Origin of the sequence: Paenarthrobacter sp. A20 (genome assembly GCF_024168825.1) — a bacterium.
Taxonomy (GTDB): Bacteria; Actinomycetota; Actinomycetes; order Actinomycetales; family Micrococcaceae; genus Arthrobacter.
The window spans coordinates 2,397,573-2,454,416 of the sequence record NZ_JALJWH010000001.1; the positions used below are offsets into that span (position 1 = coordinate 2,397,573).

Consider the following 56,844-nt stretch of genomic DNA (forward strand, 5'->3'; position numbering starts at 1 on the left):
TCCCTGGCCCAGCGTTCCGGCTACACCACCATCACCTCGCACCGCTCCGGCGAAACCGAGGACACCACCATTGCTGACATCGCCGTTGCCACCAACGCGGGCCAGATCAAGACCGGTGCCCCGGCCCGCTCCGAGCGCGTCGCAAAGTACAACCAGCTGCTGCGCATCGAAGAAGAACTCGACGACGCCGCACGCTACGCCGGCCGCAGCGCGTTCCCGCGTTTCAAGGGCTAGCCTTCAGCGAAAACACGTAACCGGTGGCTATGGTGGAATGACCATGGCCACCGGTTCTGTTTAACGCGGGCCAGGTCAGCAACAGCAAGCGCAGCAACCCGCCAGGCAAGCACCGGGCATTACAGGAGTGTCATGGCCACCCGTCGTCCAAAGGTACCCAGGGCCGACGCCCTTGGCGGCCCTTCCGGTACAGGCCGCCCATCCAGCGAAACGCGGACCGCCGGCGCTGGTCCGCGGACTGCAGCCAAGAGTGCGGCCGGCACAGGTTCGACCGAGTCTGGTTCCGATGGCGGCGATGTCATCAAAGCCGAGTTCGGCGGCACGCGATCCACGCCAAAACCGTCGACGCCGGCAGGTGGCAGCAAGATTCCGACGGGCAGGAAGCCCTCGGCGTCCACTGCTGGAAAGGCCACCTCCAAGGCCACCCCAAAGACCAATGACAAGGCCTCCAGCAAACCGAAGCCCGCGGCCAAGGACGATCGCGACGTCGATCCCGTACCAGCCAAGGCGTTTTCCGGCAGGATGCTGGCGCTGGCGGTCGTGATGATAGCCATCACCATCATGCTTGCCCCCACGGTCAAGATTTTCCTGGAGAAGCGCGCCGAAATTTCGGCGCTGGAGGCCGAGATTGCCGACCGGAAAGCAGAGCAAACCGAGCTGAACAAACAGCTTTCCCGGTGGCAGGACCCCAACTACGTGAAACAACAGGCCCGCGACCGCATTAACATGGTTATGCCGGGTGAAACGGGATACTGGGTGTTTGGGGGAGAAGAAGCCGCCGGCACGCCGGGTGGCCGCACCGGCTCCGGATCGTCTGCCAACCCGGAGAATCTGCCCTGGGTCGATGCCCTCTGGGAGTCAATCAGACGATCGGCAACTGACTAGAAGCGGTGCCCGCCGCCGTCGTGTCCGCAATGGACACGGCAACAAGGGCAGGAAGGTTGGCAGCGCAAGTGGAAGAGAACACGGCAGCCATGCCGCAGGAATCCCGCCAGCCATCAGCACACGATCTTGAGGTCCTCAGCCGCCAGCTCGGCCGGCCGGTCCGGGATGTCGTTGAGATCCCTGCACGGTGCGTCTGCGGCAATCCGCTGGTGGCGGCCACTGCGCCACGGCTCAGCAACGGAACACCGTTCCCCACCACGTTCTACCTGACCCACCCGGTCATCACCTCCGCGGTGTCGCGGCTGGAAGCGGGCGGCTTGATGAACGAGATGAATGACCGGCTGGCCGCTGACCAAGAGTTGGCGGGCACCTACCAAAGCGCCCACGAGGCCTATCTTCAGGCCCGGAACGACATCGCCGACCGCTCCGGGACCGGTGCGGTGCCCGAAATTGACGGCATCTCCGCCGGTGGCATGCCCACCCGCGTGAAGTGCCTGCATGTCCTGGTTGGCCACTCGTTGGCCGCAGGGCCGGGCGTCAACCCGTTGGGGGACGAGGCCCTGGAGTCCATCACCGAATGGTGGACCAAGGACCGCTGCTACTGCGACGGCGCCTGGGACACAGCGGGAGAGGCTCCTTCGCGCGACCTGAGCCGGCACGGCCCGCAGGGATTGCCGGACATCGTTGGACGCCCTGCGCCGGTGCGGAAATCGAAGACGGACATGTCAGGCCACCAGAAAGGCACTGCATGAGCCGCGTGGCAGCGATCGACTGCGGAACCAACTCGATCCGCCTCCTCATCGCCGATGCTTCGGCCGGCCGGGCATCGGGCCCCTTGGCTGACGTCGTCCGTGAAATGCGGGTGGTTCGCCTGGGCCAGGGCGTTGATGCCACGGGCGAACTTGCCCCCGAAGCCCTGGAACGTACGTTCGCTGCAACACGTGACTACGCCGAACTCATCAAGGTGCACGGCGCCGGGCGGGTCCGTTTCGCCGCGACGTCAGCCACCCGTGACGCCCGCAACCGCCAGGTCTTCGTGGACGGCATCCGGGACCTCCTGGGTGTGGAACCGGAGGTGATTTCCGGTGAAGAAGAAGCCGCGCTGTCATTTGCCGGTGCCAGCAGCGTCCTGCCGGCGACGGGACAGGACCCCATCCTCGTGGTGGACCTCGGCGGTGGCAGCACCGAGTTCGTCCTGGGCGACGCCGACGGCGTGATCGCGGCCCGCTCGGTGGATATCGGCTGTGTGAGGCTTACTGAACGTCACCTTCGCAGCGATCCGCCCACGCAAGCGCAAATCGCCGCAGCCGAGGCCGACGTCGATGCCGCATTGGACCTTGCCGCGCAGGCGGTGCCGCTTGACCGCGCCACAGCTGTGGTGGGCGTGGCCGGTTCCATCACTACGATTACGGCGCACGCGCTCGGCTTGAGCGAATACCAGCCGGACCGGATCCATGGTGCGTCACTGGATCTTGAGACCATCAGTGATGCCTGCACCAACCTGCTGGAAATGACGCGGGAGGAGCGCGCCAGGCTTCCCTACATGCATCCCGGCCGCGTGGACGTCATTGGCGCGGGCGCCTTGGTGTGGCGCCGGATCCTGGACCGCTTGGCCAGCGTCAGCGACGGCAGGATCACTACTGCCGTCTCCAGTGAGCACGACATCCTGGACGGCATCGCACTGAGCATCCGGGACGCCGAATGACGTTGCGTTTTCGCCGCACCGTCTCCGCTGCCCTTGCCACAGCACTGGCAGGCGGGGCGCTGGCGGGTGCATTGTTGACCGCTCCTGCCGCTACCGCTGACGCGTGGCGGGACAAAGAGTTCTGGCTTAAGGAATCCGGTGTTACCAACGCCTGGCAGGTTTCCAAGGGCGCGGGAGTCAAGGTTGCCATCATCGATAGCGGCATTGACGGGAACCACCCGGACCTCAAAGGCGTGGTGGTCGGCGGAACCGATGTCTCGGGAGCCGGGGCACCCAACGGGCAGAAGAGCATCGGCGCCAAGACCGAGCATGGGACCCTGGTTGCCACGATGCTCGCCGGGCGCGGTCATACGACCCCCACGGCATCGCCGTCACCGAGTGCTTCGGCGAGTCCGCCCGGACCACCGACTGTCCCGCCTGCCGGGGGACCGGACGGGATCACCGGCGTCGCGCCTGAAGCTGAAATCCTTGCAGTTTCAACCTGGCTCGGGTCACCCAATCCCGGTGGCAAAACAGATCAGGAACAGATTCCGGATGCTGTGCGATGGGCAGTGGACAACGGCGCCAAGGTCATCAACATCTCGCTCGGCAGTACCTCGCCGGACTGGCCGCAGAGCTGGGACGCGGCATTCCTCTACGCCGAGCAGAAGGATGTGGTGATCGTTGCTGCGGCGGGCAACCGCGTGGGCGGTAACGTGCAGGTCGGGGCCCCGGCGACCATTCCCGGTGTCCTGACGGTCGCCGGGCTCGACGGCGAGGGGCGCGCCAGCGTGGATTCCTCGTCGCAGGGCATCAGCATTGGCGTGGCGGCACCGGCCGAGAACCTGGTGGGCGGCATTCCTGGAGGTGGGTACGCCGAATGGGCAGGCACCTCCGGCGCGGCCCCCATCGTTTCCGGTGTTGCTGCCCTCATCCGGTCCAAGTGGCCGGAGATGAGCGCCACCCAGGTCATCAACAGGATTGTCACCACCGCAAAGGATGCGGGAGTTCCGGGCAAGGATCCGCTGTACGGCTACGGCATCCTGAATGCCGAGGCAGCGTTGAAGAGTGAGGTACCGACGGCCAGCAGCAACCCCCTTGGTTCCATCGCCGACTGGATCCGTGTCCACCGCCGGGGCGACTTCAGCACGCCATCGCAGGCGCCGGTCGCGAGCCCCACCAGCGCAGCGCCCACGCTGGCCGACCCGACCGTTCCCGCTGCGAAGACGCCGGCGACCGTCGATGACGCCCTCCCTGCCGCCGTCGTGCTTGGCTTTGGAGCGCTGTTCATTGCCCTCGTGACGGGTGCTGCGATCCAACTGCGCAAGGTCTCCAGGAACCCTCCGGCTGTTCCCGAAGAAGCCGAAACGGGTGCTCTTTTGAAGGTGGATCCGCCCGCCAGGAAGTAGTTAGTGAAGATTTTCACAAAGTACTGTACTCTGGATTCATGGCAACCACCCCTGAGCTCATTGACCGTCCCCGGGTCCTCGTCGTCGGCGGCGGTTACGTCGGCCTGTACGTAGCCCTCAAACTGCAGAAGAAGATCGCGAACGCGGGCGGCATCGTCACCGTCGTTGATCCACTGCCGTACATGACCTACCAGCCCTTCCTTCCGGAGGTGGCCGGTGGCAACATCGAGGCACGCCACGCCGTCGTCTCCCACCGCCAGCACCTGAAGCAGACTGAGCTCATCCAGGGCCGCGTCACCAGCATCGACCACGCCAACCGGACTGCGGTCATCGCACCGTCCGATGGCGGCGAGAACTTCGAAATCCCGTACTTCGACGTTGTCATCGCAGCAGGCGCCATCACCCGTACCTTCCCCATCAAGGGCCTCGCGGACAAGGGCATCGGCCTGAAGACCATCGAGGAAGCCGTTGCACTGCGCAACAAGGTCCTGGAGCGCATTGAAGCCGCTTCCACCATGACGGACCCGGCGGAACGCGCCAAGGCACTGACCTTCGTGGTTGTCGGTGGCGGCTTTGCCGGCATCGAGTGCCTCACCGAAATGGAAGACCTCGCCCGCGCCGCAGTCCGCAACAACCCGCGCATCCGCCAGGAAGAAGTCCGCTTCATCCTCGTCGAAGCCATGGGCCGCATCATGCCCGAGGTCACCGCTTCGCAGGCCGAATGGGTTGTGGAGCACCTCCGCAGCCGCGGCATCGAAGTACTCCTGAACACCTCCCTTGACAGCGCCGAGGGCAACCTCAAGCTGATCAACCTCCCGGACAAGACCCCGGCGCAGGAAGTTGAAGCAGACACCCTGGTTTGGGCTGCCGGCGTGCAGGCCAACCCGATGATCCGCTCCACCGACTTCCCGCTGGAACCGCGTGGCCGCGTCCGCGTCCTCCCGGACCTGCGCATCGCAGGCGACGAAGGCATCGTGGAGAACGCCTGGGCAGCCGGCGACATCGCCGCTGTTCCGGACCTTACGGGCAAGGGCCTGCCGGACGGTACCTGCGTCCCCAACGCCCAGCACGCTCTTCGTCAGGCCAAGAAGCTCGCCAAGAACCTGTGGGCTTCACGCTGGGACAAGCCGCTGCACGACTACAAGCACAAGAACCTTGGTGCTGTTGCCGGCTTCGGCGAGTGGAAGGGTGTTGCCAATATCAACCTGCTCGGCCGCATCGGCCTCAAGGGCGGCCTCGCCTGGTTGGCGCACCGTGGTTACCACGGCATGGCCATGCCCACGGTTGAGCGCAAGTTCCGCGTTGTCTTCGGCTGGATCCTGGCCTTCTTCGCAGGCCGCGACACCACGCAGCTGATCGATCTCGACAACCCGCGCGGTGCCTTCGTGGCCGCAGCGACGCCGGCTCCCAAGCCCGCTGCCGCTCCGGCTCCTGTAGAAGCCAAGCCTGTTGCCGAAGAAGTCAAGACTCCGGTCACTGCTGACGCCAAGTAGTTCACGCACGACTGGTTCACGCACGACGGCGGCCGCCCCCTTTCAGGGAGTGGTCGCCGTCGGCGTTTAAGCAGTAGCGTTACGGTGGTCGCGGGTCATTGCGCCCCTAGACTGTCTTCATGTCCGGTGAAACCGATCTGAAGACGCTGCTGGAATCCCTTCACCCCGTGGCCCGCGAGGGCGATTACGTTTACGCCTTGTGGCCGCACGGCAGGCCCCTGGAGGGCGGCGTCGAAGCGGCAGTTCGCGAAGCCGAGGGCCTCACGGTTGTCCTGCGGCGGGACGAAGCGGACTCTTTGGGCCTGAGGTACGACTTTGTCGCCACGTGGATCACGCTCCAGGTCCATTCGGCCCTTGAAGCCGTAGGACTCACCGCTGCCGTCAGCGCCGCGTTGACGCACGCCGGGATCAGCTGCAATGTCCTGGCCGGCTTCCACCATGACCACCTCCTGGTGCCTTCCGCCGATGCCGAACGGGCCATGGACGTCCTCCGGCTGCTTGCTCGTGGTGTCGTCCTGCGATCTGAGCGGCCCGAGGACCGGGAAGAGATCCTGGAGCTGACAGCCAACGCGTTCGCCGTCTCACCAGTGACGGGCGAACCTGTCGAGGGCACGCCGATCGAAGTCGGGCTCCTGCGCGAGCTGTTCGAGTGCGCGGAGTACATTCCGGAGTTCAGCATCGTGGCGGAAATGGGTGGGGAGATTGTGGGCCACGCGATCAGCACGCGGGGCTGGATCGGGGAGCTGGAGCTCATTGCCCTCGGCCCCATAGGCGTGCTTCCCCACTTCCAGAAGCGGGGGGTCGGTTCAGCCCTGATGCGCGAGACCGCGGCCCGCGCCACAGCACGTGGAGAACCCGGAATCGCACTGCTGGGCAGTCCGCTCTATTACCCACGCTTCGGCTACGTGCCTGCCACCTCTGTGGGTGTGCAACCGCCTGAGGCGATGTGGGGCGACCACTTCCAGTTGCTGACCCTGCCGGAATGGCCCGACGGCGTCCGGGGCACCTTCCGCTACGCGGAGCCGTTCAACGGGCTATAGCTGGGATACCATGGTGCGGGCGCCCCAGTAGCCCAATTGGCAGAGGCAGCGGACTTAAAATCCGCGTGTTGTGGGTTCGAGTCCCACCTGGGGCACGGACGGCAGGTGAGAGCTTATTCTCCCTTCCGCTGTGCGTGTGTCATCTTCCGCGCAAATTCCCAGCTGGCTCGTAGATTCCCCACAGGCAACGAGTGTTATAGGGATGTGACCTGAATCACTTATGTTCGCCGCCCAATTGCATTAGTTTGAGTCTTAATCAGGAACACCTGAGTAATCGCATCAAAGGCAGTTCGCACCTTTCGATCGAGGAGACAACGAATGTTTGATCTTTCCCCAGCGGCGCCCCGAGCCGCCAAGCTAACCGCGCTTGGCATTGGGGTCGCTCTCTTGGCCACAGCTTGTGGTGGGTCTTCGACTCCTACCCAGACTGGGTCTTCTTCCGCCGCCGCAGCAGGCATCTCCTGCCCGGCACCGAGCGGCGGGGCGGGAGCCGGCAACAGCCAGGCTGCCACCACCACGGGACCAGTACCTCCCTCGACCACCACCACTGACGCACCGCTGAAACTTGGATCGCTCCTGCCGACGACGGGGTCGCTGGCGTTCCTCGGCCCGCCCGAAATTGCCGGTGTCAACCTCGGCATCAAGGAAGTCAACGACGCCGGTGGCGTCCTGGGCGCCCCTGTCTCTGTGGTTCACCGCGATTCCGGTGACACCAAGACGGACATTGCCACCCAGTCCACCACGGCCCTCCTGGGCCAGGGCGTGAGCGCTGTCATCGGTGCGGCGTCCTCGGGTGTTTCCAAGACGGTCATCAACCAGATCACCGGCGCCGGCGTCATCCACTTCTCGCCCGCCAACACCTCTCCTGACTTCACCACGTGGGACGACAAGGGCCTCTACTGGCGCACTGCACCGTCCGACGTCCTGCAGGGCAAGGTCCTTGGAAACTACATGGCTACCTGTGGTGCCCAGACTGTTGGCATGATCGTTCTGAACGACGCCTACGGCACCGGACTCCAGAAGAACGTCAAGGAAGCCTTCGAGGCTGCCGGCGGCAAGGTAGTTGCTGAAGAACTCTTCAACGAGGGTGACTCCCAGTTCAGCAGCCAGGTGGATAAGGTCCTCGCAGCCAAGCCGGACGCCATCGCCCTGATTACCTTTGACCAGGCCAAGAGCATCGTGCCCCTGATCACCGGCAAGGGTATCAAGCCCACGCAGCTGTTCATGGTTGATGGCAACACCTCGGACTACAGCAAGGACTTCCAGGCCGGCACCATGAAGGGCGCACAGGGAACCATTCCCGGTACGTTTGCCAAGGACGACTTCAAGAAGAAGCTCCTGGCGATTGATCCCGCCCTGAAGGACTACAGCTACGCAGGCGAGTCCTACGATGCCGTGAACCTGATCTCGCTGGCCTCTGAAGCCGCCAAGAGCACCAAGGGTACGGACATCGCAGCCAAGCTGAAGGAAGTCTCTGAAGGCGGCGAGAAGTGCACCAGCTTCGCAGCCTGTGTCACGTTGCTCCGCGAGGGCAAGGACATCGACTACGACGGCCAGTCCGGTCCTGTCACGTTCTCCGACGCCGGTGACCCCACCGAGGCGTACATCGGTATCTACGAATACCAGGACGACAACACCTACAAGCCGGTCCGTGAAGAGTTCGGCAAGCTCTAAGCCGCAACTGATCTAAACCGCAGTCGGTAACTGGCCCCCTTCCTCACGTGGAAGGGGGCCTGTTCCGGGTTAACACGGCCATCACACAGGCGGCCGACCTACCATGTCCTCATGAAGCTAACCCGGGAAGCACGCTCCATCGCCGTGGTCATCAACGCCGGTTCACGCAAAGGTTCCACTGCCCAGAAGCTGGTGGCCGAAAGCCTGGCAAAGGCGGAACTCCCGGTCTCCGCTGTGTATGCGGTGCCTGAAGGCGGGGACCTCGGCCGGACCCTGGAACGGGCCGTTAACGAAGGTCACGATCTTGTGGTGGTTGGGGGAGGCGACGGAACTGTTGCCTCCGCTGCAGGACTCGTGGCGGGTAAGGACGTGGTGCTGGGCGTCCTTCCACTGGGCACCGCCAATGACCTGGCCCGGACGCTGGAAATTCCTCCGGACCTGAGCCGGGCATGCGCTGCCCTCGCGGAGGGGAAAGTGGTGGACATCGACCTCGGGCGGGCCAACGGCCGGCCCTTCCTCAACGTGGCTTCAGCCGGCCTGTCCGTGGCAGTCACCCAAGCCCTCAGTCCGCGCCTCAAGCGCCTCATCGGGCCCTTGGCATATGGAGTGGCTACGCTGCGCTCCTTCGCCGGCCACAAGCCCTTCCAGGCCCGCCTTGAATTTCCGGAAGGGGATCACGAACCCGTGGAGCTGGAGAACCTGCTTCAGGTGGCAGTGGGAAACGGAAGGTACTACGGCGGCGGCAACGCGGTCTCTCCGACCGCCGGGATCGACGATCACACCTTGGACATCTATGCGATTCTGGCTGCGCCCCTGCGGCAGCAGGCAAGGATCGCGCGTTCGCTCAAGAACGGCAGATTTGTGGAAAACGAGCAGGTGTACCACCTCACCAGCCGGAGTGTCAGGCTGGTCACCACTCCGCCGCTGCCGGTAAACCTCGACGGCGAGATCGCCACCAGCACACCCACCGACTTCGCTGTTGAACGGAATGCGGTGCATGTGGTGGTCCCGCGGAACAGCAGCAGCGCGACGTTTGAGGGACGCGGCTGAAAACACCGAAGGCCTGGTTCCGGTGCGACACCGGAACCAGGCCTTCGGGACTGGCGCAGTTAGACCTCGTCGGCCAGGGTGCCCAGGTAGAGCTGAATGACCTTGGGGTCCTTCATGAGCTCACGCCCGGTACCCGTGTATGCGTCCTTGCCCTGGTCCAGCACATAGCCGCGGTCGCAGATCTGCAGGCAGCGGCGGGCGTTCTGTTCCACCATGATGACCGAGACGCCGGCACGGTTGATCTCGTGGACCCTGAGGAAGGTCTCGTCCTGTTTGACGGGGGAGAGGCCTGCCGACGGCTCGTCGAGGAGGAGCACGGCCGGATCCATCATGAGCGCCCGGCCCATGGCCACCATCTGGCGTTCACCTCCGGAGAGTGACCCTGCCCGCTGGGCACGCCGTTTTCCCAGCTCCGGGAAAAGGCTGGTGACAAAGTCGAACCGCTCAGAGAAGTCCTTCGGCCGTTGGAACATGCCCATCTGGAGGTTCTCTTCGATGGTCAGCGCAGCGAACACGTTGTTGGTCTGCGGAACGAAGCCGACCCCTTGGGTGACCAGTTTGTTGGCCTTCAAACCCGTGAGGTCCTGCCCTCGGACCACGACGGTGCCGGAGTGGACCTTTACGAGGCCGAACATGGCCTTCAGGAGGGTGGACTTGCCGGCGCCGTTCGGGCCGATGATGCCGATCAACTCACCCTTGCGGGCCTCGATGCTGCATCCATTGAGGATGTTGACGCCGGGAATGTACCCGGCCACGAGGTTGGTGACTTTGACGACCGAATCGCCAGCGGGGGCATCTGCCGAGGCGGGCATTGGGGCGGGGCTGCTCATTTCCCATCCTCCTTCTTGGTTTCGACAATGTCGGAGAGGATTCCGGCGTCTTCAGTACCCACCACCGACTCTTCGTCGGCCTCAAGTTCTGCCTCGAGCACCTTAATGCCCTCTGCGTCGCCGAGGTCCACGTCGTGGTGGGCGCCAAGGTAGGCGTCGATGACGGCAGGATTCTTCATCACTTCGCCCGGAGGCCCTTCGGCCACCACCTTGCCTTCCGCCATGACAACAACCCAGTCAGCGATGTGCCGGACCATGTTCATGTCGTGCTCAACAAAGAGCACTGTCATGCCCTCAGCCTTGAGGTTCTTGATGTGGTCCAGCAGCGACTGTGTCAGCGCAGGGTTTACGCCGGCCATGGGCTCATCGAGCATCACCAGCTTGGGCCGGACCATCAGGGACCGCGCCATTTCCAGGAGCTTTCGCTGGCCACCCGACAGGGAGGCAGCGTAGTCGTCCTTCTTGGCGTCCAGTTTGAACTTCTCCAACAGGATGTTGGCCTGGGCGGTGATCTCCTTTTCACGGCCTCCCCACATGCCCTTGAACAGGGCCTTGGAGAGCCGTTCACCTGGCTGGTCCGCTGCGCCGAGGCGCATATTCTCCATGACGGTCAGTTTGCCCATCACTTTGGTCAACTGGAACGTGCGCACCATGCCCATGCGTGCCACTTTGTAGGAGGAAACGCCGGCCAGGCTGTTGCCTTCGAACTGCCACTTGCCCGTATTGGGCGTGTCAAAGCCCGTGAGCAGGTTGAACAGGGTGGTCTTGCCTGCACCGTTGGGGCCGATCAAAGCGGTGATCTTGTGGCGCGGGATCTCGAGGTACTCGACGTCCACTGCGTTGATGCCGCCAAAGGACCGGGTGACGTCCTCTGCCACCACAATGGGATCTCGCTTCTTGCAGCCGGGAGTGTTTTCCCCGACCGCGATGGGCCGCGAATCGGTCATGTAGTCGATATTTTCGGTATTGCGTTCGTTGGTCTCACTCATGCGAAAGCAAGCTCCTTCTTATTGCCGAAGACGCCTTGCGGGCGGAAGATCATCAGGAGCATCAGCGCAACGCCCACCAGGATGTAGCGCAACTGGCCGGCCTGGACGGTGGTCAGCCAGGTGACTGCCCCTGATTCGATAAGGCCGTAGAGCAGGCTCTGGGTCAGCGACAGGACAACCCAGAAGATCATGGCTCCGATGACCGGCCCCAGGACAGTGGCCATGCCACCGAGGAGGAGGCAGGTCCACAGGAAGAACGTCAGCTCCGTGCCGTAGTTGGACGGTTGGACAGCGCCGCGGGGGAGCGTGAAGATCATGCCCGCCAAAGCGCCCAGCACACCACCGATGATCAGTGCCTGCATCTTGTAGGCGTAGACGTTCTTGCCGAGCGAGCGCACGGCGTTCTCGTCTTCGCGGATGCCCTTCAGGACGCGGCCCCACGGGCTGCGCATCAGAAGCCATACCAGCACACAGCACACGATCACGAGTCCCCAGCCGACCACGCGGATGAAGAAGTCGCGGTTGTTCATGCCCATGTAGGACCCTTCGGGGAAGGGGTTCATGGCATAGAACGTGTTCTCAAACGCTGCCAAACCGTTGGCCGAGCCTGTCACGCTGGTGAGCTGGTTGGTGGTGACCACGTAACGGACAATTTCCGCCGCCGCGATGGTGACGATGGCCAGGTAGTCGGCACGAAGCCGGAGGGTGGGAATACCGAGGATGAAGGCGAAAATCACCGAGCACAGAACCGAGATGATCAATGCGAGGAAGAACGGGGCATCGAAGCTCAGGGTTGAGATGGCGAAACCGTAGGCGCCAACGGCCATGAAGCCGGCCTGGCCGAAGTTCAGCAGGCCTGAGTAGCCGAAGTGAACCGCGAGGCCCAAAGCGGCAAGTGCGTACGCCGCCGTCGTCGGGCTGAACAATTCGCCAAGGGCGCTGGAGAAAATGAATCCGAAGTCCATGGCCCGCTCCTAACCCACACGCTCACGCCGGCCGAGGATACCCTGCGGTCGGAACAATAGAACAACAATCATGATGAACAGTGCACCGACGTACTTGAGGTCGGCAGGAAGGCCGAACACGGTAGTCAGTTCCACGAAGATGCCGACGACGATCGAGCCGATCAGGGCACCGAAGACGGTTCCCAAACCACCCAGCGTCACGCCGGCGAAGATGAGAAGCAGGATCTGCGAGCCCATGTCGAAGGTGACACCTGGGCGGTAGTACGCCCACAGGATGCCACCGAGGGAGGCAAGGACACCGCCGACGATCCAGACAATGCGGATCACGGAGTCGACGTCGATGCCCGACGCGGCTGCCAGTGCGGGGTTGTCCGCTACAGCGCGGGTTGCCTTGCCAAGGCGGGTCTTCAGCAGGACGATGCCGATCAAGGCGATGACCACAGCACTGATGATCAGCGACCAGAGGTTGTTCGGCGATATGGACACAGGCCCGATCTGGATCTCTGCACTTTGCGCGCCGGGCAGCTGCTGTGTCGCGCCGCCGAAGAAGAACTGGATGACGTAGCGGATGGCCAATGCGAGGCCGATGCTGACGATCATCATCGGGACGAGGCCGGAGCCGCGCTTCCTGAGTGGACGCCAGAGTCCGGCGTCCTGGACGTAGCCGAAGAGCCCCCCGCCTACCAGTGCCAGCAGGATCGCCAGCCAGAAGGGGAGTCCGAAACCGTTGAACATGAAGACGAGGACGGCGCCCAGTGTCACCATCTCGCCATGGGCGAAGTTGGTCAGGCCCGTGGTTCCGAAGATCAAGGAGAGGCCAACGGAGGCGAGGGCAAGGAGGAGGCCGAAGCTCAGGCCCGCAACAAGCCGGTTCAGCAGGTTTTGGCCAAAGTCTTGCTGTTGGACCACGATGCCCTCGCCAAAGGCGAAGATCACCGACAGGTTGGAGGTCTGGCTGAACGTGACATCGCGGGGATTGTCCTGGCCCTCGGCCAGTGCGATGCCCTCCGGCAAGGTGGAGGTATCCAGCTCGATGGTGTAGGTGCCCTGGACAGGAACACCGATGGTCCACGCTCCATTGGCTCCGGAGGTTGCTTCACCTTCGAACCCGTTGCCTGAGGCCTTGACCTTGACGCCCGGTATGGGGGCCCGGGCGTCGTCGCGGAGGAAACCGCTGATGTTGTTCTGGAATGTCGTCGGTGACGGCGAAGGCGAAGGGGTGGTTGCCTGTGCCGAAGGGGCGGCGATCAGCAGGGCGGCGATGAGGGCTGCGAAAAACGCCCCCACGACTCTCTGCAGTCCCTTGGACCGTCTGATGGACGGGTCGCGCAGTGTGCTTCTCAAAATGGAAACCTCCACAGTGGGGGTGGTCCCGGCTGCGCCTTTGCAGCCGGTGCGAACGGTAAATGGGGCTTGTGAACAGTTCTTGCCTAGCTGCCTCGATTGTGATCTAAGTCACCCATGTGTGGCCTATGTTACCGCTCGGTGGGCTGAATAAACGCCCAGTTCGGGGGTGCAAACATCGCGATCGGATAACAACTGTGAAGCTATAGGCAACTTGTGATGTAGCTGGGCTTAAGTAAACCTTTGTTGTTTGAGGGTGTTTCTAAACGGTCAGGCTGATACCCGCCCCTGCCACTCTGGCGTTTTCGTGTCACGGTTGCGTTTCGTCTGGGTGAACAAGGGAACTTTCCCTCCCGCGCGCGCGTGGTAATTGGTACCGTGAATTATCACTTAGCCCTTTTTCAGGAGGACACCCGCAATGGCACTTGGCGGAAACCCAGTCTTCAACGGAAAGAATTTCCGTGGAGCAAAGCAGGCCCCGCCTGTACCGCAGAACCCGTACGGCCAGCAGTTTAACCAGGCACCCGGCCGGGCGCCTGGCCAGGTGATGGACGGCCAGGCCGCTTGGTCTGCCCAGCAGCAGAACATGACCAACGAGCAACTGCAGCAGATGTACAACCAGCCCTCGGCTGGTCCCGCCGACACCGGGCGCATGACCTACGACGACGTCATCATGAAGACCGTCGCCTGCCTCGTGGTCCTGGTTCTTGGCGCCGGCGTCACGCTGTTCGTCGCTCCCGCCCTCTCCACCATGCTCATGATCGTTGGTGCGCTGGGCGGATTCGTTCTCGCCCTGGTCAACACCTTCAAGAAGCAGCCGTCACCGGCACTGATTCTCGCCTATGCCGGTCTTGAGGGCCTGTTCCTCGGCGGCCTCACCCGCATCCTGGATGGCATGTACCCCGGCGTCGGCCTCCAGGCCGTCATCGGCACGCTGGCCGTCTTCGGCGTCACCCTGGTGCTGTTCAAGAGCGGCAAGGTCCGCGCCACCCCCAAGATGGTGCGCTTCTTCATGATCGCCACCATCGGTTACGCAGTCTTCGCCCTGATCAACATGGTGATGATGTGGACCGGCGCCGTGCAGGAGCCTTTCGGCCTGCGCACCAGCATGACGATTGCCGGCATTCCGCTGGGTGTCTTCATCGGCATCCTGGCCATTGGCCTTGCAGCCTTCTCGCTGATCATGGACTTCACCAGCATCGAAGAAGGCGTCCGCGCCGGCGCCCCGGAGCGTTACTCCTGGGTTGCGGCCTTCGGCCTGACGGTTACCCTGGTTTGGCTCTACGTTGAAATCATCCGCCTGCTGGCAATTCTGCGAGGCGACGACTAACTCCACCGGAGTTCGTCACACCTGAAATGCCCCCGAAGAGTCTTCGGGGGCATTTTTGTGTCCGGGCCAGCCATCGGCCTAGCTCAGGCGCTCGAAAACCACGGCCATTCCCTGCCCGCCGCCAACACAGAGCGTGGCAAGCCCCAACGTTCCGTCCCGCTCCTTCAGTCCGTTGAGCAACGTGCTGGTCATCCGCGCACCGGTCATGCCAAAGGGGTGTCCCAGGGCGATGGCGCCACCATGGACGTTGAGCTTGGTGGGGTCGATGCCCAGCTCACGCGCACTTGCCACCACCTGCACGGCGAAGGCTTCGTTGAGCTCCACGAGGTCGATGTCGTTCATGGTCATCCCAGCCAACGCCAATGCACGCCGGGAGGACTCCACGGGCCCCATGCCCATCAGTTCGGGGGAGAGGGCGCTCACGCCGGTAGACACCACGCGGGCCAGGGGCTCCAGGCCCAGTTCGCGTGCCCGGGTATCGCTCATGACAACCACCGCCGCGGCGCCGTCGTTGAGGGGGCACGCATTGCCGGCGGTGACCGTCCCCTCGGGGCGGAAGACGGGCTGCAGCGCTGATACGGCGTCGAGGGTTACGCCCGCACGGGGAGAGTCGTCCCGCTCCACCACTATGCCGTCTTTGCGGGTGTACGGCGTGATGTCCCGGGCGTAGAAGCCTGAAGCGATGGCAGCCTCGGCGCGGTTTTGGCTCAGTACGCCCCACTCGTCCTGCTCGGTCCGGCTAATGCCGTAGCTGGTGGCGACGTTCTCGGCGGTCTGTCCCATGGAAAGGTAAATGTCCGGCAAGCGGCCGCCCAGTCGGGGATCGGTCCACGGAATGTTGGACGCTGCACGGGACGCCGTGCGTTGGGCCGCCGATTCGAAGAGTGGGTTGTGGTTGGCGGTATCCGTTTCGCCGGCGCCCGCCCAATTCTGGTATCGGGAGACACTCTCCACTCCGGCGGAGACGATCGCGTTGGCCTCACCGGATTTGATGGCGTGGAAGGCCATTCGCAGGGTTTGCAGGCTCGATGCACAGAAACGGTTGATGGTGGCCGCCGGAACTCGGTCGAGCCCCGCGAGGACGGCAACCACGCGGGCCATGTTGGACCCGGCTTCTCCGCTGGGTTCTGCACAGCCCAGGAGGAGGTCGTCCAGGCCTCGTCCGTCGTCCAAGGCGGGGTCAAAACCGGGGATCTTGGCGAGGGCGGCCTGCACCATGGCGGTTGCGAGGTCGTCGGGGCGTTCGTCCTTGAGCGAGCCTTTGAAAGCCCGGCCAATAGGGCTTCGGGCAGTGGAAACAATCACAGCCTCAGTCATGGCCACAGCTTACGCCCGGCGCCTGTAGGGGCGCCGGGCGGTTGCTGGAAAGCGGGTTGACGTCAGGCCAAACGACGGGCGCCCGCCGCCGGAGTCACGGTGAAGATGTCCGGTGCGGTGTAGCCCGCCTCCGCGAAGGAACGCACGACGGCGTCCCGCACCTGCCGCTCCTGGCCCACTGGAGTAAGTGCGATGGCTGAGCCACCGAAACCGCCGCCGGTCATGCGGGCGCCGATGGCGCCGTTGGCTCGCGCGGTGTCCACGGCGAGGTCCAGCTCAGGGCAGGAGATCTCAAAGTCGTCGCGCATCGAAACGTGGCTGGCATCCAAAAGGCCACCGATGCTGGCGGGACCCTGGCTGCCCAGGACTTCCACGGTCTGCAGCACGCGGTCGTTTTCGGTGACGACATGGCGGACGCGTTTCAGCGTGGTCTCATCCAGCAACCCGGAGGCCTCCTCCAAACGTTCAACGCCGACGTCGCGCAGTGCTTTGACCCCGAGGATTTCGGCGCCCAACTCGCAGGAAGCGCGACGGGAGGCATAACCGCCGTCGGCGTGCGAGTGCGACACCTTGGTGTCGATGACCAGCAGCACGAGCCCTGAGGCCTCTGCGTCGAACGGGACCAGGTCCACGTGCTGGTCGCGGCAGTCCAGGAAGACGGCCTGTCCCTTGGCGCCGCGCAGGGAGGCTGACTGGTCCATGATTCCAGTGGGTGCGCCAACGTACACGTTTTCGGCACGCTGGGTAGCCAGCACCAGTTCCTCGGCCGGAAGGCCGGCTCCGGTCACATCATTCAGGGCGCTGATGACGGCGCATTCAATGGCGTGGGAGGAAGAGAGGCCGGCGCCCAAGGGCACATCGGAGTCGAGCAGGAGGTCGAAGCCGGGCACGTCGATGCCGCGCTCCTTCAACGCCCAGGCAACACCGAGCGGGTAGCGGGACCAGCCTTCTCCCGTGCCCGGCTCCAGGTCGGAGAGGTCAGCTTCCACCAAACCATGGCCACCGAACATGGACAGCAGGCGCACCGTGGAGTCGTCGCGTACCCGCAACGCCACTTTGGCGGTCTTGTCGATGGCGAAGGGCAACACAAAGCCTTCGTTGTAGTCCGTATGCTCGCCGATGAGGTTGACGCGGCCCGGTGCCTGCCACACGCCGTCGGGAGCTGCGCCAAACGTTTCCTGGAAGCGGGCGGCGAGGACGCCGGTATCTGTCGTGGTGGTCATGCTCGGGTGCCTTCCAGGGTCTTGGGCGATGCCGGTGCTGCGGCGACGCTGCGGAGGCGCTCCGCAACGGCTTCCGGGGTGGTGTCGTTGATGAACGCTCCCATGGCGGCCTCTGAGCCGGCCAGGTACTTGAGCTTATCGGCAGCGCGGCGGGGCGAGGTCAGCTGCAGGTGAAGCTGGCCCGCAGGACGAAGTGCCGGATCCAGCGGTGCTTGGTGCCATGCCGAGATGTACGGCATGGGCGTGGGGTAGAGGGAGTCGAGGCGCTTGAGCAGGTCAAGGTAGACGTGCGAGAGCTCATCGCGTTCTTCGCCCGTAAGGGCCGCAAGGTCAGGGACGCTGCGGTGGGGGACCAAATGGATTTCCAGGGGCCAACGCGCTGCAAAGGGGACGTAGGCACTGAAGTGTTCGGCCTCCAGCACCATGCGGCTGCCGTCTTCACGTTCGGCCCTGAGGAGCGAGGCCGCCAGCGTTTCCTTAGCGTCGACGTCGTCGTAATACTTCCGGGCCACGGCGCCAAGCTGGGCGGCGCGCGGCGTGACGTACGGGTAGGCGTAGATCTGGCCGTGCGGGTGGTGCAGGGTGACGCCGATGTCCGCGCCGCGGTTCTCGAAGGGGAATACCTGCTTGATGCCCGGCAGTGCGCTGAGCGCCTCCGTCCGCTGCGCCCAGGCCTCTATGACCGTGCGGGCGCGCGTCTCGCCAAGCTCAGCGAAGGAGCCCGTGTGCTCCGGGGTGAAGGCAACAACTTCGCAGCGGCCGTAGGCGGGGCCGGTAGTGCCATGGCCGCTGGTGCCCGGTGCCGGGAGCGGGGGAATGTCGCCAAGGGCCGGCCCCAGTGACGGGAAGCGGTTCTCGAACACCACGACGTCATAGTCCGAGGCCGGAATTTCCGAAGGATTCGCTGCGGTCGTGGGGCAAATGGGGCACTGGTCGGCAGGGGGAAGGTGCGTGCGGGCCTGGCGGTGGGCCGCTACTGCCACCCAGTCACCTGACAGGGCGTCATACCTGACTTCGCCGGGCTCTCCGCGCGCCGGAAGCTCGCGGTGGTCCACCAGTGATTCCGGTGTTCGCTCCGGGGTTCGGGGGTCGTCGAAGTAGATCAGCTCGCGGCTGTCCGCGAGGCGGGTGCTGGTGATGCGACTCATGGATCCATTATTCCACAAGTGACCAAAAACGCATAGTTTCTAACAAAAGCTAACATTCGGGAATCGGGGCGGTTTCCGTCATGCAGTACGGTATTGCCATGCCTGCCTCGCCATCGCCTGCTGAAAACGCACTCCAATCCGAACCCCGCCGTTTCGCCACCGGCCGTCAATTCGAAATCCGTCGCGGCGATGCGCTCGCCGTCATTACCGAGCTCGCGGCAGGCCTGCGGCTCTATTCCAAGGGCGGCGTGCAGCTGACGGAAAGCTACGGCGACGAAGAGATTCCTCCCGGCGCCACGGGCATCACCCTGGCGCCCTGGGCAAACAGGGTGGAAGACGGCGTCTGGCACCTCGACGGCCGGAAGCAGCAGCTCGACATCACCGAGGTCCCACGCAACAACGCCAGCCACGGCCTGCTGCGCAACACTGCGTATTCCCTGGTGGACGAGTCCGAGTTCTCCGTGACGCTGGAGGCCACCGTTTTTCCGCAGCACGGCTACCCCTTCCTGGTAAGGCACCAGGTTCGCTACGAGCTGGATGAAGCTTTGGACCTCCGCGTCTGGCAGTCCTTGGTCAATGATTCCCAGGAGAGTGCGCCCTATGTTCTCGGAGCGCATCCATACCTTCGCCTTGGGGACGTCGCCCCAGAGGACCTGGTCCTGAGGGTGCAGGCAAAGACCCGGCTGGTGGCCGACGAGCGACTGATTCCCCGCAGCACCGCTGCGGTGGAGGGCGAGTACGACCTCTCAGCCGGTACCGCCGTCGGGAATCTGTTGATTGATGTCGCCTTGACGGACCTGACGTACGACGGCGGCGTGGCCCGCCACACGCTGACCGCGCCGGATGGGCGCAGCGTGAGCCTCGAGCAGGACGAGAACTGCCGATACGTCCACGTTTTCGTCACCGACACCTTCCCCGGCCGCTCCAAAGCAGTTGCCATTGAACCTATGACCGGCCCGGCGAACGCCTTCAACAGCGGCGACGGGCTGCGGTGGCTGGCTCCTGCTGAGACGTTCACGATGACGTGGGGGATCACCGCATCCCTCTAGGCGTTTTTATGCCTGCCGCGCGGGCCGGTTTCCCATACGGCGTGGCCTACGGAATTATGGGTTCATGACGCCAACACCGGACGCCAAATCCCGCTCTGACCGCCAAATTGCCGAAGACATCCCCTACGGGGTGCGCATTGCTGCTGCCTGGTCGTGGCGGGCAGGACTGATCTTGCTCATGATCGGCGCCTTGGTCTGGCTGCTGGGCAAGGTCAGCTTCCTCATCATCCCGGTCATGGTGGCTGCCCTTCTGGCCGGCCTGCTGTATCCGGTGGTGGCCTGGCTCCGCGGCCGCAAGGTGCCTAACGGGGCTGCCGTCGCCATCACCGTAGTGGCCTTCATCGGCGTCATCGCCGGCGCGCTCGCCCTGGTGGGAAGGCAGCTTGCCTCCGGCTTCGGCGAGCTCTGGCAGGAGGCCTTGGCCGGAATCCAACAGATCCAGACGTGGTTGGCAGATGGTCCCCTCCACCTGACGGCAGACCAAATCGACCAGTACATTGCCGATGGCGCCAACGCGCTGCAAAACAACAGCAGCAGCATCCTCAGTGGCGCCCTGTCCTTTGGCAGCACCGCCGGACACTTTGCCGCGGGACTCGTCCTGGCACTCTTCATCCTCATCTTCTTCCTGCTCGAGGGCAGCCGCATTTGGGCCTTCCTGGTCCGTCTCCTGCCCAGGACCGCGCGAAAGGCCACTGACGGCGCCGGGCGTCGTGGGTGGACGTCCATGGTCAGCTACGTGCGTATCCAAATGTTCGTGGCGTTCGTGGATGCTGTGGGCATTGGTGTGGGTGCGGCCATCATCCAGGTTCCCCTGGCACTTCCCTTGGCAGTCCTGGTGTTCATCGGCTCCTTCATCCCGGTAGTGGGTGCCCTTGTTACGGGAGCCATTGCGGTGCTTCTTGCGCTGGTAGCCAACGGGCCCATCAACGCGCTCATCATGCTGGCAATCGTCCTGCTGGTCCAGCAGCTCGAAAGCCACATCCTGCAGCCGCTGGTGATGGGCAAGGCCGTGTCGCTGCACCCCGTAGCCGTGATCCTCTCGGTGGCCGCGGGCTCCTACCTCGCAGGCATCCCGGGAGCACTGTTCGCGGTCCCGTTGCTCGCCGTAGTAAATACGGCGGTTCGGTACATTGCCGGGCGGACGTGGGAACATGATGAAGGATTGGGCGGTTTGGAGCTTCAACCGGCTACCGCTTCTGCGGGGCCGGCCGAAGACGCCAACTTCAAGGAGGTTCACCTCCCCAAGCCCGAATCCCGCCTCGGAAGAGGCATCGCAGGCAAGAACAAGGCCGCAGGACGCCCCTCTGCTGAGGACCCTGCCGCCGACACCACCAAAGGAGAATAGTCAGTGAATACCCTCGAAACCCTGCCCGTCACGCTGGACGATGTCCTCAAGGCGCAGGAGCTGCTCGAGGGCATTATTACCAAGACTCCGGTGGAGTCGTCCCGTGCCCTGGGCAGCCTCGTGGGCGGCAACGTCTTCTTCAAATGTGAGAACCTGCAGCGCGCAGGCTCCTTCAAGGTTCGCGGCGCCTACGTGCGCATGGCCCGGCTGACGGAAGACGAAAAGAAGCGTGGCGTGGTGGCGGCCTCCGCCGGTAACCACGCCCAAGGCGTCGCGGTAGCTGCGAAGAGCCTGGGCATCAATGCCCGCATCTACATGCCCCTCGGTGTTGCGCTTCCCAAGCTGGCCGCCACGCGCAGCCACGGCGCTGAAGTCATCCTGCACGGCCACAACGTGGACGAGGCACTGGCCGAAGCACAACGGTACGCCAACGAAACAGGCGCCGTCTTTGTGCACCCCTTTGACAACGTGGACGTTGTTGCCGGCCAAGGCACCATCGGACTGGAGATCCTGGACCAGATTCCCAACGTGGACACCATCCTCATGGGCGTTGGGGGCGGTGGACTGCTGGCCGGCGTGGCCGTGGCCATCAAAGCCAGGGCCAAGGAACTTGGCCGGGAAATCCGCGTCATCGGTGTCCAGGCCGAAAACGCGGCGGCCTACCCGCCGTCGCTGGCCGCTGACGCCCTGGTGCCGCTCAAGAAGGTCACCACCATGGCGGACGGCATCGCAGTCGGCCGGCCCGGACAGCTGCCCTTCAGCATCATCCGCGAGCTCGTGGACGATGTTGTCACTGTCAGCGAAGACTCCCTTGCCCGGGCGCTGATCTTCCTTCTCGAGCGGGCCAAAATGGTGGTTGAGCCCGCCGGTGCCGTCGGAGTAGCCGCGCTGATGGATGGCAAGATCGAGAACCCGGGGAACACCGCCGTCGTGCTGTCCGGCGGCAACATCGATCCCATGCTCATGCTCAAAGTCATCCAGCGCGGTTTGTCGGCCGCAGGCCGTTTCATGACCGTCCGCATGATGCTGGATGACCGTCCCGGTTCGCTGGCCACGATCGCGCGCATCATTGCCGAAAACGATGCCAACGTCACTGGACTGGACCACACCCGTTTGGGCGGTTCCATCAGCATGGGGGACGTCTCCATCACCATCAACCTGGAAACCAAAGGCCACGAACACGGGGAGCAGGTTCTCGGCGCACTGCGGGCCGAGGGCTTCCAGCCCATCGTGGTGCACTGACCGGAGGAGCGCACATGGTGCTTGGAACGCCTGAAGGTTCAAAGGAAGAGGCCCAGGAGTCCCTCGCCGGGCGGGCCAAGGGCGGACTGCTGTTCATGGGCGGCTTCGTGATCCTGCTCTACGTCATCGAGATCCTCAACACGTTGATGCGGCATGGCCTGAACTCCACCTTTGGCCTGCGCTCCCGCTCCATGGATGGCGTGCTGGACATCCTGACGTTCCCATTGCTGCACGCGAACTTCAACCACTTGCTCTCCAACACCCTGCCGCTGATCATTTTCGGCTTCCTGGTGTTTATGTCCGGCATCCGTGTGTTCATCACGGCACTGGCGTTCAGCTGGCTCGGATCTGGACTGGCGGTGTGGCTGATTGGCGGGGGAGGGGTGACCGTCGGCGCATCGGGCTTGGTGTTCGGATTCTTTGCGTTCCTGCTGGTTCGGGGCTTCTTCAACCGGAACTGGTGGCAGATCCTGCTCTCCGTGGTGCTTTTCATGGCCTACGGCAGCATCCTCTTCGGGGTCCTGCCCACTGTCATGGGCTACGTGTCCTGGCAGGCGCACCTCGGAGGTGCCGTCGGTGGCATCATCGCTGCCATCCTGCTCCGCCCCAAACCCAAGCTCACCCCCTAACCCAAGTAGGTCGCAGTTCAGGTCGTTCTGAGCGCTGAGAACGACCTGAACTGCGACCCAGTTGGGTGCCCACACGAAAACGCCGGCCCGCCCCGCGAAGGGGTGGGCCGGCGTCGTGTATTTCAGGCCGGTGAGCCGCTGCTTAGGCGACGTAAGGCTTGGCGGAAACGATCTCCACCGGGATTTCCTTGCCGTTGGGAGCGACGTAGCTCAGGCTGTCGCCTTCCTTGTGGCCGATGATGGCGGCACCCAGGGGGGACTTCTCGCTGAAGACATCCAGATCCGAGTCCCCGGCGATTTCGCGGGAGCCGAGGAGGAACGTCTCTTCGTCGCCGGCGATGCGGGCAACAACCAGCATGCCCGGCTCAACGATTCCGTCATCAGCCGGGGCTTCGCCAACCTGGGCATCGCGCAGGAGTGCGGTGAGCTGGCGGATGCGGGCCTCGATCTTGCCCTGCTCTTCCTTGGCTGCGTGGTAGCCGCCGTTTTCCTTGAGGTCGCCTTCCTGGCGGGCAGCTTCGATCTTCTGGACGATTTCCGCCCGGCCAGCGCCGGAAAGGTGGTCCAGCTCAGCCTGCAAGCGATCGAAAGCTTCCTGGGTAAGCCAAGCCGCAGTGGCGCTATTGGTGGTAGACACGGATTTCTCCTCTAGATCTGACAATGCAAAAGACCCCGCCGAGATGGCCACTAGTGGAACTCAGTAACCAACTTAACGGGGTGAAGGTTTCATCCATTGTAGTAAATCCTTTGGACGAACCCAAACCGGTTGAGTCGTGGGTCACATGATTGTTATTTACCGCTGTCTACGATCCAGCAGCTGTCCACGACGCCGGAGACGGCCGGGGACTCGGTACGCAGGACAGTGCGTTGGACGGTGGTGCTGCCGCCGTCGGCACTCTCTTCGGGCTGGTTGGGCCCGATTTCCACAACCTTCCAGCCGACCACCGCGAACTTGGAGTCAATGGCCTTGATGGCGCATTTCGCGGTGGCTCCGGGGTACTTGGTGACTTGGTAATCCACTTCGGCCTGGGTGCCATCCACCGTGCTGTAGCCAATGTCCTTGAACGTAACTGGCGCCTGAGCCGACGACGTTGCGACCCATGCCGCGAACACAATCCCTATGACCAGTGCGACGATGACGATGTTCCGCTTGGTTTTGCGGGCCATGGCGCGCTTTTGACCGCCGTAGCGATTGGCTAGGCTGGTGCTTGCCGGTACTTGGGTGGCCGATAGGTCCTCTGAAGTCACCCGTCCAGTTTAGTGCCGATCCCGGCGCCCCATCACCGCCCCACCAGCTTGATACATGAAAGAGGAGCCGTCACGTGACAGCGTCCAGCAGTTCCGACCAGCAGCTGCGGCTGCTCGCCGTCCACGCCCATCCGGATGATGAGTCCAGCAAGGGCGCGGCAACCATGGCGATGTACGCCGCCGCGGGCGTGGACGTCATGGTCGCTACGTGCACGGATGGCTCACGCGGTGACATCCAGAACCCGGCCATGGAAACCGATCCGCATCCCAAGCGGGATATGGCCGGGGCCCGGCGCCTTGAAATGGCGAACGCGGCGTCGGTACTGGGAATCCAGCAGCGTTGGCTCGGATTTGTGGACTCGGGCCTGCCGGAGGGGGACCCCCTTCCGCCGTTGCCGCCGGGTTGCTTCGCACTCCAGCCGCTGGAGCGTGCCTCGGCGCCCTTGGTCAGGCTTGTCCGAAGCTTCAAACCGCACGTGATCGTGAGCTACGACGAAAACGGCGGTTACCCGCACCCGGACCACATCATGGCCCACAAAGTGGCTGTGGAAGCCTTCGATGCCGCCGGTGACCCTGAACGTTACCCCGGCATGGGGGAGCCGTGGGCACCGAGCAAGCTCTACTACGATCGCGCCTTCAGCCCGGAGCGGTTCCGGGCCCTGCACTTTGCGTTGGAAGAAGCAGGGTTGCAGTCTCCCTACGCCGAACGGCTTGCCGCATGGTTGGAAGCCGACGCCGAGGGCCACACTCCGCCGGTCCCCGGACACCAGACCACCACCCAGGTGGACTGCGGCGACTTCTTCGAAGCGAGGGATGACGCACTTCGGGCCCACCGGACGCAGATCGATCCGCTCGGTTTCTTCTTCGCAGTTTCACCGGATCTGCAGCGGACGGCATGGCCGTGGGAGGACTACACCCTCATCAAGTCCGCTGTCCCGTCCGAGCTGCCGGAGAAGGACCTGTTCGCAGGGATAAGATAGGACCGCCGGTAGTTTCTATCGCTCGTAGAAATTGCCGTATGGCCAACCAGCTTCCGGCTACGCGCTGCCTGTCGGCATGCATCAGCCCCCATAGAAGGTTTTGAACGTGCACCACTTGATTCTCGCCCTGACCGTCACTCCGTCGCCCAACCCCTCGGGCACGCTGCGTCCCGGCCTGTCCGAGGACCAGGTGACGCCGGGAACGTGGGGCTTCGTCCTCACGGCCTTCATCGTCATTCTCACCACGTTCCTGATTGTGGACATGGTGCGGCGGATCCGTCGTGTCCGGTACCGGGCGCAGGTAGAGGAAGCGCGCGTGGCTGCTGAGGCCGGCGACGCGGCAGATGAGAACGGCGACGCCGCTCCCGGAGCACGCTGACACCACCGGTAGCGGTTTGCCCTGGGCAAGCAATGCCCAGGGCTCGGAACCTTCGGCCCCTATCCTCGGAACCTTCGGCCCCTATCCTCGGAACCTAGCTCAGTACTGCCATCATGATCGCGATGAAGTGGGCTGCAAAAGCCAGCACCGTGAAGGCATGGAAGAGCTCGTGGAAGCCGAAATGCTGCACGCTGAAGTTCGGTTTCTTGATCGCATAAAACACCGCACCTGCAATGTAGAGGGCTCCTCCGACGCAGATAAGGACCGCGGCAGCGGCGTTGGCGGCAAAGAACTGCGGCAAGTAGAACAACGCTCCGCAGCCCAAAGCGATGTAGACGGGAACGTACAGCCAGCGCGGAGCATGCGTCCACAGGATCCGGAAGAGCACGCCAACGATTGCCCCGGACCACACGAGCCACAACAAGGTGACAGCCTCGGAGCGCTCCAGCAAGGACCAGGCCAGCGGGGTGTAGCTGCCGGCAATGACCAGCATGATGTTCGTGTGGTCCAGCCGCTTGAGGATCATGCGGACTTTGGGGGACCAGTTCCCGCGGTGGTAAACGGCGCTGACGCCGAACAGCAGAAAGCCCGTCAAAGCATAGATGGCGGAGGTGATCTTGCGGTCAGTGGTAGGGGCAACCGTCACCAGGACAATTCCCGCTGCGAGTGCGAAAGGAGCGGCAACCGCGTGGATCCATCCCCGCCAGAGGGGCTTGGTTTCAAGGAGCTCAGCCATGATTAAACAATAACTTACGTTCCGGTAAGTTACTTCAGGGTAACAAGCGGCGAAAGGATTTTGACCGGCTTCTGCACCGGCCTGGCAGCTGGGGAAGGTAGCCTTGGATGTGCGCCGTCGTCGTACAAGCAAGGAAGTCAGGTGAGAGTCCGGTGGAGCTGCCCGGTTTCCTCTATGGCTTCTACGAGCGCAAACTCCAGCGAACACTCAAACAGGACCAGATCCCAAGGCACATCGGTGTCATGGTGGACGGCAACCGTCGGTGGGCCCGCCAGTTCAACGCACCCACGAGCCAGGGACACCAGGCCGGCGCAGACAAAATCCACGAATTCCTCGGCTGGTGCCAGGAGCTCGGCGTCAAGGTCGTCACGCTGTACATGCTCTCCACGGACAACATGAACCGCTCCGGTGAAGAGCTGGACCTGCTCATGGGCATCATCGCCAACACCATGGACCGCCTCGACGAAGACGAAGACGTCTCCGTCCACGCCATGGGCGCCCCCGAACTCCTCCCGGACTACTTGGCCGAGCGGCTCAACAAACTGACCGCCCGGACGCCCATCCAGGAAAAGATCCACGTGAACGTCGCGGTGGGCTATGGCGGCCGCCGCGAAATCGTCGACGCCGTGAGGGAACTCCTGCACGACGCCGTCGCCAAGGGACGCACCATGTCCGACGTCGCAGATGAACTTTCGGTGGACGACATCTCCCGCTTCCTCTACACCCGCGGCCAGCCGGATCCGGACCTGGTGATCCGCACTTCAGGCGAGCAGCGGCTCTCAGGATTCCTCATGTGGCAAAGCGCCTACAGCGAGTTCTACTTCTGCGAGGCCCTGTGGCCCGCCTTCCGCAAAGTCGACTTCCTGCGGGCGCTCAGGGACTATGCCGGACGCCAACGCCGCTACGGAACCTAGGGTGCGCTCCGGTTCACCAAAATTTAACGATCCGGACATGCGACTTGCCGAACGCGGATTGCGGAAATGAATGTGGCGGGGATTACGTTAATCACATCAGCAGGCAAAACCGCCCGCTGATCGGGGAGGCCAGTATATGGAGCGGACTATCGCACCAGTTACAGGGGAGGCCACGCCCGGCCTTCCGGCCGAGCCGCTTCACCATTAGGCCGGGCGAACTGCCCGGGGCTGGAGTCGATGTGGCTATTTCTGAGCAACTGCCCGCAATGGTTTCCGACGGGGAAAGTGCAGCTACCTCTCGCACCAAGCGGGTCTCACAAAAAGGGCGGACCGCAACACCCGCCACAGGCCGCAGCTACGTGATTGATACGTCCGTCCTGCTCTCCGATCCACACGCGCTGTTGCGCTTCGCCGAACACGAGGTCATCGTTCCCATCGTGGTCATCAGTGAACTGGAAGGAAAACGCCACGATCCCGAACTGGGCTACTTCGCCCGCAAAGCACTAAGGCTCCTTGACGACCTCAGGATCGAACATGGCGGCCTGGACCACGCCATTCCCCTCGGAAAAGATGGCGGCATGCTCCGGGTGGAAATGAACCACATCTCCCCGGACGTGCTGCCGGCAGGATTCCGTGGAGGCGACAACGACAGCCGCATCCTGGCAGTGGCCAAGAACCTGGCCAACGAAGGCCACAACGTCACCGTGGTTTCCAAGGACCTCCCCATGCGCGTCAAGGCGTCCGCCATGGGACTGCAAGCTGACGAGTACCGCAACGAACTCGTCAAGGATTCCGGCTGGACCGGTATGGCCGAGGTGGAAGCCAACGACGACGAAATCACCACCCTTTACGGGCACGAACCAGTCTTCATCCCCGCAGCCGCCGAACTACCCGTCAACACCGGGTTGGTCCTCCTCTCCAACCGGGGCTCCGCCTTGGGCCGGGTGGGTGCGGACAAGCAGGTCCGGCTCGTGAAAGGTGACCGGGATGTCTTCGGACTCCACGGACGCTCAGCCGAGCAGCGGCTGGCGATCGACATGCTCATGGACCCCGCCGTCGGCATCGTCTCCATCGGCGGACGGGCAGGCACAGGCAAGTCCGCGCTGGCCCTCTGCGCGGGCCTTGAAGCCGTACTGGAACGCCGGGAACACCGCAAGGTAGTGGTATTCCGCCCGCTGTACGCCGTGGGCGGCCAGGAACTCGGCTACCTCCCAGGATCCGAATCCGAAAAAATGAACCCCTGGGCCCAAGCGGTGTTCGACACGCTGGGTGCGCTGGTCAGCCAGGAGGTCGTGGAAGAAGTCATGGATCGGGGGATGCTTGAAGTCCTGCCACTGACCCACATCCGGGGGCGGTCGCTGCACGACGCCTTCGTGATCGTCGATGAAGCCCAGTCGCTTGAGAAGAACGTGCTCCTCACCGTCATGAGCCGCATCGGTCAGAACTCCAAGATCGTCCTCACCCACGACGTCGCCCAGCGCGACAACCTACGGGTCGGGCGGCACGACGGTGTTGCTGCGGTGGTAGAGACGCTCAAGGGACACCCCTTGTTCGGGCACATCACGCTGACCCGGTCAGAGCGGTCGCCGATTGCTGCCCTGGTGACGGAGTTGCTCGAAGGGGCTGAAATCTAGTCTCTTCAAGTGATGCGAAGGGCCGTGGCCGGGTTCGCCGGGCTGCGGCCCTTCGCCGTCGCTTAGACACGGGCCATAGGGACGGTCTGCGGTCGCTGGGCGACCTCCGACGTCCGATGGCCCGCGATGCGCTCCTCTGCGAAGGACCGCAGCACGGCTGGTTCGTCCTGCGACTAAAGCTTGAGGTACGTTTTCAGCTCTTCGTGGCCTTGGACTTTCAAGGTCCAGTCGGGGCGTTTGAAGGTGCCCGGGGTGAGGCGGACTCTTTGGACTTCCTCAACTTTTTCGCCCCAGCCGTCGCGGAAGATGCCGTTGGGTTCGTAGCCGAGGCTGGTGGAGACGCCCAGGGATTGCTGATTCCAGATGGCCGCTTCGGATTCGGCCACTTCCGCGTTCAGGTAATCGAAGGCGTAGCCGACGACGGCGGCGCGCATCTCCTTGCCGAAGCCCTGGCCTTGCGCGGACTGCTTGAGCCAGGAGCCTGTGCTGGCTGTCTTGAGGGTTTTGAAGTTCTTGGCGCCGATGTCCTGGACTCCCAAGAATTCGTCCCCGTGCCAGACAGCAAGGAGCAGCGTCCAGGATTCGGGCGTGAAGTTCGCGCGGCAGCGCCAGTACCACTGGGCCATGTTGGGGGCCAGCTCGTCCTCCGGCAGTTCCGTCCATGGAGTGCTGAACGGGCTCTTGCCCGGCTGGTGGACGCCTGATCGGGCTGCGGCCACGGCGGAAGGGATGTCTTCGTCGAAAACGGGACGGATGGTCAACCTCGGGGTGGTGAGGGTGAGTCCGAACGGGGGCCAGAGTTCTGCCAGCGATGTCATCGCCGTAGCTTAGCCCGGAATCCGTCTGAACCTCAGGCCGCGGGGCCGATGTCCCATGAGATGTGGCGCCGGACGTCGGTGAGGTTCATGGACTCAGCCAGGAAAAGGTCGTCCAGCATGTACTCATCGACCGCGAGGATCTTCAGCCAGTGGCCTTTGCCGGAGGAGTCCCCGTCGAGGCTCTGGCTCGCAACGCAAACTCCCGTGCCGGCGTCGATCCTTATCAATGTCCGGCCAGGGTGGGCGAGGGGCTCGGCCGGATCAGAGGGCACATAGGTCCTGCTGCGGGTCACGACGGTTTCCAAGGCAGGGCGGCCCTCGTGGTCCACCTGCCGTGGTTCCTCCAGGAAGACCCGGTTGGTGTCCGGGAATTCCAGCGGCACAGGTGCGTTGCCTGCCAGTTCCACCGGGTCCAATGCGGCGGCAAGGCGGCCGTTACCGAAGGAGGGCTCGCCGTAGGCGGCCTCCGGGCGCCGGCGGACCAAGCCGGCGTCGTCATAAACGGGGGTCACCAGGTGGGCTGGAAGCAACCACGAACGGCGTGTGGCGGACACGTACAGACCATCCCGGGAATCGTTGATGCCGGTGGTGCTGTGCAGTAGCTGGCCATCCGTTGTCTCCAGGCGAAGGGCGCCCGGGCGCCGCAGCCAGGCGCGGACCATGCCGGCCCCCGTCCCGGGCCGCTCCAAGTATTCGAAGCGAAGGCTCGTCCACTTCCACGGCGAAGAACGGCAGAGATTCCGGAATGTGGAGGACATGTCGAAACCCGGTCCAGCTGTACTGTAGTGCCCCATATCCACAGTTTACCTAGGGGTTCACGCGGCCCCGGGGCGAAACCGGATAGCATCCGAGGGTGATCCGACGACTCTCCGAACTCTGGGATGCCACACCACTGGGCTTCTGGCTCGTGATGGTCGCTGCCCTCTACTTTGTGGTGATGGCTGTCCGTCTCACGGTGATTGACGTGCGGAGCCACCTATTGCCCAACCGCATCGTGTTTCCGTCGTACGCAGTGGCCGGGGTGCTCCTGCTGGCCGCGGCGCTGGTGGCGTTCTTCTCTGACGCTGGCCCGGCTGTTGGCGCTGTGTTGTTCGGCGTGCCGGGCCTTGGAGTAATCGCCGGCGGCGCTGTCCTTTGGCTTTTCTACTTCGTGCTGCGCCTCATTCACCCGCCGGGAATGGGCTTCGGCGACGTCAAACTCGCTGGAGTGCTGGGCCTCTACCTGGGCTACTTGGGGTGGACCCATGTGTTCGCGGGGACCTTCGCCGCTTTCATCCTGGGCGGGCTGTGGAGCCTGGTCATCCTGCTGTCACGGCGCGGCACACTGCGCTCGGCCATTCCGTTTGGCCCGTTCATGCTGGCCGGCGCAGCGGCTGCCATGGTGGTCCTGCCGGCGTGAGGCTCCGAGCCGATGCCAACTGCGGCCAAACTGCAACGCTCCCCGTCTTCTCCACGTTCACCGGGCCGCGGCATGCTTAGCCCAGCGAATGTTATGACGCGCCAGGAGAGGTCGCGATGCAGCGGATCAGGGTGAGGGTACGTTCCCTGCCTTGCGTGCCATGGATTCACACGCCACCATCGAATTGAAGGAAAGCTGAGACCATGGGTGCACCGGAATTCGTGCTCAAACTGAGGGAAAAGATCGGCAACGACCCCCTATGGCTGCCCGCCGTGCGGGGAGTGGTCTTCGATGACGAAGGCAGGGTTTTGTTGGGCCAGCGTGCCGACAACGGCCACTGGGCCCTCATCACCGGAATGCTGGAGCCCGGGGAACATCCTGCGCCCGGGCTCGTGCGGGAAATTTTCGAGGAAACCGCGGTGGTGGCCGAGACCGAGCGCATCATCGGCGTCGGGGTTGTAGGGCCGGTGACGTTCCCCAATGGCGACGTGTGCGACTTCCTGGACATCACGTTCCGGTGCCGGTATGTGTCCGGGGAAGCACGGGTCAACGACGACGAATCACTGGCCGTCGGGTGGTTCACGTTGGACGACCTTCCGGACATGAGCGCCGGGAACCTGGAAGCGATCAGGCTTGCCACGGAGCCCGAAGGCCCCGTGGCATACCAGCTGGAGGACTGAACCTACTGGCGCCCAGCGTCGGCATGGTCCTTGTCGAGGCCGTCCGACGCCGCCAGATCAGCTTCCAGCTTGGCGGTCTCCAAGCGTTGTGCTTCAAGGCGGTCAGCCTCGGCGCCTCCCACAGCCTCACCGCGTGCCACCATGCCGGCGGTGTCGGAGAGGGGGATCTGCTTCAGCGTGATCGCCAGGATCAACGCGATGGCGATAAAGGGCACCAAGTACCAGAAGACGGGCGCCAGGGAGTTGGCGTAAGCGTTGACGATGGCGTCGCGCAACTGTTCGGGCAACTGTGCAAGCGCCTGGGGATCCAGCGTGCTGGTGGACTGCGAGGCCTGCTCCGCCGAAGCACCGGCGCCGGTGAAGGCTTCGGTCAGCGACTCGGCAAGGCGGTTGGTGAAGATAGCGCCGAAGACGGCGACACCCAGCGATGCACCCACCTCACGGAAGTAGTTGTTGGTGCTGGTAGCCGTGCCGATCTGGTCAGCGGGAACGGAGTTCTGCACCACCAGGACGATGACCTGCATGATCAGGCCCAGGCCCGCGCCGAAAATGAACAGTTGCACGCAGATGACCCAAAGGGGGGTGGACGCCGCCAGCGTGGTCAGCCACAGCATCGCAGCGATGGTGAGCGCTGCCCCGAGGATGGGGAACATCTTGTACTTGCCGGTCTTGGAAATGCGGATACCGGAGTAGATGGACGTGCCCATCAGGCCAACCATCATGGGCAGCATCAGCAGGCCGGACTCAGCCGCGGACGTTCCCGAGGACATCTGCAAGAACGTGGGAACGAAGGCGATGGCGGCAAACATGCCCAGGCCCAGCGTGAAACCGATGGCCGTTGCATTGATGAAGATGGGGTTCTTGAACAGGCTCAGCGGAATGATGGGGTCCTCGGCGCGACGTTCAACCATCACGAAGGCAAAGGCCGCCAGGACCATGCCTGCGCCAAAGGCCCAAGTGAGGGGTGAATCCCAGCCTTCGTCTTTCTTGCCACCGAAGTCGGTGAAGAAGATGAGGCAGGTGGTGGCGGCGGAAAGGAAAAGGACACCAAGGATGTCGATCTTCTTTTCGGCCTTCTTGTTCGGCAGCGTGAGGGTGAACCACGCAGTGATGAAAGCCGCGATGCCAATGGGGATGTTGATGTAGAAGGCCCATTCCCAAGTGAGGTGGTCCACGAAGAAGCCACCAAGGAGCGGACCGGCCACAGCGGAGAGGCCGAAGATGGCGCCCAGCGGCCCCATGTACTTGCCGCGTTCCTTGGCGGGAACGATGTCGGCGATGATGGCCTGCGAGAGAATCATGAGGCCGCCGCCACCCAGTCCCTGGATGGCACGGAAGATCACGAAACCCCAGAAATCGGTGGCAAACGCACAGCCCACGGAGGCGAGGGTGAACAGGGCGATGGCAACAAGGAACAGATTGCGTCGCCCGAGGATGTCACCGAACTTGCCGTAGATGGGCATCACGATGGTGGTGGCCAGGAGGTAGGCCGTGGTGATCCACGCTTGGTGCTCCACTCCGCCCAGCTTGCCCACGATGGTGGGCATGGCGGTGGAGACGATGGTTTGGTCGAGGCTGGACAGGAGCATGCCTGCGATCAGCGCCGAGAAGATGATCCAGATACGTTTCTGGGTCAGCAGCAATGGTTCGGCTGCCTTCGAGAGAGTACTCATGCGGGGTCCTTCGAGGTTTCAAGGGTGTTGGGGCCCAGTTGGTGGTTCGTGGCCAGCGGCTGGGCAAAGAGTTTGCGCGCGGCGTTGAGGTTCTGCTCCAGAATCCCGCGGTAAGGGCGCGTGTTGTCCTCCGAGAAGAACTGCTGTGCCGTCTTCTTGGAGACAGCACCGAACAACACAGTGGCCGTCATGACTTCAGGGTGTTCGGGATCCAGGCCCTCGCGGGCGGCAACGAGCCCTGCGAATTGGCGTTCGCGGGCCTCCCCTTCAAGGGTGATCCGGGCAAGCAGCTGCGGCTCGGCCGTGATGGCAGCAATGAACTGCTGGACTTCGGTGCGGCTGATGGATGAACGCTCCATCAGGGTCACCGTGAGCACGTGCAGCGCTGCCAGGAGCGTGTGAGAGATGCTGTCAGGCGTGCGGGAGGGATTGCGGTTGAAGGCCTCCAGTGCCTCTTCAGGCAGTTCGTCGGAAAACGAGCCGATGACGGCGTCTTCCTTGGAATGGAAATAGTTGAAGAAGGTCCGGCGTGAAATCCCCGCCGCTTCGCAGACTTCTTCAACAGTGAAACCGTTGAGGCCATGCTCCGCGGTCAGGGAACGCGCGACGGCGGTAATCGCCGTCCGCGTGGCGGCCCGCTTGCGCTCGCGGAGACCACCGTCGATATTTGCACTATTGCTCACAAAGTAAAGTTTTGCACTCCAGTTCGGAAAGTGCAAAAAGATCAGGGTGTGCTGTTGCTCATAGTTCCGGTGCGAACATCGCCCGGGTACGACGACGGCCGGTACCTTTCGTGCGAAAGGTACCGGCCGTCGTCGTGCTGTGGGTATTAAGCCTTGTGCGCAGGGGACGTCATGGTGGTGACGTCCAGGGCCTTGTCCAGCTCAGCCTCGGTGACTTTGCCTTCGCCCTCACCGACGAAGCCGAGCTTTTCGGTTGCCTGGCGGATGGTCAGGCCTTCCTTGACGGCGATCTTGGCGATCTTGGCCGCGTTTTCGTACCCGATGAACTTGTTCAGCGGGGTGACGATGGACGGGGACGCCTCAGCCAGGAAGCGGGCGCGCTCAACGTTGGCGGTGATGCCGTCGATCATCTTGTCGGCCATGACGCGGCTGGTGTTGGCCAGCAAGCGGATGGACTCAAGAAGGTTGGCGGCCATGACGGGGATTCCGACATTCAGCTCGAAAGCGCCGTTGGTGCCGGACCAGGCGATGGTGGTGTCGTTGCCGATGACCTGTGCGCAGGCCATGATCGAGGCTTCGCAGATGACCGGGTTGACCTTGCCCGGCATGATCGAAGAACCCGGCTGAAGGTCCGGAATGGCGATTTCGCCAAGGCCCGTGTTGGGTCCGGAGCCCATCCAGCGGAGGTCGTTGTTGATCTTCATGAAGGAGATCGCGATGTTGCGCAGCTGGCTGGAGCCTTCGATGAGGCCGTCACGGTTCGCCTGGGCCTCGAAGTGGTCGCGGGCTTCGGTGAGGGGCAAGCCGGTGTCGGCGGCGAGGAGTTCGATAACGCGCTCCGGGAAGCCGGCCGGGGTGTTGATGCCCGTGCCGACGGCGGTGCCGCCCAGCGGAACTTCGGCAACGCGGGGGAGTGCGGCGTTGATGCGCTCGATGCCATAACGAACCTGGGCGGCGTAGCCGCCAAACTCCTGGCCGAGCATGACGGGCGTAGCGTCCATGAGGTGCGTGCGGCCGGACTTGACGACTGCCTTGAACTCAACAGCCTTGCGGTCCAGGGAGGCTGCCAGGTACTCGAGGGCCGGGATCAGGTCGTTGATCAGGGCCGACGTGGCGGCAACGTGCACGGACGTCGGGAAGACGTCGTTGGAGGACTGCGATGCGTTCACGTGGTCGTTCGGGTGGACAACCTTGTCACTCCCGGCAGCCGCGAGGGCGCGCGATGCGAGCTCTGCGATGACCTCGTTGGTGTTCATGTTGGAGGACGTACCCGAACCCGTCTGGAAGACGTCGATCGGGAAGTCGCCGTCGTACTTACCGGCAGCGACCTCATCGGCAGCGGAAGCGATGGCCTTGGCGAGCTCTTCATCGAGCACCCCCAGTTCGGCGTTCGCCAGAGCGGCGGCCTTCTTCACGCGGGCCAGGGCCTCGATGTGGGTGCGCTCAAGCGTCTTGCCGGAGATCGGGAAGTTCTCCACAGCACGCTGCGTCTGGGCGCGGTACAGGGCGTTCACGGGGACGCGAACTTCGCCCATCGTGTCATGTTCAATACGGAACTCAGTGGTGGAAGTCATGGGGCTAGCTTAGGGCGATTGGACGCCCCACAGAAAACCCGGAGGGGAGTGCTACGTGCTCCGGCGCCGGGGCCGGAGCACGGCCTCCTAGAGCTTGCCGATCCCGGAAACGAGGGCCGCACGGCCTTCATCGAGCTTGTACGACAGGCCGATCACAGCCACCCGGCCGTCGTCGATGGCGTCGGAAATCACACGCGAGCTGTCAGCCAGGCGGGCCGCGGTCTGCTTGACGTGCTCCACCACCATGTCGTTGACGTCCTCCTGGCTGTTGCGCTTGGCCGTCAGGACCGACGGCGTGATGCGCTCGACGAGGTCGCGGATGAAGCCGGGAGGCATCTCGCCCGTTTCCACCGCAGCCTTGGTGGCCTTCACGGCACCACAGCTGTCATGGCCCAGGATGACGATCAGGGGAACCCGGAGTTCACTGATGCTGTATTCGAGGGAGCCAAGAACGGCGTCATCAATGACCTGGCCGGCCGTGCGGACCACGAAGGCGTCGCCGAGCCCGAGGTCGAAAATGATCTCTGCAGCAAGCCGGGAATCCGAGCAGCCAAAGATCACGGCAAACGGATTCTGGTTCTCAATGAGGGAAGAGCGTCGCGAAGCATCCTGGTTGGGGTGCAGGGATTCGCCGGAAACAAAACGTTCGTTGCCCTCGCGGAGACGGCGCCACGCCAGGGCTGGAGTCAGGTAAGTAGGCACGAGCCTTACTTTACGACGCGGACGGGGCAGTCCGTGAAACTGTTGCGCCGGGTTAGCCGGATACCGGGGCTTAAGCGGACGGCTGCGCTGAAGGAGTTACCGTGGCCGGAGCGGACGGCAACGGTGCCTGATCCGCGGACTTAACGACGGCGGCCGCCAGCGTTGCGAACTCGTCAAGGCTTGCAGTGCCGCTCAGGATGAGGGTGGTACCGCGGTACTCCAAGACCATGCTGCGCTTTTCCTTGCCGGAGTCGCGCAGCTCCCAGTCCTGGCCGCCGGCGTTTCGCGTGCCGGTGACCGGGAGGTTCTCCGTCTGCTGCAGAACCCAGGTGGGGTTGGCCTGGCTCGTCTGGGTGAGGCCAATGAAGGCCTCCTTCGGTGTCAGGAAACCAATCTCCCAGGTGGGGACACCGGATCCTGTGCCGGACTCCCAGCGCGCGTAGTTGGGTTTGAATGTGTCGCCGGTATCAGGAGTGACAGGTGTGAATCCTGCCACACCTGTGGCGTTGCGGGCGATGGCCGCCACATCAACATTGGGCCTGAAGCCCTCGCCCTTGGGGGCCGGGTTCATCAAAACGATGGGGAGGAAAGCCAGGACGCAGACCAGCAGTGCAATGACCATGCCAATGACCGAAGCGTTGGCCCGCTTGGCAGCTTTCGCCGCAATGACGGGTTTATACGGGGCATCGGGGATGGACTGGGCATCGTTTTGGTTAGCCGCTGCAGCGTCCGATTGGTTCCCGGCTGCGGGCTTGTCCTGCGTTTCACTCACCCCTCCATGATCCCTTATCGCGGCAGGGAACACACATCCGGCGACCTCACCGCAGGTATTGCGGGCTGTGGTCATCCAACGACTCCCAAGGGATGCGGCGACTATGATCGTTGGTAGAGGAACCCCGGGTTGCCCCGTGCAACCGTGTCCGGTCCCGTGAATCGTCACTCGAAGAAGAGGTTCAAGTGTCTCCTGCACCAATGACCCAGCAGTATTCCACGATTTCGCCGTCGCTCGCCGTCGGCATCGACGAACCCGACCGCAACCTTGCGCTTGAACTCGTCCGCGTCACCGAGGCCGCTGCCATTGCCGGCGGCCACTGGGTAGGCTTCGGCGACAAAAACAAGGCGGACGGCGCCGCCGTCGACGCCATGCGTTCGTTCCTTCACACAGTCCACTTCAACGGCGTCGTGGTCATCGGTGAAGGCGAAAAAGATGAAGCCCCCATGCTGTTCAACGGTGAGCAGGTTGGTGACGGCACCGGCCCTGAGTGCGATGTCGCCGTCGACCCCATCGACGGAACCCGCCTGACCGCCCTTGGCATCAACAACGCCCTCGCTGTTCTGGCAGTGGCGGAACGTGGATCCATGTTCGACCCCTCGGCGGTCTTCTACATGGAGAAACTGGTTACCGGGCCTGAAGCTGCCGACATGGTTGACCTTCGCCTGCCCGTCAAGCAGAACCTGCACCTCATCGCCAAGGCCAAGGGCGTCAAGGTCAACCAGCTCAATGTCATGATCCTGGACCGCGACCGCCACCGCCCGCTCGTGGAAGAAATCCGCGAAGCCGGTGCACGCACCAAGTTCATCATGGACGGCGACGTGGCCGGCGCCATCGCAGCAGCCCGCTCCGGCACCGGTGTTGACGCCCTCATGGGCATCGGAGGCACCCCGGAAGGCATCGTTGCAGCCTGCGCCATCAAGTCCCTCGGTGGCGTCATCCAGGGCCGCCTGTGGCCGACGTCGGACGAAGAGAAGCAGAAGGCCATCGACGCCGGACACGACCTCGACCGCGTGTTGTCCACCAACGACCTCGTCACCTCCGATAACTGCTACTTCGCAGCTACCGGCATCACCGACGGCGACCTCCTCCACGGCGTGCGCTACCAGAAGGACCGCGTCATGACGCAGTCCATCGTGATGCGCTCCAAGTCGGGGACCGTCCGCTTCGTCGAAGCTGAGCACCACGCTTCCAAGTGGGAGACGTACGCGCGCAAGCCGTAACCCCTACGCAGCCAACAGAAGGACGGCGGGCATCGCTCGGCGGCTATCTCCTCGTACCTCGTCGATTTGATGCCGCTTTCGCGATACTCGCCGTCCTTCTCTGTGCCCGGCCGGGTTCGGCTTCGCGCTGATAAAGGGTGGGGGGCCGTGCCGGGGGTGTGCCGCCACCACCTACTTTGATATTCCAACTCCTCGGACACGCCGGGTTCCCCGGCATGTCCGAGTGCCACCGGCTCCAAAGTTAGTGCTGGAGGTACGGGCGGATCGCGGGAATCGCCTAGCGGAGCCTGTCGCGGAGCTTTCTGGCCAGTTGGTAGGCGCCGTAGCGGAGTTTGTTGACCGGGAGGTCCCATGTGCCGGGGTAGGAGACTTCGCGGCCACCGAAGGACTTCTTGAACGCCGTGAAGCCTGCCCATTTGTGGTCCGGCTGGTCTTCCGGCGCTACTCCCCAGAGGTCCACGTGCTTGAGGCCCTTTTCCTTGGCATCGGCCATGAGCGTTACCAGGAGGGGGATGCCCGCGCTGAGCTTACGGTGGGTGTCGTCCAGGGCTGCGTGGGCGTAGACGCGGGTGTCAGCGGAGTCGTAGGCGAAGGCTGCGGCGATCGGTTCGCCCTCAAGGTCTGCGATGAACAGCGTTCCCGCGCCCGAGGGCAGCAGGGATGCGGCCACTTGCGTGAGGTATTCATCGCTCTGGGGTTTGAAACCGTTACGGGCAGCGGTCAGGTGGAGGAAGTGCAGGAGCACGGAAATATCGGCGGGGTCCTGGGAGGCCCGGAACGTCACACCCTTCTTGTGGATGTTCCGGTACAGGTTCCGGTTGGTGGGCTTCATGCCGGCCAGGACGTCCTTGAAGTCGCCGTCCAGGTCCACGATCCAACTCAGCTCGGGCTGCTGGTTGACCGGCGCCGGCCGGAAGCCGCGCCCGCGGAGGAGAGGACCGGCGTCGGATGCTGTGAAACCTGCGGCCGCAGGTTCCATCCGGATGAAGACCGCACGTTCTTTCTTCGCCAGTGACATCAAAGCCGCTGTGGCGGCGTCGAACGCTTCCACGGACTCCGCGACGGGGCCGTAGGGCGCATAAATGACCTTGCCGGCGGGGTTCTTTTCCTCAATGGCGAGGAAGCTCCAGCCCGGGCCGGACTGTTCGTGGACACGGCGTCCCAAGGAACGCTGGACAGCAGCCCATGCCGGGGTTTGCAGGAAAAACTCCATGAATCAGTTCCCCAGCCCTGTGGTCACTGCGAAAGCAATGCTGCTATCGGATGCGCCCTGGACAGGATGGATATTCACGGGGGCCTCGACGTCGGGGATGAACGCTGCTGCGCCACGCTGGAGCAGGAGGTCGCTCTTGGGGGAATCGAGCATGACCGAACCGGACACCACCACGACGACGGCGGGACCGTTCTGTGCCAGCGGCACAGGCTCGGCGCCCGGGCCAAGCTCAATGCGCTGCAGCTGGAATTCCTTGAAAGGCGGACGGTACAGTTCCTGCCCGAATTCCGTTCCGGTCGCCTCGATGCGCGGCACTCCCAGCGCTTCGAAACGGACCGTCTTCATCAGCTCCGGAACGTCCACGTGCTTGGGCGTGAGGCCGCCGCGAAGCACGTTGTCGGAGGAAGCCATGACTTCCAGGCCAAGGCCGTGGAGGTAGGCGTGGACATTACCGGCAGGCAGGTACACCACTTCACCGGGCTCCAGGGACAGGTGGTTGAGGAGCAGGGAGATGAGGACCCCGGGGTCTTCTGGGAAGGCTTCGTTGATGTCCAGCATTGCCGTCAATGCTTCCCGATGCGGCTCCAGTGGTGCCCCGGCAGAGAAGACGGCGACTACCTCGTTGATCGCGTCGGAAACTTGGCTTCCGCCGTCGATGAGGCGGCTGAAGGCGGCCTTCAGGCCAGCGGGCTCGTCCGGCGCGGAAAGGTCCGAAATGACATGAGTGATAACGGGAGGAACAGAGATGGCAGCCGAATCAAGGATGCGGGCAAGATGCTCAAAAACGGCCTTGGACCCGGCGGAAGGACGGAAGCCACACAGAGCCTTGAACGGAGTCAACGCAAAGATCATCTCCGGCTTGTGGTTGTCGTCGCGGTAATTGCGTTCGGCGGCGCCGGAGGGGATTCCCGCTGCGTTTTCCCGGGCAAAGCCCTCCCGTGCCTGCTCGAGGCTGGGGTGCACCTGGAGTGACAAGGGCTGCTCGGCCGCCAGCAGTTTGGCGAGGAAGGGCAACCGTGGTCCGAATTCAGCCAGGCTATCGGAACCGAGGAAGCGCAGGGGATCCGATTCGATGAGCGCATTCAAGGGCTGCGTCACACCGTTGGGGTGAATGGCCGTGGAGGGGGAGTCCGGGTGGGCTCCAATCCACATTTCAGCTTCGGGACCACCCGATGCCGGCCGCCCCAGCAAGTCTGCGATCGCCGTCGTCGAACCCCACGCGTAGGGTCGCAAAACATTCTCAATTTGGTACACGAAAGAAAGTCCTTATCGTTGCGCTGAACGTGGGTGGAACGGACCTGCAAGCTTACAGCGGTGCGCACTGTCCGTTGGTGGCGACGAGGTCACGGATGCCCTGCTCGTCGCCCTGGGCCTTGAGGCCGTTCAACAATTCGATGGTGATCGGCGTGCCGTCCGGTGTGGTGGTTACCGGCGTGAAATCCGCTGACGGCGACGGCAACTGGCTTGCGGGATTGAGCCCGGCAACCGGACCGGCGGCCATGACGGTACCGGCAGCGCCGTCGTCATAGGACACGACGGCGTCACTCGCCTTGGGCGTGTTGGACGACGCCAGGACTTCCTGGACCTTGGAGTGGATCAGGTCGAAGTCCGGCACGGTGGAGAACGACGTATCAAAGTCCGGAGGCCCGATGGTCAGGCGCTTGACGGGCTGGTTCTTCGACTTCAGCGCCAGGTCCACGAAACTGCCCAGCTGATTGGAAGAAATATTGGAATCCACCACCTTGGTCCCGGCATTGGCGATGTCCTCGAACTTGGTCAGCAGGGTGGCCGGATCAAGTTGCTTGAGCATGGCCTGCTGCACGCACTGCTGGCGCGCAATGCGGGCGTAGTCGTCCACGAACTCGCGGGAACGGCCATACCAAAGGGCATGGAAGCCATCCAGGTGCTGGTCGCCGGCGGGGATCCAGCCATCGGGCATGCCGTGGATTCCGTTGGCCTCATCCGTGACGGGACCACTGATGGGAACCCACCCGCCGGCCTTGATGCGGATTCCACCCATCGCGTCGATGAGCTTGGCGAACCCGTCCATGTCCACCAGGACGTAAGCCTGGACGGTGATGCCCAAGGTGCCTGACACCGCTTCCAGCGTGGCCTGCGCGCCGGGATCGGCAACGCCGGGGTAGAGGTCTTGATAATTGTTGGTGACCTCGGTGTTGACGGCATTGATGAGGCATTCGTCGCCGCAGTTGTAGCCCTCGGGATAAACCTCGCGCATGGGCGAGCCCTCGCTGAACTGGGCATTCTGGAGGTTGCGTGGGACGGAGATGATGGCACTCTCGCCCGTTTTTGCGTCGACGCTGATAACGGAGAGGCTGTCCGGGCGCCGGCCCGTCCTGTCGTCCCCGGCGTCGCCACCCATCATGAGGAAGTTGTAGCGTCCGTCCACGGGATCGATGGCCGGACCGGCATTGAAGATGCTGCCGATGGCGTTGCGGCTCACGTTCAGGACGTAGGCGATGTAGCCTAACGATCCGCTGGCGAGGATGGTGGAGACTGCCACCACCACGGCAATGATCGGCCGCATTCCCGGTGCCAGGAGCGTCGGCCTGATAATCCGCAAAGTGTTGAGGAACAGGTAAGCCCAGCCCAAAGCCAACGCCACCAGGACCACGATGATGATGAGGGATCCGACGGGGTGGGTGACGATGCTGAGCAGCATGGTGCGGTTGACCAAGGCAATGAAGAGGGTCAGCAGCGCCAATGCCCACACGGTGAGCGTGATGCGCAGCGCCACCCGGCCAAGTTTCCGGTCCCCGGCAACGATCTGGGCGCTGCCGGGGATGAAGAGGGTGAGCAGGACCAGCACGAAGGCGCGTTTGGTCCGTACCGGGGCGCTTGCGCCGGACGGATAGCGGACAGGATCAGTCAGGGCGGAACCGGGCTGATTCGAGGTCTTGTGCATGGTAGTCAACCGCTGCCTTCCTAGCGGGAGCTCCGGGCTGAGGCGTTGGCGGGAGAGAAGACTTCTTCTACTTTGCGCCGAAGGTTTTCACCCTTCTTGGTGGCGACGTCGTTCAGTTCCTGGGCAAACGTGAGCAGGTCCGACCGGAGCTTTGAGGCAAGTTCATCCGTTCCGGAGGCCAGGACGCGCACGGCCAGGAGACCAGCATTACGGGCGCCTGCGATGGAGACCGTGGCCACCGGTACGCCGGCGGGCATCTGCACGATGGACAGGAGGGAATCCATACCGTCCAGGGTCTTCAGGGGGACCGGAACGCCAATCACGGGAAGGGGGGTGACTGAGGCAAGCATGCCGGGGAGGTGGGCTGCGCCCCCGGCGCCGGCGATGATGACCCGGAGACCACGTTCATGGGCTGTCTGGCCGTAACGGATCATTTCCGTGGGCATGCGGTGTGCCGAAACGACGTCCGCTTCGAAGGGGATGCCGAACTCGGCCAAGGCGTCCGCGGCGGCCTCCATGACCGGCCAATCGGAATCCGAACCCATCACGAGCCCAACCAGCGGGGCTGTTGATTCTGACGTCATGCGGTCTCCTCGGAGGTAGTCTGCGCCGGCATGCGGCCGTCACGGATGATGTCTGCAACGGCTGTGGCGCGCTGGCGGACGGAGTCGACGTCGGAAACCGAGCTGCCGACAAGGTTGACGTGGCCGATCTTGCGGCCGGGGCGAACGGACTTGCCGTAGGAGTGGACCTTCGCTGCCGGTTCGTAGGCCAAAGCCATGGGGAAGGCCTTGAAGAGGTCCTGGTTTTCGCCGCCAAGGAAGTTCTTCATGACTACTACCGGGGCCAACGCGTCGGTAGCACCGAGCGGGAGGTCCAGCACAGCCCGAAGGTGCTGTTCGAACTGGCTGGTGATGGAACCGTCCTGCGTCCAGTGACCAGTGTTGTGCGGGCGCATGGCAAGTTCGTTGATCAGGAAGCCTGCTCCGACACCCGGGGTTTCAAACAGCTCTGCAGCCATGACACCCGTGACGCCAAGCTCGTTGGCGATGCGCAGCGCAGCTTCTTCGGCGGCAGCTGCCACCTCAAGGGGAATGTTCTGGGCCGGTGCGATGACTTCGTCGCACACCCCGTCCACCTGGATGGTGTGGACCACGGGCCAGGCACGGGACTCGCCGCTGGGCGTGCGGGCCACCAGGGCGGAGAGCTCGCGGCTGAAGTCCACCTTGGCTTCTGCCAGCAGGGGGCTCATTGCCTGGAACCAGTCGGCAGTTTCCAAGGCTTCGTCCGGGGAGTCAACGATCCTGACTCCCTTGCCGTCATAGCCACCGCGGGGCGTCTTCAAGACGACGGGCCAGCCGATCCTTTCGCCGAAGGCCACGAGCTCTTCAACGGTGTTGACTGCTGACCACTCCGGGTTGGGAAGGCCGAGCCGGTCGATCGCAGCCCTCATGACCAGCTTGTCCTGGGCATTGACCAAGGCATCAGGTCCGGGCTGGACGTTAACGCCGGCATCCAGCAGGGCCTGCAGGTGTTCCGTGGGAACGTGCTCGTGGTCGAAGGTCAGCACGTCCAGGCCCTTGGAAAACTCGAGGAGAGCGTCCAGGTCCTTGTAGTCACCGATCGGGGCTGTGGCCACTGCGGCTACAGCCGAAACGTCCTCACCCTCGGCCAAAACACGGAGTTCGAAGCCCAGGGCGGTAGCGGGCGGGGCCATCATTCGTGCGAGCTGGCCGCCGCCAACAACGCCAATTACTGGAAAAGTCACAATGTTCAGCCTACCGAACCGGTGGCAGGATCACTGATTCTGCCGTCCTCCGGGCCGGTTTTTTGCGGCGTGAAGCGCCAGTATCGGCGTTCTCACAGCCCACCCAAAGGCAGCGCTTGGAAATCGGCGCTAAAATGGGTTTGGCCCATCGGCCCACTTTTCAACGGCCATGGAGGGTCATGATCACCACACTTGCAGATCGCATCCGCGGACTTGCCTCGCTTTTTTGGCGTGAGGTAGCAAAGTTCGGCGCCGTCGGCGGTGTTGCTTTTGTCATTGACTCGGCCGTTTTCATCTGGCTTTTCTCCGGTCCGATGCACGGCAGCGAAGTGTGGGCAAAAGCCATTGCAACGATTGTTGCCAGTGTTTTCTCCTGGGTCGCAAACCGTTTCTGGACCTTCCGCCACCGCAAACAGGCCAACGTCGTCCGTGAAGCCGTGCTTTTTGCCGTCATGAACCTCGTGGGCCTCCTGATTGCATCAGGGTGCGTTTGGTTCGCCAAATACGTCCTGGACCTCAATGACAAGCCTTCGCTGTTCATCGCCGGCAGCGTCGTGGGGCTCATCCTGGGCACTATCTTCCGCTTCTTCGCATACCGGTTCTGGGTGTTCAACGAAGAATTGGATGCCGAGCCGGAATTCTCACACGACCACGAGATCATCGAGCTTCACCACAAGGCCAAGGCCGGCGCGGAAAGCGGTGCTGCGAACCCGGCCACCGGCGAGTTCCCCTCAATCAAGAACGGCTGACGCGCTCGTTCTCCAGCAGGTGCCCGGTGACTTCCAGGTCCGGGTGGACCAACACTACTGAGCCATCTTCCTTCCAGGCACCCAACGACGCTGCAAGGCAGGGCTCCAAGCCTTCGGCGGCACGTACCAGAAGGCGCACGCCGGGTTCCTGCGCACCGGCAAAACCGTCGATGAGGGCTTCGTGCGTGAGCGCTGATGCGCCCCGCACTGCCGGCAGCTCCGCCCCAGGGTCACTGTGCGCCATGAAGACATCGCCATGGGAGCGGACTTCCGCCGCGTAATCCACGACGCCGGATGGCAGCTCTCCCGGCCAGCGCATCGCCAGTGCCGCGAGCGGTACGGCGACGACAGCGTCGAAGCCTGCCCCGGCGTCGTCGTTGGGCTTGTCTGTGACCAGAAGATCCGCCGAGGTCTCATCGAAGACCACTTCCATCCCGAGCTGCCACGCCGCCAATGCCCAGACAAAGGACTTCCAGTGCGCCGGCAGGTCCAGCCGGATTGCCATTCCGGGTTCGGCGTCCAGTTCGTCCTGCAGGAGATTGCTGGTCTTGGCTACCCAGTTATCCAGGACCCGGCCGGAGAGCTCTACCCGTTCGGAGTCGGGACCGTACCAAGTGAGTCGTGGTGACGTTGAATGTCCGGATCGCAGGGTGGTCATCAGGTTCACTGCCGGGATGCTCATGCGTCAATCTTGCCACGGTGATCCCGCGCCGTCCTTGGGGTTGGCACGACGATTGTGAATTGCGCCACATGCGATTTTGTCCAATCGGTGGGGGCTCCGGGCTGGCTCTGTTGTTTTCCGCGGAAATTCAATGAAAGTTCACGTAAATCGATGCGGGGCTCCCATTTGCCGCGGGTAGATGCGGCGACGCCGCCAAAAATGTTGGGCGTGGCGCATCCCACGTTTCTACGGATTCTTGATTATTATCGCGGCGCGGCTTGACTGGTGGGTAGTTACACGCGTGTAATTAGTAATCAAACGCCGCTGCACAGAGGACCGGAACGTCGCCGGGAATCGGAAATACATCCAAGCAGCAGCTGCAAAATCAGGAGGGACGCCATGGGGCAAGCGTTGCGTATCCAGGAAGATGCAGTCGTCGCAGAACATGCGTCGGTGAAATACCGTTCGCGGGAAGTACCGGGGGATTGGTACGTCGACCCAGCGGACCCGGAAGCGGCAGACCGATACAACCAGAATGTGCAGGACTCTTTGGAGGATCAGGCAACTGCCCTCCTGGCCGCACACGAAGCGCTGATCGGTGACCTGCCCGCTGGGCCGGACGAAGATGTGGATGACCCTCCCATGGAGTTGCGTCGTCCGCTTGAGACGCCGGGGCAGCCCGTGTGGATCGGCCTTCCCGGCCAAGGCGATTTCGATGACGAAGGCGAACTTGGTTGGCAGACTGATGCGCTGTGCGCGCAGACCGATCCGGAAGCCTTCTTCCCCGAAAAGGGTGGATCAACCAGGGATGCCAAAAAGGTCTGCGGAGCGTGCAACGTCCGTTCGCAGTGCTTGGAGTACGCCCTCGCCAATGACGAGCGGTTCGGTATTTGGGGCGGACTCTCTGAGCGGGAACGTCGTCGGCTAAGGAAGCGAGCGGTCTAATTCTCAAGGAAGTTCATGTTACCGCCGTCGTGGTTTCCCACGATGGCGGCAACTATCTCCCCAGGACACTGGCGGCACTGTCGAACCAGACGCGTTCGGCAGATGCCGCCATTGGCATTGATACAGGTTCCACAGACAACTCGCTGGACTTGCTCCGTGAAGCTTTCAGCCAGGACAAGGTCACCACCTTCCAGCAAGCGAAGTCCGGCTTTGGCGCCGCCATCCAGGCAGGGCTGCAGGAGCTGGCTCCGGAGAGCGGCAGGGACAAGGACGGCAACGGAACTGAAACCGGCCCGGTCAAGTGGCTATGGCTTCTTCATGACGACGCTGCGCCGGCACCGGACGCCTTGGCGGAGCTTCTCCACGCCGTGGAACGGGCCCCTTCAGTCACTGTTGCCGGATGCAAGCAGCTCGGTTGGGACAACGAGCGGCATCTGGTGGACGTAGGACTCTCCACCAGCCGCTGGGCTGAGCGCCTGACATTGATCGACGCGGACGAAGTCGACCAAGGCCAATACGATGCCCGCACGGACACCTTCGCCGTGAATTCCGCCGGCATGTTGGTCCGCCTCGATGTCTGGGAACAGCTGCAGGGCTTTGACCCTGCCCTGCCCGGTAGCGGCGATGACGTGGATTTCTGCTGGCGCAACTGGCTTGCGGGCAACAGGGTCGTGGTCGTACCGAGCGCCCGCATGTTCCACGTCGAGCACCGCCCGCATGGTTTGGGGACTTCCTCCGCCGCGCGCAAAGCCCAGATCCATATGCGGCTCAAGCACACGCCGTGGTGGAACGTGCCGTTCCAAGCTGTCGGGGCTTTGTTCGGTGCGATGGTTCGCCTGGTGTTGAGCATCCTGGTCAAGGAACCGGGCTATGGCTTCTCCCAGTTCACCGCAACTGTTGCGGCCTTGATGCGGCCTTTGGCCATTGGCAGGGGCCGCCGCATCGCGGCCAGGACACGCCGCGTTCACCGCTCCGTGGTCAGGGGCCTGCAGACGTCCACACGCGAGGTCCGGGCCAACAGGCGGTCATTGCTGGAAGCGATCCGTCCGAGTGAAGAAACTTCCGCTGTCTCGGACCTGCTGGCTCCCGAACCAAGCGGAGATGCCGCGGACGACTTTGCGGCGCTGGCAACAAACGAACGTGGATGGGTGGGTACAGGGGCAGTTGCAGCCGCCTTGCTTGCCCTGGCCGCCGCACTGGTTGGACTGCTCGGACTGGTCCGTTCCGGCACAGTTGCCGGTGGCGGGCTGCTTCCTCTGGCGGCATCGCCGGCTGACATTTGGGGCAACGCCTCCACTTGGTGGATATCCCTTGGAGCAGGACTGCCCGGGCATGGCGATCCGTTCGGCTATGTGTTGTGGCTGCTGTCCTTCGTTGGCGGCGGAGACGGCGATTCGGCCATGGCCTGGTTGTTGATCCTTGCCATGCCACTGTCCGCTGTCGGCGCGTGGTTTGCCGCGGGTGCGTTGACTGCCAAGCGCCGTTTCCGGACGGTGGCGGCCCTGGCTTGGTCCGCCGCGCCGGCACTGCTGATCGCGATCAACGAGGGCCGCGCGGGAGCCCTGGTTGCACACGTCATGATGCCATTGCTGCTGCTTGCCCTGCTGCGCGCCTCAGGATCTGCCATCGGCCAAGGACGTTCGCACGCAGTAACGTCACTCAGCAGGCGTCCGGCTCCGATCCTTGGAAAACCGGGCATCAACGGGACACCGTCCTGGACAGCCGCGGCAGCCGGGGGACTGGTAATGGCCATTGTGACTGCCTCGGCACCGTCCCTGTTGGGCCCGATTGCCGTTGCGGTGATCCTGGCCGCCGTCATCCTCGGACAACGCGGCAAGACCCTCTGGTGGTCGCTTCTTCCCACCGTAGCTTTGTTCCTGCCGTACGGAATCTCCGTATTGGACAGGCCCCGTGCCTTGCTCGCTGATCCCGGCGTGCCGCTCACCTTCGAGGCAGCACCGCTGTGGCAACAACTGCTGGGCCAGCCGCTGGCTTTTGACGTCGACGCAGGACTGACCGGCCTGACGCTCTTTGGTCCCGGAGCCATGCCCTGGGCACTGCTGCTCGCCCTGTTGGTCAGCGCGCCGGTCCTGATACTCGCCGTTGCGGCATTGTTCCTGCCCGGCAAGCGCACCGCCCTGGCCAGGGTCTTCTGGCTGGCAGCGTTGACCATTTTGGCAAGCGGATGGCTGGTGGGTCATGTCGCCACGGGCGTGAACAACAACGTCATTGTGGGACCCTTTACCGGTCCGGCCGTATCGGCGGCGGGCATGTTGCTGCTCGGGGCTGCCGTCATCGGTGCCGATAAGATCTTTGCCGCTCCCCGCCGGATGACTGATTCGCAACGTCGACGACTGCCGCTGCGGCCCATCGCGTCCGGACTGGCCTTGGCTCTCCTCGTCGCCGGGCCCTTGGCCGGCATGGGCGCATGGGCAGTACAGAATGTCCTTCAGCCGTCCCCAGCACCCGGGGCGACAGCGGCACCGGACGCTACCAGGCCGACGTCGTCCCTCGGCTCCCCACGCCAGGTGTGGCCGGTGGACTCAGCTACTTTGCCGGCCACCGCGGTGGACCGTGGCCAGGGACCTGAACGTACCCGGACCCTGGTTATCACCAGCGGTGAGCAGGGTGCCTTCACGTCATCGCTGATGCGCGGCGCGGGCACGACCCTGGACAGTCTGTCCACTATTGCCTCCGCCCGGACCATCATCGGGGCGCCGGGCCGCGAAGAAACGGCCGCCGACGACGCTGCCACCGCATCCCTCCGCCGTGCCGTGGCCACCATTGTGGCCAGCACCGGTGTGGACCCCCGCGCGGACTTGGAACAACTCGGCGCCGGATTCGTAGTCCTCAAGGCCGCGGACAACGCGGCACAGCTGACAGCCAGCAGGATCGACGCCGTCCCCGGCCTCGTTGCCGTCGGCCAGACCGACGCCGGGTGGCTGTGGCGTGTCACGCCGAAGAACCAGCCTGCAGCTACCGCCGCGGATACTGCCCACCGCGTTCGAATCGTGGATTCCAAGGGCGAAACAGTAGGAAACCTGCCGTCCGGGGAAGTGTCCGTGGATGCTGCCGTGCCGGCCGGCGACGAAGGCCGCCAGGTTGTCCTGGCCGAACGGTCCGATCCCGGCTGGACAGCATGGATCGACGGCCGCCAACTTAAGGCCACCACATCCGGCTGGTCGCAGGCCTTCGAACTTCCGGCCAGTGGTGGTGAGCTGGAAATCCGGTACACGAACCCTTGGGCCCTGTTGTTCGGAATCCTGCAGGCCGTGGTGATCGGATTGACGGTCCTGTTGGCCATTCCGATGCCAGCGCGCCGCACCCGAACCGGCATGTCGAGGGATGAAGTCTCCCTCCGTAAGGAGTACAGCAGTGTCTGACGACCAGAAGCCGCCGGTCGACCATAAAGCGTCCCGCAGCTCTCCCAAGGGCTCCCGAAGCTCCAACAAAGGCGTCATTACAGGCGTCCTCTCCGCAGTGGTCATCCTGGCCGCAGGCGGAGGTGCTGTTGCCGCGACCTCGATGGTGCCCCAGCCTTCCGGAGGTACCACTATGGATGTCCGGCAGGCTGATGTCCCTGCAGGGCGGTCCCTGGGTGTCTGCCCCGAGCCTGCAAGGCTGGTCAACGGCACCGTCGTGGGAACGGACGCGGACTTCAGCCCTGTCTCCACCACCGCAACCAGTGCCCTCAACGCTGTGGTGCTGAGCAATCCGGCCGGAACGGTTCCCGGAAGCAAGGTGACGTCGCTGGGAGGCGACGCGGTGGCTGAGATCGCCAAGGCCCCCACCAGCACTCCTACGCCAACGTCCGGTCCGCCAGTGCTGGCAGCAGGTGTTGCCTCTATTTCCCCCGTGAGCTCTCCGACAGTAGTAGGCGCGGATCCCCTGGGTAATGAGCAGGCATCCATGGCCGCCCATCTCAGCTATGCCGCAACAGATGGCGACCTCCGCGGCCTGGCCACGGCCCAATGCCAGCCGCCAGGTAACGATGCGTGGCTCCTGGGCGCCAACACCGCAGTGGGCCGCACGTCCGTCCTGAACCTGAGCAACGCCTCGGAGACTCCTGCGACAGTCAACCTCGACCTCTTCGGGTACGAAGGCCAGATCCAGGCACCAGGCGCGCGTGGCCTCCTGGTAGCTCCCGGAACCACCCGCTCAATAAACCTTGCGGGGCTCGCTCCGAGCGAATCCCAGCTTGCTGTCCACGTCCGCAGCACAGGCGGCCCTGTTTCCGGGACCATCCAGCAGAGCGTGCTGCGAGGACTCGCTCCCGGTGGCGTTGAGTATCTTTCGCCGGGAGACGGCCCCTCAAACCTGCAGGTGATGTCCGGGGTAGATATCCAGGACCCGGCCGCCACCAAGGCATTGGCCGGTAAATCAGGTTTCGCTGACGCTGTACCGGCCCTCCAAATCGCCGTTCCCGGTTCCACCGACGCCGTGGTGCAGGTGAGCCTGTACGGTGCCAATGGTGAACGAAAGCTTCCCAGCGGGGGAGTGGTGACGGTCAAGGGCGGATCAGTTGCCACGCTGAACCTGGAAGGAATTCCGGCCGGAACCTACACCGTCAAGGCGAGCTCGGACGTGGCATTCGTGGCATCGGCCCGCGTCACGCGGGGCGCCAAAGCCGAGGAAGCCACCGATTTCGCGTGGTCTCCGGCCTCGGCCCGCCTGGGAAGCCAGCATCTGGTAGCTGTTCCACGGGACGGCCAGAGGTTCCTGAGTTTTGGTGTGCCCGAGGGCCGCGGCACTATCAGCTACGCTCCAGTGACCGCCAACGGTGCGGTGGGCAAGGCAGTTGACGTCGATATGTCCGGTGGGACCACGTCGTTGATAGAGCTCCCTGCAAAGTCCGGAGACTCGCCGATAGCAGGGTATGTGGTCTCAGCTTCCGGCGACCCGATTTATGGGGCCTTGATCCTGGGCAAACAGGGCCGTGCGGACGTTTCCGTCGTGGCAATCCAGGACGCAGCGGCGGGACTTGAGAAGGTCCCGGTCTCGGTGGGGTACTAGCCCGGGGTGGGCGGGCAGCGAAAGCCGCCTGCCGCCGTCGTTATTGATACAGGGTTATTGATACCGGCGGCGGTACACGGGATCGAGTGTTTCCGGCGGCACGCCCAGCATTTCGGCGGTGTACTCGACCACGACATCATGGACCAGGTCCTGCAGTTCCTCACGGGTGTTGGAGCCTTGCTCCACCACCCGGCGGTAAACGGTGATCATGGGCGCTTCGCCACGGCCGCCGGGCGTATATGAGCCCATGGGGGCAGAGTTTCCAGTGGCGACCAGCTGTTCCAGATGGGGCGGGATTTCATCAACGGCAAAGAGCACGCCGTCGAGCTGTTTGCCCCACATGTCCTGGAGCCGCTCGGCGGAGTCCAGCACCATATCGTCGAACCGCTCTGACCGGGTTCGGAAACCAGGCAGGTTGGCGAGCATCAATTCGCCCCGCAGTCCCCGCCCGTGGCGGTTGCGCCGGCGCTGCCGGAAGCCGCGAACACCTGTACCGGCGTGTTCCCCCGCCTGATCGCCATCGGCGTCAGTCCACCGGATGTTGAACCCGGGAACATGTGGCTGTGACTGCATATATCGACTTTAGTACCGAGGAACCGCCAGCGCGACATCATGGCATGCACCGCGCCGGAGCTGGTGGCACTCATCGGTGTCCGTGGAGGGCGCGGGGGCCCCAATGCGCAGTGCAGGTGCCAATTGGCGCTAATCTGGGATGTTGTGGGTGCTATTCGTCAATGTTCAAGATCAGCCTGCCGCCAGTCCGCGGTGGCCACTTTGACGTACGTGTACGCCGAGTCGACCGCCGTCCTGGGTCCTCTCGCGACGTATGCCGAACCCCACGCCTACGACCTCTGCTCCCAGCACGCCGGAAGCCTGACGGTTCCGCGGGGCTGGGAAGTCCTGCGCCTGGCGATGCCCGCAACCCCGCCCGAGCCCGGCCCTGATGACCTGCTGGCCCTTGCCAACGCCGTCCGCGAGGCAGCCTCGGCAGCACCTGAGTCGCCTGCCCGGCACAACCACGCGCAGATGGAACCGCCTGCCGGCGTCGAAGGAACCCGTCGCGGCCACCTGCGGATCCTCCGCGAACCGTCCTGACGGGCAGTCCTCTTTGCCGGATCCTGGCGTCGGGACGCAATTCGTCGCCGTGCTCCAAACCGGCTGATCCTGCGCGGTAGTCTGGAATCTGCAGATAAGTCCGCCAGCGGCGCCATGCAGGCGCCACCCAGGGAGCATCATTCATGCCAAAGGTCAGTCCTGAACTGTTGTCCATCCTGCGCTGCCCCGTGACGGGTTCAGCGTTGGTCCAGGAGGGCGAGGAGCTGGTCTCCACCTCCGCCGCAGCGGACGGTGAAAAGCTCCGCTACGCGATTGAGGATGGCATCCCGCTGCTCCTGCCTCCGGAGCTGCTTGCCGCGGCCAATGCTGCCACCTCCGGCCAGCACGATTCCAAGGCATAGACGCACTTTCTTCTTCATCAAAACCGCACGGTACCCCTAAGGATTTCCATGACTTTTGACTTCAAAGTGGCTGACATTACCCTTGCGGAGGCAGGCCGCCACCAGATCCGCCTTGCCGAGCATGAAATGCCGGGCCTCATGTCCCTTCGGGCTGAGTTTGGCGCCTCGCAGCCGCTCAAGGGTGCGAGGATCGCGGGTTCCCTGCACATGACGGTCCAGACTGCCGTCCTCATTGAGACCCTCACCGCACTGGGTGCTGAGGTCCGCTGGGCTTCGTGCAACATCTTCTCCACCCAGGATGAAGCTGCTGCCGCCGTCGTGGTCGGCAAAGGCACGCCGGAAAACCCCCAGGGTGTTCCCGTCTTCGCTTGGAAGGGCGAAACGCTGGAGGAGTACTGGTGGACTGCCGAGCAGATCCTCACCTGGCCGGGCGCTGAGACCAATCCGGAGCTCGGCCCCAACATGATTCTCGACGACGGCGGCGACGCCACGCTGCTGCTGCACAAGGGCGTCGAATTCGAAGCCGCAGGAGCAGTGCCCACCGCGACGGGAGAAGATCCCGAGGAATACGTCCTCATCCTGGACCTCCTCCGCCGGACCCTCGCTGCCGATCCGCAGAAGTGGAAGCGCCTGGCTGCCCGCATCGAGGGCGTCACCGAGGAAACCACTACCGGTGTGCACCGCCTCTACCAGCTCGCCGAGCAGGGCAAGCTGCTCTTCCCGGCCATCAACGTCAACGACTCCGTCACCAAGAGCAAGTTCGACAACAAATACGGCATTCGCCACTCCCTGCCGGACGGCATCAACCGCGCCACGGACGTCCTCATGGGCGGCAAAGTGGCCGTCGTGTGCGGTTATGGCGATGTGGGCAAGGGCGCAGCGGAGGCACTGCGCGGCCAGGGCTCGCGCGTCATCGTTACGGAAATCGACCCCATTTGCGCCTTGCAGGCCGCGATGGACGGTTACCAGGTGGCCAAGCTTGAATCGGTGCTCGCACAAGGTGACATCTTCATCACCACCACGGGCAACAAGGACGTCATCATGGCCGAGCACATGCTGGGCATGAAGAACAAAGCGATCGTTGGCAACATCGGGCACTTCGATAACGAGATCGACATTGCCGGGCTCGCAAAGATTCCCGGTGTCAAGAAAGTGGAGATCAAACCACAGGTCCACGAGTGGGTCTTCGAGGCCGGCACGGGCTCGGAGCGGTCCATCATCGTCTTGTCCGAGGGCCGGTTGCTGAACCTGGGCAACGCCACGGGCCACCCGTCCTTCGTGATGAGCAACTCCTTCGCCAACCAGACGATCGCGCAGATCGAACTCTGGACCAAGAAGGACCAGCCCGCGGGCGAACGCGAATACGGCAAGCAGGTTTACGTGCTTCCCAAGATCCTGGACGAGAAGGTCGCACGACTGCACCTGGACGCACTGGGCGTGGAACTGACCGAACTGAGCAAGGACCAGGCGGATTACCTGGACCTTGACGTTGCCGGACCTTACAAGCCGGAGCACTACCGCTACTAAGCAACGCTGCGTCATCCAAATCGATGGCGAAAGGCCGGACACGCGACCAGCGTGGCCGGCCTTTCGGCTAGAATTGGGTGTTCAGTATTGCTTGCCGGGGGACAGGAAGACGGGAACCATGACGGAAGTCGCCAAACGGAAAACGGGCAAGATCCTTGCCATCGTAGGGATCTGCGCCGCTATTGCCGTGGGCGGAATTGGGGTCGCAACGGTGCCCGGGCTGCTGGCCGGTGGTACCCAGCTTGGTGGGGCCGCGCCGTCGCCGACTCCCACGGTGGAGGCCAAACCCGTGGAGTTGGGCATCACGCCGCTGGACGGAGCGATTGAGTGGAACCCCGTGGTGGGCCCACAGATCAAGGCGGTCAACGGCAAGGTCAAGGACGTGGTGCTGGCACCAGCCGATGGTGGTGTGCCAGTGCAGGGCAAGATCAGTCCTGACGGGACCACGTGGTCCACCGTGGAAGTCCTGAAGTTCAAGACCCAGTACAGCTATTCCTTCACCGTGGTGGATACCGCCGGGAAGGAAACCAAAAAGACCCAGACTTTTACCACGGTTTCCGCGGCCTACGAGGCCGACGCGTCCGTTTACCCCCGCAACGGCACTACAGCGGGTTCCGGGCAGCCCATCGAGATCAACTTCAGTGAGCCTGTGGTGGACAAGGCGGCCATGGAGAAGCGGGTTGCCATCACCGTTTCCTCCGGCCAACCTGTGGCCTGGCATTGGTACTCCGATAAGAAGGTGCGGATCCGCCCTGAAGCTTTCTGGGCTTCGGGTACCACCGTCACCGTCGACATGAAACTCCTGGGCGTCGACTTCGGAAACAAGATGATCGGCAACGCGGATGTGGTTTCCACGTTCACCACCGGCCCCCAGCGCGTGGCTGTGGTGGATGACACCACCAAGACCATGAACGTGTACTCCGACGGACAACTGGTCCACACCGCTCCAGTATCCCTGGGTGGCGAGGACTGGCTTTCTCCCACGGGCTATGCCGTGATCCTGGAGCAGGAGCGCAAATCCAACTTCAACGCCGGCAGTATCGGCCTTAAGCCGGGGGACAAGGGCTACTATGCGCCGATGGTGGTGGATTATGCCAACCGCCTGACGTGGTCCGGCGTCTACGTCCACCAAGCCCTTGAATCCGCTTGGGGGGCCATTGGCCGGGTCAACGTCTCGCATGGATGCGTCGGCCTGCTGCCGGACGATGCCGCATGGTTCTTCAACAACATGAAGACCGGCGACGTTGTCCAGATCCTGAACACCGGGGCTCCTGCGGTGGAACCATTGGAAGGCTTCGGGGACTGGAACATCCCGTGGGCGAGCTACGCCCAGCGGTAGTCCCGAGGCTAGGATTGTTGCAGTGATTATTTCCTGCGCTCTTTGACCCACACTTCACGTGCCGACCATGCGTTGGCCCTCCATTTGGTGCTGCCCTCAGTGGTGATTCCGGGTGTCCCTGCGGGGAACCCGTTTGCGGGTTCCCCGGCTCCTTCCACCGGACCCCTTTTCACCCTTTGGAGCACCCATGACTCTTTCACCAACCCTTCGCCCGGACTGCGGCAGTTGCTTTGCGCTTTGCTGCACCGCTCTGGGATTCGCCCGCTCGGCTGACTTCGCCATCGACAAGCCAGCGGCCACGGCATGCCCGAACATGGCGGACGATTTTTCCTGCTCGATCCATCAACGCCTGGTGTCGCGGGGGTTCCGCGGCTGCACGGTTTTTGATTGCTTCGGCGCGGGCCAGGTGGTTTCCCAGCACACCTTCTCGGGCACCAGTTGGACTCAAGACCCCGCGTCAAGGTCCTCGATGTTCGCCGTATTCAAAGTAGTCAGGCAACTTCACGAGATGCTCTGGTACTTGGCCGAAGCCAGTCAACGAACCTTCGATCCGGACCTCGCATCGGCAGCGGATCACTTGTCCGGGCACATAGCAACCATCGCCCAAGGCAACGCCCCCGCGGTGCTGGCCACCGACGTCGAAACCTTGCATGGAGAGGTGCGGACCCTCCTGATGGAGGTCAGCGAAGAACTGCGCGCCTCCTACGGTGCCGAGGACAAGCAGACGTTCGACGGCGGCCCTCACCGGGACGGTGAATCGGCCAGCGCGGACTTGGGCAGCAGAGACCTCATGGGAGCCAACCTTGCCAACCGGCGTCTCTGCGGAGCAGACCTCCGCAGTGCCTACCTGATCGGAGCAAACCTCAGGAACAGCGACCTCACAGCCGTTGACCTTCTGGGAGCAGATCTTCGCGGAGCGCAACTCCACGGCACAGACCTCTCCAAGGCCCTATA

General features: G+C 63.5%; 54 protein-coding genes and 1 tRNA gene (2 of these 55 running past the window's edge). 31 read left to right on the plus strand and 24 right to left on the minus strand.

All coding sequences use genetic code 11. The features are described from left to right. From eno to J3D46_RS11380, 10 genes are all read left to right on the plus strand, one after another. Window positions 1-234: the 3' end of a phosphopyruvate hydratase gene (eno, locus tag J3D46_RS11335; protein ID WP_231342452.1), read on the plus strand. It extends 1,047 nt beyond the left edge of the window; 234 of the gene's 1,281 nt are visible here — the last part of the coding sequence; its start codon lies off the left edge, out of view; the stop codon is at window positions 232-234. Window positions 235-366: 132 nt separating this feature from the next. Beyond that, entirely contained in the window at window positions 367-1,119 is a 753-nt protein-coding gene (locus J3D46_RS11340; protein ID WP_253467204.1) for a septum formation initiator family protein, read from the plus strand. Between the two features lie 68 nt (window positions 1,120-1,187). Beyond that, window positions 1,188-1,871: a DUF501 domain-containing protein gene (locus tag J3D46_RS11345; RefSeq protein WP_253467207.1), complete on the plus strand. Its 684-nt coding sequence runs from the start codon at window positions 1,188-1,190 to the stop codon at window positions 1,869-1,871. Continuing rightward, window positions 1,868-2,824, plus strand: a complete 957-nt coding sequence (locus tag J3D46_RS11350; protein WP_231342444.1) for a Ppx/GppA phosphatase family protein — start codon at window positions 1,868-1,870, stop codon at window positions 2,822-2,824. Before J3D46_RS11345 ends, J3D46_RS11350 begins: the two co-directional genes overlap by 4 nt. After that, the gene (locus J3D46_RS11355; RefSeq protein ID WP_253467209.1) at window positions 2,821-4,212 is read left to right on the plus strand and encodes a S8 family serine peptidase; all 1,392 of its coding nucleotides are present in this window, start codon (window positions 2,821-2,823) and stop codon (window positions 4,210-4,212) included. Before J3D46_RS11350 ends, J3D46_RS11355 begins: the two co-directional genes overlap by 4 nt. Window positions 4,213-4,250: 38 nt before the next feature. Continuing rightward, window positions 4,251-5,705 (plus strand): NAD(P)/FAD-dependent oxidoreductase, encoded by a 1,455-nt coding sequence (locus tag J3D46_RS11360; RefSeq protein WP_231342437.1) that lies wholly within the window; start codon window positions 4,251-4,253, stop codon window positions 5,703-5,705. Between the two features lie 119 nt (window positions 5,706-5,824). Then, the gene (locus J3D46_RS11365; RefSeq protein ID WP_231342434.1) at window positions 5,825-6,745 is read left to right on the plus strand and encodes an N-acetyltransferase; all 921 of its coding nucleotides are present in this window, start codon (window positions 5,825-5,827) and stop codon (window positions 6,743-6,745) included. Window positions 6,746-6,766: 21 nt separating this feature from the next. Further along, window positions 6,767-6,840, plus strand: a tRNA-Leu gene (locus J3D46_RS11370). A 223-nt stretch (window positions 6,841-7,063) separates the two neighbouring features. After that, entirely contained in the window at window positions 7,064-8,419 is a 1,356-nt protein-coding gene (locus J3D46_RS11375; RefSeq protein ID WP_231342432.1) for an ABC transporter substrate-binding protein, read from the plus strand. Window positions 8,420-8,530: 111 nt separating this feature from the next. Further along, complete coding sequence (locus tag J3D46_RS11380) at window positions 8,531-9,469, plus strand: lipid kinase (RefSeq protein ID WP_253467212.1); 939 nt, start codon at window positions 8,531-8,533, stop codon at window positions 9,467-9,469. Window positions 9,470-9,528: 59 nt separating this feature from the next. Here J3D46_RS11380 and J3D46_RS11385 read toward each other — a convergent pair whose 3' ends face one another. The 4 genes from J3D46_RS11385 to J3D46_RS11400 are packed head-to-tail and all read right to left on the minus strand — an operon-like array spanning window position 9,529 to window position 13,540. Beyond that, window positions 9,529-10,299, minus strand: coding sequence for an ABC transporter ATP-binding protein (locus J3D46_RS11385; protein WP_253467215.1), 771 nt, complete (start codon window positions 10,297-10,299; stop codon window positions 9,529-9,531). Beyond that, window positions 10,296-11,288: an ABC transporter ATP-binding protein gene (locus J3D46_RS11390; RefSeq protein ID WP_231342103.1), complete on the minus strand. Its 993-nt coding sequence runs from the start codon at window positions 11,286-11,288 to the stop codon at window positions 10,296-10,298. Before J3D46_RS11390 ends, J3D46_RS11385 begins: the two co-directional genes overlap by 4 nt. Next, window positions 11,285-12,253, minus strand: a complete 969-nt coding sequence (locus J3D46_RS11395; RefSeq protein WP_159698011.1) for a branched-chain amino acid ABC transporter permease — start codon at window positions 12,251-12,253, stop codon at window positions 11,285-11,287. Before J3D46_RS11395 ends, J3D46_RS11390 begins: the two co-directional genes overlap by 4 nt. Before the next feature lie 9 nt (window positions 12,254-12,262). Continuing rightward, a complete protein-coding gene (locus J3D46_RS11400) occupies window positions 12,263-13,540 on the minus strand; it encodes a branched-chain amino acid ABC transporter permease (RefSeq protein ID WP_253467218.1) in 1,278 nt (425 codons plus the stop codon). A gap of 475 nt (window positions 13,541-14,015) precedes the next feature. On the opposite strand from J3D46_RS11400, the gene J3D46_RS11405 reads away from it, so the two are divergent. Then, complete coding sequence (locus J3D46_RS11405; RefSeq protein ID WP_231342101.1) at window positions 14,016-14,927, plus strand: Bax inhibitor-1/YccA family protein; 912 nt, start codon at window positions 14,016-14,018, stop codon at window positions 14,925-14,927. A 78-nt stretch (window positions 14,928-15,005) separates the two neighbouring features. Here J3D46_RS11405 and J3D46_RS11410 read toward each other — a convergent pair whose 3' ends face one another. The 3 genes from J3D46_RS11410 to galT all read right to left on the minus strand — a co-directional run bounded on the left by J3D46_RS11410 (window position 15,006) and on the right by galT (window position 18,615). Next, window positions 15,006-16,244 carry an acetyl-CoA C-acetyltransferase gene (locus J3D46_RS11410; protein ID WP_231342099.1) on the minus strand — a complete coding sequence of 413 codons (1,239 nt, stop codon included), beginning with the start codon at window positions 16,242-16,244 and terminating at the stop codon, window positions 15,006-15,008. Window positions 16,245-16,306: 62 nt separating this feature from the next. After that, window positions 16,307-17,467 (minus strand): galactokinase, encoded by a 1,161-nt coding sequence (gene galK / locus J3D46_RS11415; protein WP_253467220.1) that lies wholly within the window; start codon window positions 17,465-17,467, stop codon window positions 16,307-16,309. Beyond that, window positions 17,464-18,615 (minus strand): galactose-1-phosphate uridylyltransferase, encoded by a 1,152-nt coding sequence (gene galT / locus J3D46_RS11420; protein WP_253467223.1) that lies wholly within the window; start codon window positions 18,613-18,615, stop codon window positions 17,464-17,466. Before galT ends, galK begins: the two co-directional genes overlap by 4 nt. 98 nt (window positions 18,616-18,713) lie before the next feature. On the opposite strand from galT, the gene J3D46_RS11425 reads away from it, so the two are divergent. The 4 genes from J3D46_RS11425 (at window position 18,714) to J3D46_RS11440 (ending at window position 22,880) form a co-directional block, all read left to right on the plus strand. Then, window positions 18,714-19,664, plus strand: a complete 951-nt coding sequence (locus J3D46_RS11425) for an aldose 1-epimerase family protein (protein ID WP_253467225.1) — start codon at window positions 18,714-18,716, stop codon at window positions 19,662-19,664. A 64-nt stretch (window positions 19,665-19,728) separates the two neighbouring features. Continuing rightward, window positions 19,729-21,009 (plus strand): AI-2E family transporter, encoded by a 1,281-nt coding sequence (locus J3D46_RS11430; RefSeq protein WP_231342090.1) that lies wholly within the window; start codon window positions 19,729-19,731, stop codon window positions 21,007-21,009. Between the two features lie 3 nt (window positions 21,010-21,012). Further along, a complete protein-coding gene (gene ilvA / locus J3D46_RS11435; protein WP_089594164.1) occupies window positions 21,013-22,251 on the plus strand; it encodes a threonine ammonia-lyase in 1,239 nt (412 codons plus the stop codon). Between the two features lie 14 nt (window positions 22,252-22,265). Continuing rightward, window positions 22,266-22,880: a rhomboid family intramembrane serine protease gene (locus J3D46_RS11440; RefSeq protein WP_231342089.1), complete on the plus strand. Its 615-nt coding sequence runs from the start codon at window positions 22,266-22,268 to the stop codon at window positions 22,878-22,880. Window positions 22,881-23,022: 142 nt separating this feature from the next. On the opposite strand, the gene greA is transcribed toward J3D46_RS11440, so the two are convergent. Next, entirely contained in the window at window positions 23,023-23,517 is a 495-nt protein-coding gene (gene greA, locus J3D46_RS11445; protein WP_026542824.1) for a transcription elongation factor GreA, read from the minus strand. A 152-nt stretch (window positions 23,518-23,669) separates the two neighbouring features. Next, window positions 23,670-24,128 (minus strand): DUF4307 domain-containing protein, encoded by a 459-nt coding sequence (locus J3D46_RS11450; RefSeq protein WP_253467228.1) that lies wholly within the window; start codon window positions 24,126-24,128, stop codon window positions 23,670-23,672. Window positions 24,129-24,202: 74 nt separating this feature from the next. Between J3D46_RS11450 and mca the strand changes: the two genes are divergently transcribed. Together mca and J3D46_RS11460 are read left to right on the plus strand one after the other, a co-directional pair. Then, window positions 24,203-25,108 carry a mycothiol conjugate amidase Mca gene (gene mca, locus J3D46_RS11455; protein WP_231342084.1) on the plus strand — a complete coding sequence of 302 codons (906 nt, stop codon included), beginning with the start codon at window positions 24,203-24,205 and terminating at the stop codon, window positions 25,106-25,108. Window positions 25,109-25,214: 106 nt separating this feature from the next. Then, window positions 25,215-25,487, plus strand: a complete 273-nt coding sequence (locus J3D46_RS11460) for a hypothetical protein (protein WP_231342082.1) — start codon at window positions 25,215-25,217, stop codon at window positions 25,485-25,487. A gap of 94 nt (window positions 25,488-25,581) precedes the next feature. Here the strand turns inward: J3D46_RS11460 and J3D46_RS11465 are convergent, their stop codons facing one another. Then, a complete protein-coding gene (locus J3D46_RS11465) occupies window positions 25,582-26,223 on the minus strand; it encodes a hemolysin III family protein (protein WP_253467230.1) in 642 nt (213 codons plus the stop codon). A gap of 107 nt (window positions 26,224-26,330) precedes the next feature. On the opposite strand from J3D46_RS11465, the gene J3D46_RS11470 reads away from it, so the two are divergent. Together J3D46_RS11470 and J3D46_RS11475 are read left to right on the plus strand one after the other, a co-directional pair. Next, window positions 26,331-27,137 carry an isoprenyl transferase gene (locus J3D46_RS11470; protein WP_231342073.1) on the plus strand — a complete coding sequence of 269 codons (807 nt, stop codon included), beginning with the start codon at window positions 26,331-26,333 and terminating at the stop codon, window positions 27,135-27,137. A gap of 239 nt (window positions 27,138-27,376) precedes the next feature. Further along, entirely contained in the window at window positions 27,377-28,771 is a 1,395-nt protein-coding gene (locus J3D46_RS11475) for a PhoH family protein (protein ID WP_374110794.1), read from the plus strand. Window positions 28,772-28,944: 173 nt separating this feature from the next. Here J3D46_RS11475 and J3D46_RS11480 read toward each other — a convergent pair whose 3' ends face one another. Then, a complete protein-coding gene (locus tag J3D46_RS11480; protein ID WP_253467236.1) occupies window positions 28,945-29,589 on the minus strand; it encodes a GNAT family N-acetyltransferase in 645 nt (214 codons plus the stop codon). 32 nt (window positions 29,590-29,621) lie between these two features. Next, the gene (locus tag J3D46_RS11485; protein ID WP_231342067.1) at window positions 29,622-30,383 is read right to left on the minus strand and encodes a hypothetical protein; all 762 of its coding nucleotides are present in this window, start codon (window positions 30,381-30,383) and stop codon (window positions 29,622-29,624) included. Between the two features lie 59 nt (window positions 30,384-30,442). Here J3D46_RS11485 and J3D46_RS11490 point away from each other — a divergent pair, with 59 nt between their 5' ends. Both J3D46_RS11490 and J3D46_RS11495 read left to right on the plus strand, forming a co-directional pair. Next, window positions 30,443-30,988: an A24 family peptidase gene (locus J3D46_RS11490; RefSeq protein ID WP_231342065.1), complete on the plus strand. Its 546-nt coding sequence runs from the start codon at window positions 30,443-30,445 to the stop codon at window positions 30,986-30,988. Window positions 30,989-31,191: 203 nt separating this feature from the next. Then, entirely contained in the window at window positions 31,192-31,668 is a 477-nt protein-coding gene (locus tag J3D46_RS11495; RefSeq protein WP_231342063.1) for an NUDIX domain-containing protein, read from the plus strand. A 2-nt stretch (window positions 31,669-31,670) separates the two neighbouring features. Here the strand turns inward: J3D46_RS11495 and J3D46_RS11500 are convergent, their stop codons facing one another. The 5 genes from J3D46_RS11500 to J3D46_RS11520 all read right to left on the minus strand — a co-directional run bounded on the left by J3D46_RS11500 (window position 31,671) and on the right by J3D46_RS11520 (window position 37,072). Next, window positions 31,671-33,341 carry an MDR family MFS transporter gene (locus J3D46_RS11500; protein WP_253467241.1) on the minus strand — a complete coding sequence of 557 codons (1,671 nt, stop codon included), beginning with the start codon at window positions 33,339-33,341 and terminating at the stop codon, window positions 31,671-31,673. Continuing rightward, window positions 33,338-34,024, minus strand: coding sequence for a TetR/AcrR family transcriptional regulator (locus J3D46_RS11505; protein WP_231342058.1), 687 nt, complete (start codon window positions 34,022-34,024; stop codon window positions 33,338-33,340). Before J3D46_RS11505 ends, J3D46_RS11500 begins: the two co-directional genes overlap by 4 nt. Before the next feature lie 146 nt (window positions 34,025-34,170). Then, window positions 34,171-35,598, minus strand: coding sequence for a class II fumarate hydratase (locus J3D46_RS11510; RefSeq protein ID WP_231338742.1), 1,428 nt, complete (start codon window positions 35,596-35,598; stop codon window positions 34,171-34,173). Between the two features lie 87 nt (window positions 35,599-35,685). Further along, window positions 35,686-36,300 (minus strand): carbonic anhydrase, encoded by a 615-nt coding sequence (locus tag J3D46_RS11515; RefSeq protein ID WP_011774029.1) that lies wholly within the window; start codon window positions 36,298-36,300, stop codon window positions 35,686-35,688. A gap of 70 nt (window positions 36,301-36,370) precedes the next feature. Continuing rightward, a complete protein-coding gene (locus tag J3D46_RS11520; RefSeq protein WP_253467244.1) occupies window positions 36,371-37,072 on the minus strand; it encodes a DUF4245 domain-containing protein in 702 nt (233 codons plus the stop codon). A gap of 200 nt (window positions 37,073-37,272) precedes the next feature. Between J3D46_RS11520 and glpX the strand changes: the two genes are divergently transcribed. Continuing rightward, on the plus strand, window positions 37,273-38,295 hold the full coding sequence (glpX, locus tag J3D46_RS11525; protein ID WP_011774031.1) for a class II fructose-bisphosphatase: 1,023 nt from the start codon (window positions 37,273-37,275) through the stop codon (window positions 38,293-38,295). Between the two features lie 277 nt (window positions 38,296-38,572). Here the strand turns inward: glpX and J3D46_RS11530 are convergent, their stop codons facing one another. Genes J3D46_RS11530 through J3D46_RS11550 form a run of 5 tightly spaced genes read right to left on the minus strand, consistent with a single transcriptional unit; the run spans window position 38,573 to window position 44,199 of the window. Further along, a complete protein-coding gene (locus J3D46_RS11530; RefSeq protein WP_253467247.1) occupies window positions 38,573-39,508 on the minus strand; it encodes a peptidoglycan bridge formation glycyltransferase FemA/FemB family protein in 936 nt (311 codons plus the stop codon). A gap of 3 nt (window positions 39,509-39,511) precedes the next feature. Then, window positions 39,512-40,762, minus strand: coding sequence for a mannose-6-phosphate isomerase, class I (gene manA, locus J3D46_RS11535; RefSeq protein ID WP_253467250.1), 1,251 nt, complete (start codon window positions 40,760-40,762; stop codon window positions 39,512-39,514). A 52-nt stretch (window positions 40,763-40,814) separates the two neighbouring features. After that, entirely contained in the window at window positions 40,815-42,431 is a 1,617-nt protein-coding gene (locus tag J3D46_RS11540; protein WP_253469207.1) for an LCP family protein, read from the minus strand. Window positions 42,432-42,451: 20 nt separating this feature from the next. Continuing rightward, on the minus strand, window positions 42,452-43,015 hold the full coding sequence (purE, locus tag J3D46_RS11545; RefSeq protein ID WP_231338738.1) for a 5-(carboxyamino)imidazole ribonucleotide mutase: 564 nt from the start codon (window positions 43,013-43,015) through the stop codon (window positions 42,452-42,454). Then, window positions 43,012-44,199 (minus strand): 5-(carboxyamino)imidazole ribonucleotide synthase, encoded by a 1,188-nt coding sequence (locus tag J3D46_RS11550; RefSeq protein ID WP_308292025.1) that lies wholly within the window; start codon window positions 44,197-44,199, stop codon window positions 43,012-43,014. Before J3D46_RS11550 ends, purE begins: the two co-directional genes overlap by 4 nt. A 179-nt stretch (window positions 44,200-44,378) precedes the next feature. Between J3D46_RS11550 and J3D46_RS11555 the strand changes: the two genes are divergently transcribed. Next, a complete protein-coding gene (locus tag J3D46_RS11555) occupies window positions 44,379-44,948 on the plus strand; it encodes a GtrA family protein (protein ID WP_231338737.1) in 570 nt (189 codons plus the stop codon). On the opposite strand, the gene J3D46_RS11560 is transcribed toward J3D46_RS11555, so the two are convergent. Then, on the minus strand, window positions 44,935-45,630 hold the full coding sequence (locus tag J3D46_RS11560; RefSeq protein WP_231338736.1) for a TIGR03089 family protein: 696 nt from the start codon (window positions 45,628-45,630) through the stop codon (window positions 44,935-44,937). The two genes, J3D46_RS11555 and J3D46_RS11560, sit on opposite strands and share 14 nt — an antisense overlap. Window positions 45,631-46,008: 378 nt before the next feature. Here J3D46_RS11560 and J3D46_RS11565 point away from each other — a divergent pair, with 378 nt between their 5' ends. From J3D46_RS11565 to J3D46_RS11575, 3 genes are read left to right on the plus strand one after another with little or no spacing between them, the layout of a single operon-like run. Beyond that, window positions 46,009-46,554, plus strand: coding sequence for a WhiB family transcriptional regulator (locus tag J3D46_RS11565; RefSeq protein WP_159697921.1), 546 nt, complete (start codon window positions 46,009-46,011; stop codon window positions 46,552-46,554). Between the two features lie 29 nt (window positions 46,555-46,583). Further along, on the plus strand, window positions 46,584-49,937 hold the full coding sequence (locus J3D46_RS11570; protein ID WP_253467253.1) for a glycosyltransferase: 3,354 nt from the start codon (window positions 46,584-46,586) through the stop codon (window positions 49,935-49,937). Next, window positions 49,930-51,567, plus strand: a complete 1,638-nt coding sequence (locus tag J3D46_RS11575; RefSeq protein ID WP_253467256.1) for a DUF5719 family protein — start codon at window positions 49,930-49,932, stop codon at window positions 51,565-51,567. The genes J3D46_RS11570 and J3D46_RS11575 overlap by 8 nt, the downstream gene beginning before the upstream one ends. Window positions 51,568-51,621: 54 nt before the next feature. Here the strand turns inward: J3D46_RS11575 and J3D46_RS11580 are convergent, their stop codons facing one another. Next, window positions 51,622-52,140, minus strand: coding sequence for a metallopeptidase family protein (locus J3D46_RS11580; RefSeq protein WP_231338732.1), 519 nt, complete (start codon window positions 52,138-52,140; stop codon window positions 51,622-51,624). 144 nt (window positions 52,141-52,284) lie between these two features. Here J3D46_RS11580 and J3D46_RS11585 point away from each other — a divergent pair, with 144 nt between their 5' ends. The 5 genes from J3D46_RS11585 to J3D46_RS11605 all read left to right on the plus strand — a co-directional run. Beyond that, window positions 52,285-52,662 carry a DUF3499 domain-containing protein gene (locus tag J3D46_RS11585; RefSeq protein WP_200846699.1) on the plus strand — a complete coding sequence of 126 codons (378 nt, stop codon included), beginning with the start codon at window positions 52,285-52,287 and terminating at the stop codon, window positions 52,660-52,662. A 143-nt stretch (window positions 52,663-52,805) separates the two neighbouring features. Further along, a complete protein-coding gene (locus J3D46_RS11590; RefSeq protein ID WP_159697912.1) occupies window positions 52,806-53,024 on the plus strand; it encodes a Trm112 family protein in 219 nt (72 codons plus the stop codon). Window positions 53,025-53,072: 48 nt separating this feature from the next. Next, window positions 53,073-54,551, plus strand: a complete 1,479-nt coding sequence (ahcY, locus tag J3D46_RS11595; RefSeq protein ID WP_253467258.1) for an adenosylhomocysteinase — start codon at window positions 53,073-53,075, stop codon at window positions 54,549-54,551. Window positions 54,552-54,669: 118 nt separating this feature from the next. Then, window positions 54,670-55,890 carry an Ig-like domain-containing protein gene (locus J3D46_RS11600; RefSeq protein WP_231338729.1) on the plus strand — a complete coding sequence of 407 codons (1,221 nt, stop codon included), beginning with the start codon at window positions 54,670-54,672 and terminating at the stop codon, window positions 55,888-55,890. Window positions 55,891-56,077: 187 nt separating this feature from the next. Next, on the plus strand, window positions 56,078-56,844 hold the 5' portion of the coding sequence (locus J3D46_RS11605) for a pentapeptide repeat-containing protein (RefSeq protein ID WP_253467260.1). Its footprint extends 85 nt past the window's final position; the window shows 767 of its 852 coding nt (coding positions 1-767); it begins with the start codon at window positions 56,078-56,080; its stop codon lies off the right edge, out of view.

Bases quoted from the DNA above. Each gene is read 5' to 3' on its own strand.
- J3D46_RS11555 (WP_231338737.1), top strand. From the start codon at position 44,379: ATGATCACCACACTTGCAGATCGCATCCGCGGACTTGCCTCGCTTTTT.
- purE (WP_231338738.1), bottom strand. From the start codon at position 43,015: ATGACGTCAGAATCAACAGCCCCGCTGGTTGGGCTCGTGATGGGTTCG.
- J3D46_RS11500 (WP_253467241.1), bottom strand. From the start codon at position 33,341: ATGAGTACTCTCTCGAAGGCAGCCGAACCATTGCTGCTGACCCAGAAA.
- J3D46_RS11560 (WP_231338736.1), bottom strand. From the start codon at position 45,630: ATGAGCATCCCGGCAGTGAACCTGATGACCACCCTGCGATCCGGACAT.
- ahcY (WP_253467258.1), top strand. From the start codon at position 53,073: ATGACTTTTGACTTCAAAGTGGCTGACATTACCCTTGCGGAGGCAGGC.
- J3D46_RS11590 (WP_159697912.1), top strand. From the start codon at position 52,806: ATGCCAAAGGTCAGTCCTGAACTGTTGTCCATCCTGCGCTGCCCCGTG.
- J3D46_RS11510 (WP_231338742.1), bottom strand. From the start codon at position 35,598: ATGACTTCCACCACTGAGTTCCGTATTGAACATGACACGATGGGCGAA.
- J3D46_RS11405 (WP_231342101.1), top strand. From the start codon at position 14,016: ATGGCACTTGGCGGAAACCCAGTCTTCAACGGAAAGAATTTCCGTGGA.
- J3D46_RS11600 (WP_231338729.1), top strand. From the start codon at position 54,670: ATGACGGAAGTCGCCAAACGGAAAACGGGCAAGATCCTTGCCATCGTA.
- J3D46_RS11385 (WP_253467215.1), bottom strand. From the start codon at position 10,299: ATGAGCAGCCCCGCCCCAATGCCCGCCTCGGCAGATGCCCCCGCTGGC.
- J3D46_RS11410 (WP_231342099.1), bottom strand. From the start codon at position 16,244: ATGACTGAGGCTGTGATTGTTTCCACTGCCCGAAGCCCTATTGGCCGG.
- glpX (WP_011774031.1), top strand. From the start codon at position 37,273: ATGACCCAGCAGTATTCCACGATTTCGCCGTCGCTCGCCGTCGGCATC.
- J3D46_RS11395 (WP_159698011.1), bottom strand. From the start codon at position 12,253: ATGGACTTCGGATTCATTTTCTCCAGCGCCCTTGGCGAATTGTTCAGC.
- J3D46_RS11580 (WP_231338732.1), bottom strand. From the start codon at position 52,140: ATGCAGTCACAGCCACATGTTCCCGGGTTCAACATCCGGTGGACTGAC.
- J3D46_RS11480 (WP_253467236.1), bottom strand. From the start codon at position 29,589: ATGACATCGCTGGCAGAACTCTGGCCCCCGTTCGGACTCACCCTCACC.
- J3D46_RS11375 (WP_231342432.1), top strand. From the start codon at position 7,064: ATGTTTGATCTTTCCCCAGCGGCGCCCCGAGCCGCCAAGCTAACCGCG.
- J3D46_RS11565 (WP_159697921.1), top strand. From the start codon at position 46,009: ATGGGGCAAGCGTTGCGTATCCAGGAAGATGCAGTCGTCGCAGAACAT.
- J3D46_RS11340 (WP_253467204.1), top strand. From the start codon at position 367: ATGGCCACCCGTCGTCCAAAGGTACCCAGGGCCGACGCCCTTGGCGGC.
- galT (WP_253467223.1), bottom strand. From the start codon at position 18,615: ATGAGTCGCATCACCAGCACCCGCCTCGCGGACAGCCGCGAGCTGATC.
- J3D46_RS11390 (WP_231342103.1), bottom strand. From the start codon at position 11,288: ATGAGTGAGACCAACGAACGCAATACCGAAAATATCGACTACATGACC.
- J3D46_RS11495 (WP_231342063.1), top strand. From the start codon at position 31,192: ATGGGTGCACCGGAATTCGTGCTCAAACTGAGGGAAAAGATCGGCAAC.
- J3D46_RS11365 (WP_231342434.1), top strand. From the start codon at position 5,825: ATGTCCGGTGAAACCGATCTGAAGACGCTGCTGGAATCCCTTCACCCC.
- J3D46_RS11540 (WP_253469207.1), bottom strand. From the start codon at position 42,431: ATGCACAAGACCTCGAATCAGCCCGGTTCCGCCCTGACTGATCCTGTC.
- J3D46_RS11440 (WP_231342089.1), top strand. From the start codon at position 22,266: ATGGTGCTTGGAACGCCTGAAGGTTCAAAGGAAGAGGCCCAGGAGTCC.
- J3D46_RS11470 (WP_231342073.1), top strand. From the start codon at position 26,331: ATGTGCGCCGTCGTCGTACAAGCAAGGAAGTCAGGTGAGAGTCCGGTG.
- J3D46_RS11430 (WP_231342090.1), top strand. From the start codon at position 19,729: ATGACGCCAACACCGGACGCCAAATCCCGCTCTGACCGCCAAATTGCC.
- J3D46_RS11355 (WP_253467209.1), top strand. From the start codon at position 2,821: ATGACGTTGCGTTTTCGCCGCACCGTCTCCGCTGCCCTTGCCACAGCA.
- J3D46_RS11465 (WP_253467230.1), bottom strand. From the start codon at position 26,223: ATGGCTGAGCTCCTTGAAACCAAGCCCCTCTGGCGGGGATGGATCCAC.
- J3D46_RS11425 (WP_253467225.1), top strand. From the start codon at position 18,714: ATGCCTGCCTCGCCATCGCCTGCTGAAAACGCACTCCAATCCGAACCC.
- galK (WP_253467220.1), bottom strand. From the start codon at position 17,467: ATGACCACCACGACAGATACCGGCGTCCTCGCCGCCCGCTTCCAGGAA.
- J3D46_RS11360 (WP_231342437.1), top strand. From the start codon at position 4,251: ATGGCAACCACCCCTGAGCTCATTGACCGTCCCCGGGTCCTCGTCGTC.
- J3D46_RS11530 (WP_253467247.1), bottom strand. From the start codon at position 39,508: ATGGAGTTTTTCCTGCAAACCCCGGCATGGGCTGCTGTCCAGCGTTCC.
- J3D46_RS11485 (WP_231342067.1), bottom strand. From the start codon at position 30,383: ATGGGGCACTACAGTACAGCTGGACCGGGTTTCGACATGTCCTCCACA.
- J3D46_RS11380 (WP_253467212.1), top strand. From the start codon at position 8,531: ATGAAGCTAACCCGGGAAGCACGCTCCATCGCCGTGGTCATCAACGCC.
- J3D46_RS11350 (WP_231342444.1), top strand. From the start codon at position 1,868: ATGAGCCGCGTGGCAGCGATCGACTGCGGAACCAACTCGATCCGCCTC.